The following is a 57,671-nucleotide window of genomic DNA, read 5'->3' as shown; positions in this document are numbered from 1 at the left end:
GGTCGGCGAGCGCGGCTGACGCGTCGCGCAGGCATGAACAGCGAGAGGCCGCCGGCACCCCGCGATTGAGGGGACCGGCCGCCTTCCCTATAATCGCGAGTCGACCTGCATGGCAGTCCGGCGGACTCGCGGACGCCTTCCTTCCTGCTCGGCCGGCAACGGCCATCACCCATGGAACGTGCATGAACCCGGATCTCGACCAGCTCAAGCCCTACCCGTTTGAAACCCTGGCCAAGCTGCGCGAGGGCGTCGTCCCCAACCCCGCTCTGGACCCGATTGCGCTGACCATCGGCGAGCCGCGTCACGCGCCCCCCGAGTTCGTGCTCGACACCCTGCGCGAGCACATCATGGGCGTGGCCAAGTACCCCGCCACCGGCGGCCTGCCGGAATTGCGCTCCGCGATCGCCAGCTGGCTGGAGAAGCGCTTCTCGCTCAACGCCACCCCGGATATCGACCAGCAGGTCCTGCCGGTCACCGGCACCCGCGAGGCACTGTTTGCCTTCATCCAGGCCTCGCTGGACAGCACGCGTCCGGCGCGCGTGCTGGTGCCGAACCCCTTCTATCAGATCTACGAAGGCGCGACGCTGCTGGCCGGCGGCGAGGTCACCTACCTGCCCTGCCCCGCCGAGAACGGCTTCCGCCCCGACTACGCCGCGGTGCCGGCCGAGGTATGGCGTGACACCCAGATCGTCTTCGTCTGCTCGCCGGGCAACCCCACTGGCGCGGTGACGCCGCTGGCCGACTTCCAGCAGCTGATTCGCCTCGCTGACGAGCACGACTTCCTGATCGCCTCCGACGAGTGCTATTCGGAGCTCTATCTCGACGAGTCCACGCCGCCGCCGGGCCTGCTGCAGGCCTGTGCCGCCATGGGCCGCGATGACTACGCGCGCTGCGTGGTCTTCCACTCGCTGTCCAAGCGCTCCAACCTGCCGGGCCTGCGCTCCGGCTTCGTGGCCGGCGATGGCGAGGTGATCCGTCGCTTCCGTCACTACCGCACCTATCACGGCTGCGCGATGCCGCTGCACCACCAGCACGCCTCCATCGCCGCCTGGAATGATGAAGCCCACGTGCTGGCCAATCGCGACGCCTACCGCGAGAAGTTTGCCGCCGTGACCGAGATCCTCGCGCCGGTGATGGACTTCCCGACCCCGGAAGCCAGCTTCTATCTCTACCCGGCCGTGCCGGGCGGGGATGACGCCGCCTTCACCCGCGAGCTGCTGCGTGAAGAGGCCGTCGGCGTGCTGCCGGCAAGCTACATGGCGCGTGAGGTGGACGGCGTGAATCCGGGCGCCGGACGCATTCGTCTGGCGCTGGTGGCCGAACTGGAACAGACCGTCGAAGCCGCCCGGCGCCTGCGTCGCTTCGTCGAACGCCTGCGCTGAGCGCCAGGCTTGCACGGGCTGACAGCAGCCCAACACTGGATGACAGCCCCGCCCGGCGGGGTGGATTGGCTCAAGGAGACCGCCATGCACGTGCTCTACGGCATCAAGACCTGTGATACCTGCCGCAAGGCGCGCCGCGCCCTCGACGACCGGGGCGTGCCCTATCGCTGGCATGACCTGCGTGAGGATGGCCTCTCCGCCAGCCTGCTGGAATCCTGGCTGGAGCAGACCGCCTGGAGCAGCCTGCTCAACAAGCGCAGCACCAGCTGGCGCAACCTGAGCGATGAACAACGTGACAGCCTCGATGCCAACTCGGCACGTGCATTGATGCTGGAGCACCCGACCCTGATCAAGCGTCCCATTCTCGAGCGTCATCCCGCCGACAATGAGATGGATCTGGTGATCGGCTATGACAAGGCGGTCTACGAACCGCAGGACTGAGCTACCCCTTACACCACTGGACACCCCGGAGATTGACACGATGTTGAGCCTTGCCCTCGGAATCGGCACCCAGAACACCACCGGCGACTGGCTGGAAGTCTACTATCCTGCCCCGCTGTTCAAGCCGACCGCTGCCGTTGCTGACGCCGCTCGCAAGGCACTGGACGCACCGGCTGGCACCACCGCCACCAGCTTCCTGCCGGAACACTGCGCCGCCCTGGCCAGCGCCCTGCGCGACGCCGGTGACAGCGCCCAGGCCGAACTGGCCGAGAGCCTGGCCGCCAGCCAGCGCCCGCTGGTCGCCATATTCATCGAGGAAGACGCCGCCCCGCAGAGCGTGCCGGAGGTCTACCTCAAGCTGCACCTGCTGTCTCACCGCATGGTGCGTCCGCACGGCATCGATCTGACCGGCATGTTCGGTCTGCTCAAGAATGTCGCCTGGACCAGCGAAGGCGCCATCGACATCGAGGAGCTGCCGGCGCGTCGCCTCAAGGCCCGCCTGGAAGGTCGCACCCTATCCGTGGACTGCGTCGACAAGTTCCCGAAGATGACCGACTACGTGGTACCGACCGGCATCCGTGTCGCCGATACCTCACGTGTGCGTCTGGGCGCCTACCTGGGCGAAGGCACCACCGTGATGCACGAAGGCTTCTGCAACTTCAATGCCGGCACCGAAGGCCCGGGCATGATCGAAGGCCGCATCTCCGCGGGCGTCTTCGTCGGCAAGGGCTCTGATCTGGGCGGCGGTTGCTCCACCATGGGCACCCTGTCCGGTGGCGGCAACATCGTCATCAAGGTCGGCGAAGGCTGCCTGATCGGCGCCAATGCCGGTATCGGCATCCCGCTGGGCGATCGCTGCACCGTGGAAGCTGGCCTCTACATCACCGCCGGCACCAAGGTCATGGTCTTCGACAACGAAGGCCAGGAAGTCGAGACGGTCGCGGCCCGTGAGCTGGCGAGCCAGGACGACCTGCTGCTGCGTCGCAACTCCGTCACCGGCCGTGTCGAGTGCCGCACAAACAAGAGCGCCATCGCGCTCAACGATGCCCTGCACGCCCACAACTGAGGCGCGTGACGATGGCCTGTCAGGGGCTGCACCTCTGGCAGGCCGTCGTGGCATTTCCCGGCTCGGGCAGCAGTGTCCGAGCCGGCGTGAAGACACTTCGTCTCTCCCCCGAATTTCGCGCTGTCGCTCCTCGCGATGACGCCTGCAGCGATGGCCCATGATGACTGATTCAAACGCACCGCTTCCGCCACGCCCCGCCGATCTGTCTCCGACGCTGGAGCTGGCCTTCGATCTCATCTCACGCCCCTCGGTCACGCCGGACGACCTGGACTGCCAGACCCTGATGATCGAACGCCTCGAGGCGCTTGGCTTCACGATCACGCGGCTGCCCTTCGGCGATGTCGACAACTTCTGGGCGGTGCGCGGCCATCATGGTCCGGTGCTGGCCTTCGCCGGTCACACCGATGTCGTGCCGACGGGTCCGGAAGCCAACTGGCAGTATCCGCCGTTCTCGCCGTGCATCGACGATGCCGGCTTCCTGTGTGGCCGTGGCGCCGCCGACATGAAGGGTTCGCTGGCCGCGATGCTGACCGCCACCGAGCGCTTCGTGACCGCCACCCCGGATCACGAAGGCCGCATCGCCTTCTTGATCACCTCCGACGAGGAAGGCCCGGCGGTTCACGGCACCCGTGCGGTGGTCGAGTATCTGCGCGAGCATCACGAGCGCCTCGACTACTGCATCGTCGGCGAGCCGTCCTCCACCGACTACGCCGGTGACGTGATCAAGAATGGCCGTCGCGGCTCGCTGGGTGCGGTCATGCACGTCAAGGGCGTCCAGGGCCATGTGGCCTACCCGCACCTGGCGCGCAACCCGATCCACGAGGCCGCCCCGGCACTGGCCGCCATGGCCGCTGAACACTGGGACGACGGCAACGACTTCTTCCCGGCGACCAGCTTCCAGATTTCCAACATCCGTGGCGGTACCGGCGCGACCAACGTCATCCCCGGCGAGCTGGAAGTGGTGTTCAACTTCCGCTATTCCACCGAGCTGACCGCCGATGACCTCAAGCGTCGCACCTACGAGATCCTCGAGAAGCACGGGCTGGACGTCGAGATCGAGTGGAACCTGAGCGGCGAGCCCTTCCTGACACCGGAAGGCGCGCTGGTCGATGCCGCCGTGCACGGCGTGGAACGCGCGCTGGGACGCAAGCCGGTACTGTCCACCTCCGGCGGCACCTCCGATGGTCGCTTCATCGCCACGCTCGGCACCCAGGTGGTAGAGCTGGGGCCGGTCAACGCGACCATCCACAAGATCGATGAACGCATCATGGCCAGCGACCTGGACCAGCTCTCCAGTGCCTATGAACACATCCTGGAATACCTGTTTGTCCCCGCGACCCGAGAGACCACGGCATGAGCGACACCCCGCACACTGACGCCGATGAGCAATACCCGGACATCGAGATCTACCTCAAGCCCTTGAGCCTGGAAGCGCTCGGTGCCTGGCTGGGCGAGCAGTTCGGGCAGGTCGTCGTCTTCCAGCCGGCCGGCAAGCTGCAGCACCGGACCCGCCTCACGCGTGACGGCGCCGAGATCGCGGTACTGGTCGTGGAGAAAGTCGCTGACGGGTTCGCCAGCCTGTGGTTCGACAGCGCCAGCACTCCCTGGGCACGTGATGTCGACTGTGCTCGCGCCGCCGCCCGAGGGCTGCAGGTCGAGGCGCGCTGCTCGCTGGGCAGCTGGCAGCCAGGCGATGAGCCGGACCGCTTCTTCCGCGTCATGGCCGATGGCAGCGAAGAGGCCTTCACCTGGCCAGACCAGGGCTGAGTGACGCGACGCTCGTCACCCCAATGTGCAGGCCATGAACGACAACGCCCCGCAGGCTAGCCTGCGGGGCGTTGTCGTCTTTCACTGAGCGAGTCAGCGATCAGGTGATGACCGTCACGTCATCCGCCTGCAGGCCACGCTCATTGCTGATGACGTGGTAACGCACCTTCTGACCTTCGGCCAGCGTGCGATGGCCCTTGCCACGGATGGCACGGAAGTGCACGAAGACATCTTCACCGCTCTCGCGGGTCACGAAGCCATAGCCCTTGTTGACGTTGAACCACTTGACCTCGCCGATCTCACGATCGTCGTCCTCGACTTCGGCCAGCGCCGCGGAACGCGGTGTCAGCACCGGAATGGCCAGGGTGGCGACCAGCAGCAGAATGAAGACGGCGACGGCAGCAGCGGCGTAGGCCAGTTCAAAGCCCTCGACGCTGAGTGCCGTGGACAGCGTGTCGGCCAGCTCGCCGCCGGTCAGGGTGATGAAGACGGCAATCAGCAACGGTGCCGGCAATGCCAGCAACAGACTGATGATGAAACAACGGAAGAACGATTTGGAACTCATCAAGATAAACTCTCTAAGCAATGGATTAAGGTGGAACGCGACAAGGCAGAAGGGGGTACTTCAGATGATCCATATCAGAATGTTCTGCCAGACGCCGCAGCAAGGGCAGAATCCGGGAGGATGACGACACGCGATGCGACCGTCAGTCGTCGGACCTCTGCCTGAACGCAACGCCTCACGGCGATGCCCGTGGCTGTGACTGACACTCGGTGTCAGCCTGGCCACGTCGTGGCTCGTGATGCGAGTCTCCCCACATCAGTCGATGGAACCGGCAGCCATGTCAGTGCCAGAGGCGAAACTGGCAGGTGCCGTCAACAGGTGCACTGCGCGAAAAGAAAGCAGAACACACCGATATCAGTCTAACACGCCTCACCAGAATGCGTCTGATGCCACCACGTGCCTCCCCTCAACCCTTGTCGGTCCGCTTGTGGCTGGTGATATCCTCACGCCACTGACTCGCCCACCGGGACTGACACCTCTCTTCAGGAGTACATAGCGCATGTCGACCCCGACCGATCTTCCCGGCGATGCTCGGCTGGAAGCACGCCTGGAGGCGCTCGAAAGCCGCCTGGCCCACCAGGATGACTGGCTGGAGACGCTGGATCGCACCGTGATTGCCCAGCAACGCCAGATAGAGACGCTCGAGCGCCTCACCGCGCTGATGAGCGCGCAGCTGCGCCAATTGCGCGAATCTGGCAGTGAACGGACACAGACCGACTCACTGTCGCCTGCCGACGAGCTTCCTCCTCACTACTGAAGCGAGCACTGGCACCTGTGATCAAAACGCAGAACGGCCCCGCAGCGCATGCCACGGGGCCGTTCTTGTGCGTGCCTCCCTGACGGCCTGTCAGGAGACGCGAGCGCGGAGGGTCAGGCCATTCAGGCAGTCAGACCATCCAGATAGCGCTCGGCGTCCAGCGCCGCCATGCAGCCAGTACCGGCAGAGGTGATCGCCTGGCGATAGACGTGATCCATCACGTCACCACAGGCATAGACACCGGGGATGCTGGTCTGGGTGGCATTGCCTTCCAGGCCGGACTGGACCTTGAGATAGCCGCCCTGCATCTCCAGCTGGCCTTCGAACAGGCTGGTATTCGGACGATGGCCGATGGCGATGAACACCCCCATCGAGCTCAGCTCCTTGGTGGCGCCACTCTCGACATGACGCAGACGCACGCCGGTGACGCCGGAGTTGTCACCCAGCACCTCATCCAGCGTGTGATGCCATTCCACCGCCATGTTGCCGTTCTCGACCTTGTCGAACAGCTTGTCCTGCAGAATCTTCTCGGCGCGCAGGCTGTCGCGACGGTGCACCAGGGTGACCTTGGAGGCGATGTTGGACAGGTACAGCGCTTCCTCGACCGCGGTGTTGCCGCCACCGACCACCACGACTTCCTGATTGCGATAGAAGAAGCCGTCACAGGTCGCGCAGGCCGAGACGCCCTGGCCCATGAACTGCTGCTCGCTCGGCAGGCCCAGATACTGTGCACTGGCACCGGTGGCGATGATCAGGGCGTCACAGCTGTAGCTGCCGTTGTCACCCTTGAGCAGGAACGGACGCTCGCCGAGAGTCACTTCGTTGATGTGATCGAACAGGACTTCGGTCTCGAAGCGCTCGGCGTGGCGGCGCATGCGCTCCATCAACTCCGGCCCCTGCACGCCGGCATCATCGCCCGGCCAGTTGTCGACATCGGTGGTGGTGGTCAGCTGGCCACCCATCTGCATGCCGGTGATCAGCAGCGGCTTGAGGTTGGCACGCGCGGCATAGACGGCAGCGGTGTAACCCGCCGGGCCGGAGCCGAGGATGATCAGACGTTCGTGACGGACATTGCTCATGGATGACCTCAGGACAGATGAAGGCGGAAAATTCACCAGACGCCGGGTGACGACTGATGATCTATGTACTGAGCGATGCAGACAGCGCCTGCGATCGGCATGGCTCAGGACACGGAGTGGATGGTGAACAGGGACTGCGCAGATTAGCGCAGACGCGCCGAGCTTTCAGCACTGCGCTCAGACCGGCATCGCAGAAGCTTATGACGCTAGCCTCAGATACACGGAAGCCGCCGCCAAGGGCGACGGCTTCCGGTTCGCCTGCCAGTCGAGCCACTCATGGGAGGGTGTCGAAAGGCGGACGCTCGATCAGTCAGCGATGACGCGGCTGATCGCGACCAGGCAGCGACTTACAGGCTGCTGGAGTGACCTGCCAGGTACTTGGCGACACCTTCAGCGGTGTCCTTCATGCCTTCCTGACCTTCTTCCCAGCCTGCCGGGCAGACTTCGCCGTTGGTCTGGTGGAACTGCAGGGCCTTGACCATGCGGACCATCTCGTCGACGTTGCGGCCCAGCGGCAGGTTGTTGACGACCTGGTGCTGAACGACACCGTCTTCGTCGATCAGGAAGGACGCGCGCAGTGCGACGCCAGCTTCCGGGTGCTCGACACCGAAGGCCTGCACGATTTCGTGCTTGACGTCAGCCACGATCGGGAAGCCGACTTCACCGATGCCGCCAGCGTCCGGAGAGGTCTTGCGCCATGCGTGGTGAGTGAACTGGGAATCGATGGAAACACCGATGACTTCAACGCCGAGTTCCTTGAACTTCGCCAGACGGTTGTCGTGGGCGATGATTTCAGACGGGCAAACGAAGGTGAAGTCCAGCGGCCAGAAGAACAGCACACGCAGCTTGCCGTTGGAATCAGACAGCTTGTAGTTGTCGACGATGGTACCGTCGCCCAGCACAGCTGCGGCTTCGAAATCCGGGGCCTGACGTCCGACCAATACGCTCATGGTGATCTCCTGAGAAATGATGATGGAAGGCGCAAAGCCGCCTTCGTGATGAATCGCCACACAGACTAATCGCCTCAGGTGGCAGATGCCAAATGTTTGGCGCAATCACCATCATAGAGTTTGCCTATGAAAGCTCGATGACGATGCCTGCTGCGCCGGAATCATAAGTGACCTCTGAAACAGAATACAGTATCTCCTGTGCACTGCTCGGGATTCTCGCTCTTGCGGCGTGATTCGGGGCAGATGCGCTGAATCAGGGCACCTGAGATCGCGTCTGGAATCGCACCTGAGATCGCCCGCCGAGGTCAGAGCACGTCATCGTCCTGGCCGATATCCAGGCCATCCAGCTCACCACTGACGGGGTCTACCTGCTGGCGCACCTGAATCGGCTGACAGCAGCGCTCGCAGTCGATGATGTTGGTCAGACTGCCCTCGTCCAGATCCAGGAACACCGTGAAGGGCGTGTCACAGTAGGGGCAGTTGATTTCCGCCTCATGCAGCGCCTCACTGGTCACGCCTTCATGCTTGTCCTCGAGCAGCTCATGTCCCGGCCACTCATCGGACTGCCCCGAGGAATGCTCCGCCAGCCACTGCTCGACGGCAGCATCCAGTACCTCGTCATCTTCCGGCAACTCACCCGGCTCACGCCCTTGATCACTCATGCCAACCTCCGTCATGTCATGTGAGAGATGCGATTGATCGCGGCGAAGGCCTTGCCAGCGGCTGACAGTCCACGAGCCATGAGCGCCATGCTCACCTCCCTCACGATGTCTCTCATCCGTCTCTATGGCAGCGAACGCGACGCGGGGTTCCTCACTGCGCACTATCCTCAAGCAAGCAGGCGCTTGAATTCCGGTCAGATGATGACCATAGCCTTATATAGGCAGTATCCCGCGATTTGGCAGTCGCTCTCAGGCGACGCGTCGCAGCCGGCCGAGGCACCTGACGCACCTGTTGGATGACACATCAGCAGTCTGGCCGGTGAAGACAACGACAAGGAGGAGAATCATGGGTTCCCAGCGCTCTCAGTCACTGGATTCGCTCAATACCCTCTCCGAACTGCAGGTCGGAGACAGGCAATATCACTACTACTCGCTCAAGAAGGCCGCCGAGTCGCTTGGCGACCTGACGCGACTGCCCTTCACGCTCAAGGTGTTGCTGGAGAACCAGCTGCGCTTCGAGGATGGTGACACTGCCACCAAGGACGACATCAAGGCGCTGGCCGACTGGCAGAAGACCGCCTCCAGCACTCATGAGATCGGCTATCGCCCGGCCCGGGTGCTGATGCAGGATTTCACCGGTGTGCCCGGCGTCGTCGACCTGGCCTCCATGCGTGACGCCGTCAAGACACTGGGCGCGAACCCCGAGAAGGTCAATCCGCTGACCCCGGTGGATCTGGTCATCGACCACTCGGTGATGGTGGATCACTACGGTGACCCGAGCGCCTTCAAGGACAACGTGCGCATCGAGATGGAGCGCAACCGCGAGCGCTACGAGTTTCTGCGCTGGGGCCAGCAGGCCTTCGACAACTTCTCCGTCGTCCCGCCGGGTACCGGCATCTGTCACCAGGTGAATCTCGAGTACCTGGGGCGCGCCGTCTTCACCCGCGAGGAAGATGGCAAGACGCTCGCCTACCCTGACACCCTGGTCGGCACCGACTCCCACACCACCATGATCAATGGCTTGGGCGTGCTGGGCTGGGGTGTCGGCGGGATCGAGGCGGAAGCCGCGATGCTCGGCCAGCCGGTCTCGATGCTGATTCCGGAAGTGGTCGGCTTCAAGCTGACCGGCAAGCTCAACGAAGGCATCACCGCGACGGACCTGGTGCTGACCGTCACCCAGATGCTGAGAAGCCGTGGCGTGGTCGGCAAGTTCGTCGAGTTCTACGGTGATGGCCTGGACGACCTGCCACTGGCGGACCGCGCGACCATCGCCAACATGGCGCCGGAATATGGTGCCACCTGCGGCTTCTTCCCGCTGGATGACGAGACGCTCAACTACATGCGTCTGTCCGGCCGCTCCGATGAACAGGTCGCGCTGGTCGAAGCCTATGCCAAGGAGCAGGGTCTGTGGCGTGAGCCGGGCCATGAGCCGATCTTCTCCGACACCCTGGAGCTGGACATGGGTGAGGTCGTCGCCTCTCTGGCCGGCCCCAAGCGTCCGCAGGATCGCGTCGCGCTCACCGACATCAAGCAGACCTTCGAGAAGATCCTCGATGACCAGCTGGGTCAGATTCCCGCGGTCGAGGACGGCAAGTGGCTGTCCGAGGGTGGCCAGACCGCCGTCGATGTCGAGCAGAGCTACGAGAAGGATACCGACTACAGCGAGCTGGACGGCGAGACCTTCCGTCTCGATCACGGGGACGTGGTCATCGCCGCCATCACGTCCTGCACCAACACCTCCAACCCCAGCGTGATGCTGGCGGCAGGTCTGGTGGCCCGCAAGGCGCGCGAGAAAGGCCTGCGCACCAAGCCATGGGTCAAGACTTCTCTGGCACCGGGTTCCAAGGTCGTCACCGACTATCTCGCCTCGGCGGGGGTTCAGGATGACCTCAACGAGCTGGGCTTCAATCTGGTCGGTTATGGCTGCACGACCTGCATCGGCAACTCCGGCCCGCTGCCGGACCCTGTCGAAGCCGCCATCAACGAGCGTGACCTGACGGTCGCCTCGGTGCTGTCTGGCAACCGCAACTTCGAGGGTCGCGTGCACCCCAACGTGCGCACCAACTGGCTGGCGTCACCGCCCCTGGTGGTGGCCTACGCCCTCGCCGGCACCGTGCGCACCGACCTCTCCAAGGAGCCGCTGGGCAAGGACAACGACGGCAACGATGTCTTCCTCAAGGACATCTGGCCCACCCAGGCGGAAATCGCCACGGCCGTCGAACAGGTACGCACCGAGATGTACCGCAAGGAGTACGCTGAAGTCTTCGACGGCGACGAGACCTGGCAGGCCATCGAGGTACCGGAAGCCGAGGTGTATGAGTGGAAGGATTCCACCTACATCCAGCATCCGCCGTTCTTCGAAGGCATGGAGCGCGAGCCAAAGGCCGTGCAGGACGTCGAGAACGCTCGCGTGCTGGCCATGCTCGGCGATTCGGTGACCACTGACCACATCTCACCGGCCGGTGCCATCAAGCCGGAAAGCCCGGCGGGTCGCTACCTCAAGGAGAACGGCGTCGAGGTCAAGGACTTCAACTCCTATGGCTCACGTCGCGGCAACCATGAGGTGATGATGCGCGGCACCTTCGCCAACGTGCGCATCCGCAACGAGATGCTCGATGGCGTCGAGGGCGGCGAGACACGCCACGTGCCCTCCGGCGAGCAGATGGCCATCTACGATGCCGCCATGAAGTATGCCGAGGAAGGCACGCCACTGGTGGTGGTCGCGGGCAAGGAGTACGGCACCGGCTCCTCACGTGACTGGGCCGCCAAGGGCACCCTGCTGCTGGGCGTCCGTGCGGTGATTGCCGAGTCCTATGAGCGCATCCACCGCTCCAACCTGATCGGCATGGGTGTGGTGCCGCTGCAGTTCCCCGAAGGCGAAAGCCGCCAGTCTCTCGGCCTGACCGGTGATGAGGAAATCAGCATCAGCGGTCTGAATGACCTGACGGCCGGCGGCAAGGTCCAGGTCACCTTCAAGAGCGACAAGGGTGAGCAGAAGATCGAGGCGCTGTGCCGCATCGATACTGACAACGAGCTGGAGTACTACCGCCACGGCGGCATCCTCCACTACGTGCTGCGCGGCATGCTGTAACCCGCCAGCCGCTGATCGCAGCGCTGACCGCAATACAAAAGCCCCCGCAGGCATGGCCTGCGGGGGCTTCTTCATTTGCACACTCTGTTTCAGGCAACCTGTTTCAGGCAATCTGCTTCATGCGCTCACTGACGGCGCAGGCGCGATCAGAACGCCTTGCGACGGTAGGCGCGGTAACGCGGCTGCCAGAAGTTCTTCTCGATGTTGGCCTGGATGATCTCATCGCTGGAGGTCAGCGCCACGCCGTCGGCCTGAGCCTGACGTGCTACATCAAAGGCGATCTGACGGCTGATGTCCTGGATGTCGCCCAGTGACGGCAGCAGCGCGCCCTCGCCCTTCAGGACGATCGGGGCGTTGTTGGCCAGCGCATTGGCCGCGGCCATCAGCATGTTGTCGGTGATGCGTGAGGCGCTGGATGCCAGCACACCCAGACCGATGCCCGGGAAGATATAGGCATTGTTGCACTGGGCAATCGCGTGGGTGTGGCCGTTGTGCTCGACCGGCGCGAACGGGCTGCCGGTGGCGACCAGTGCCTTGCCGTCGGTCCACTCGATGACTTCCGCCGGTGTCGCTTCGACGCGTGAGGTCGGGTTGGACAGCGGCATCACCAGCGGGCTCTCGCAACCGGCCTGCACGGCACGGATCACGTCTTCGCTGAACAGGCCACGCTGGCCGGATACACCGATCAGCACGCTCGGCTTGGCGGCCTTGACCACATCCAGCAGGCCGCGGTCACCGAAGTCGGCCACGCTCTCGACGTCGTGAGCCAGACGGCTCTGGAAGTCGTAGAGGCCTTCCATGTCGTTGGTCAGCAGGCCGAAGCGATCGACCATGAAGACACGCTTGCGGGCCTCGGCCTCGTCCATGCCTTCCTTGACCATCGCCACCACGATCATCTCGGCGATGCCACAACCGGCGCTGCCGGCACCCAGGAAGGTCACGCGCTGATCGGAGAGCTTCTCGCCCTTGGCCTTGCAGGCCGCCATCAGGGTCGCGACCACGACGGAGGCGGTGCCCTGGATGTCGTCGTTGAAGCAGCAGACTTCATCGCGGTAACGCTCGAGCAGCGGCATGGCGTTGGCCTGCGCGAAGTCCTCGAACTGGATCATGGCCTTCGGCCAGCGACGCTTCACGGCAGTGATGAACTCGGCCACGAAGGCGTTGTAGTCATCACCGGTGACGCGCTCGTGACGCCAGCCCATGTAGCGCGGGTCGTCGAGCAGCTTCTGGTTGTTGGTGCCCAGATCCAGCGAGATCGGCAGGGTGTAGGCCGGGCTGATGCCGCCACAGGCGGTGTACAGCGACAGCTTGCCGATGGGGATGCCCATGCCGCCGATGCCCTGATCGCCCAGCCCCAGGATACGCTCGCCATCGGTGACGACGATGACCTTGACGTTGTCCTTGGTCGCGGAGCGCAGGATGTCATCCATGTGCTCGCGGTCCGGGTAGGAGATGAACAGGCCGCGGTGGTTGCGGTAGATGTTGGAGAACTCCTCGCACGCCTGACCGACGGTCGGGGTGTAGATGATCGGCATCATCTCCTCGAGGTGCTCCTCGATCACGCGGAAGAACAGGGTCTCGTTGTCGTCCTGCACCGAGCGCAACAGGATGTGCTTGTCGAGGTCGGTGGCGCACTGCTGATACTGGCTGTAGACGCGCGCGACCTGCTCTTCGATGCTCTCGACATTCTGCGGCAGCAGGCCCATCAGATTGAAGCTGACACGCTCTTCGAGGCTGAAGGCGCTGCCCTTGTTGAGCAGCGGCATCTCGAGCAGGCTCGGGCCGGCGTAAGGAACGTACAGGGCGCGCTTGGAAGTATCCGTCATGGCGAGACTCTTGAATCAGTGGGGACGACCTCACGCTCGGCAAGCTTCTCGGCATGCCGGCAGACACGCGCAGCATGCCCGCTGAAGCACCGCAGAAGACCTGCTGGCAACCGGGCGTCCGAGGGACCTTTCGACGTGCAGTTTCCACGTGCGAACAAGGCATGATGATAGCACGCGCAGTGCTATCTCCGGCAGCCTGTGCAGGGTCGACGTGCGTTGCGCAGACAAGGGTGCTGCATGACGAGAAACGCCCCGCTCATCCCCCTGACAGGGAAGGAGCGAGGCGTTCGCGGTCACGTGCGGGGAATGGCTCAGGCCAGATCGGCACGCGATGCCGGCTTGCGCGGCGCAAGCGCGAAGAGCGGGCGCAGCTTCACGCCCAGCATGTTGCCGGCGAAGGCCATCACCAGCCACAGCCAGCCATGCAGACTGCCGGAGGAGATGCCACCGAAGTAGGCACCGATGTTGCAGCCGAAGGCCAGGCGCGCGCCGTAGCCCAACAGCAGACCACCCAGCACGGCAGCCACCACCGAGCGCAGCGGAATGTTCCACTTCGGCGCGAACTTGCCGGCCAGCAGTGCCGCCGCCAGCGCCCCCACCACGATACCGATGTTCATCACCGTGGTGATGTCTTGATAGAGCGGTGCGGCCAGCGCCTTGGCATTGCCCGCCGCCTGCCAGTAGCCCCAGTCACTGACATCGAAGCCCAGCGCGGTATAGGCCTTGGTGCCCCACAGCGCGAAGGCCGAGGTGATGCCCCAGGGACGACCGGCCAGCGCCAGCGTCACGAAGTTGAGCAGCGCCAGCGCCACGGCACCCGCCAGCAGCGGCCAGGGACCCCGCAGAAAGCGTGACAGACCACGCGGCTGACTGTCGGTCACGGTGGCCTTCTCGAGCTCACCGTGACGGCGCTTCTCCAGCGTGCGTGTCACCACCACGATGATGGCGAACAGCACCAGGCTGACGATGATGCCACCCAGCGCGCCGAAGCTGTCCACCAGCGAGACGGCGGGCAGCGACGGCAGGCTCTGCCACCAGCTGAAGTGCGCGGTGCCGATCACCGAGCCGACGCAGAAGAAGATCAGGGTGATCACCATGCGCGCATTGCCGCCACCGACGGTGAACAGCGTGCCCGAGGCGCAGCCGCCGCCCAGCTGCATGCCGAGCCCGAACAGGAAGGCACCGACCACCACCGAGATACCCAGCGGCGAGACGAAGCCGGAGACCTCCTGCCCCCACAGGCTGCCCGAGGCCAGCACCGGGAAGAACAGCACCACGGCGATCGCCAGCATCAGCATCTGGGCACGCAGGCCGCGTCCTCGGCGCTCGGTGATGAAGACTCGCCAGGCGGAGGTGAAGCCGAAGGCCGCGTGGTAGAGCACCACGCCCAGCGCGCCCCCCACCAGCAGCAGCAAGCCCTGGCGCCAGCCGGACACCATCCCCAGCAGGATGGCAGCCACCACCAGCAAGCCTCCGGCCAGAATGGCCTTCGGGTTGATGGCGGTCGTCGGCAGGCCGGACTGGCTGGCCTTGCCGGGTATCGCATCGTGACTCATGTCTTGCTCCTTGAACGAAGTCGTCATGTCGCGTTCATCAATGCGGCAAGCCTAACGCGTTGCCTTATAGCTGTGAACGAATTTTCAGCACGCCATCCATTCCGCCATGGAATATAAGTCACCCCCGTCAGCTCACCTCCCAGACGACGACGCCCGCCATCGAAAGCGATGGCGGGCGTCTGGTGCCGGTCTGTGCGGGGTGTCCTCGAGATTACACGAAGTTGCCCAGACCGACGGCACGACGCAGGCGCTCCATCATCGGCGCGGCCTCATCGCGCGCACGCTCGGCACCACGCTTGAGGATGGCTTCGACATGTGCCGGATCTTCCATCAGCTCGACGTAACGCTCACGCGGCGCCTTGAGATGGTCGTTCAGGTATTCGAACAGCTGATTCTTGGCATCGCCCCAGCCAATGCCGGCGGCGTACTGCTCACGCATGGCGGCGACTTCCGCCTCGGTGGCGAAGGCCGAATAGATCTGGAACAGGGAACAGGTATCCGGGTCCTTCGGCTCCCCCGGCTCCAGCGAATTGGTCTTGATCTTGCGCACGCTCTTGAGCAGCTGCTTCTCGGTGCCGAACAGCGGAATGGTGTTGTTGTAGCTCTTGGACATCTTGCGGCCATCGAGGCCTAGCAGCAGCTGGGATTTCTCGTCGGTCACCGCCTCGGGCATGGTGAAGTAGTTGCCCTTGAAGAGGTGGTTGAAGCGCCCGGCCATGTCACGCGCCATCTCGATATGCTGGATCTGGTCACGCCCCACCGGCACCTTGTGGGCATTGAACATCAGGATGTCCGCCGCCATCAGCACCGGATAGCTGAACAGCCCCATGCTGATGCCACGATCCACGTCCTCGATGCCCGCTTCCTCGTTCTCGGCCACGGCGCCCTTGTAGGCATGCGCACGGTTCATCAGGCCCTTGGCGCAGACACAGTTGAGCAACCACATCAGCTCCGGAATCTCCGGCACATCCGACTGGCGATAGAAGATGGCGTTGTCGGTGTCCAGCCCCAGCGCCAGCCAGGTGGCGGCGATCTCACGGCGGGATTCCTGCACGCGCTTCGGGTCCTGACACTTGATCAGAGCATGGAAATCGGCGAGGAAATAGAAGGACTGGACCGTCGGGTCCTGGCTGGCCTCGATGGCGGGCTTGATGGCGCCGACATAGTTGCCGAGGTGAGGGGTGCCGGTGGTCGTGATGCCGGTAAGAACGCGGGTCTTGGTCATGGATGCACTTCTTGGGCGTCTGAGTCGGGGAGCGTGCCACTTGGCGGGACCTGCTCACAATGAATCACGACAGGGCACGACGGCGCGCATCACGATGCGATGAACCCGCCATGTCCTGCCGCTGCATTGCACTCATCTTACCCTGAGGGGCATGGCCTTCGTAAGGGCCGGACAGACGACCAGCGCCCCATGCACGCCATGTACCCGCCGGCAGGCGTCAGCCCTTTGCCAGGGCATCTTCCAGCGAGATCACCGGCATGCCGAAGGCAGCGCCGACTTCCGCAATCGTCAGCTGGCCGGCATGCACGTTGAGGCCTGCCGCGAAGTGACGATCTTCCCGCAATACCTTGCGATAGCCGCCATTGGCGAGCTTCACCACATAAGGCAGCGTCGCGCTGGTGAGTGCCTGGGTCGAGGTACGCGCCACGGCCCCCGGCATGTTGGCCACGCAATAATGCACGACACCATCGACGAGATAGGTCGGTTCCGCATGGGTCGTGGCGCGACTGGTCTCGAAACATCCGCCCTGATCGATCGCGACATCCACCAGTACCGCACCGGGCATCATGTTGCGCAGATGCCCGCGACGGATCAGCTTGGGGGCCGCGGCACCGGGCACGAGCACGGCCCCAATGATCAATGCCGAATGGCGTACCGCCTCATCCAGTGCCTCGGATGTCGAATAGACCGTACGAATCTGCCCCTGATAGCGGTGATCCAGCGTCTCGAGGCGGTTCAATGACGTATCGAGAATCACCACCTCGGCGCCCAGCCCCAGCGCCATGCGCGCCGCGTTCTCCCCGACCACACCGCCGCCGATCACCGTGACCCGCGCCGGTGGCACGCCAGGCACACCGGGCAACAGCACCCCCATCCCGCCTTGCGCCTTCTCCAGCGCATGCGCGCCGGCCTGGATCGCCATGCGCCCGGCAACGCGACTCATGGGTGCCAGCAGCGGCAGACCACCGGCGGTGTCGGTGATGGTCTCGTAGGCAATCGCGGTCACCCCGCTATCCAGCAGGCTTTCGGTCAGCTCACGGGCGGCGGCCAGATGCAGGTAGGTGAACAATGTCTGGCCGCTGGTGAGACGTGCCACCTCGGCCGGCTGAGGCTCCTTGACCTTGAGTATCAGCTCGGCCTCGCGAAAGACCTGCTCGACATCCGATTCAAGACGAGCCCCGACCCCCTGGTACTCGGCGTCACTGAACCCACTGCCCTCACCCGCACCACGCTCGACGATGACGTCATGGCCATGGGCAATCAGCTCTCGCACCCCGGCGGGCGTCAGAGCGACACGATATTCGTGGTTCTTGATTTCCTTCGGCACGGCGATCTGCATGACGAGCTCCTTGCACTGCTGGCGGAATATGGCGATGTCACCTCGACACCTCCTACAAGCACAGCAGACTCGTCAGTGTCGCGCCAATCAGATGCCAGCAAGATTCACCAAAACACGACAGCAATGCAGTGGAATGCAGGGAATCATCGTTGGCTGGCAGCATCCTCGCTCACCAGCGCCGCCGAATAGCATTCACGGTAAGCCTCAGGCATGCGTCTGGCTCGCCCACTCGAGAGTTCGATGCAGACGAAGCGCGTGCGTGCCTCCAACAGCGTCAGGCCATCCGAGCAACGACGCAGCTGAAAGCGGCGCGTCAGACTCAGGCGACCATCGCAATCCACCAGCCAGGTGGCCAGCATCAGCGAATCGCCAAGCCGTGCGCTGGCCAGATAGTCGATCTCGTGGCGGTGCACCGCCATGCCACGATCCTGGGCACGATAGTGTTCAAGGCCCAGCCCCAACGCTTCGGAATGTGCCCAGCTGATTCTCTCCAGCCAGCGCACGTATTCGGCATTGTTGACATGGCCATAGCCATCCAGCGCCTCGACACTTACCGCGATCGGCAGCAGGAAGGGAGACGGCAGCGCCCACCCTTCACAGGTTTCCCGCAAGGGGGCCGTGTTGCCAATGACGGTCTCCGATGCCTGTACGTCCGTCATGCCACGAACTCCGTGTCATCATCCTGCTCGCGGGGCCCTGCATCATCACGCATGGGCGCACTGGCACCGCAGGACCAGCATTCACTGAAGCTGCCTTCGAGACGCTCCCCGCAGGCGCACTGCCAATCCGGCTGCGCAGGCGCGGCCTCGATATGTGCCAGCAGCTGGCGAGCGCGGGCGAGATTGTGCTCGGCAACCCACAATTGCGGCTCGCAATCGTTGACGGGCAACTCCCCGGCTGCCGAACCCAGCAGACGGTTGCGCAGCTCGCACGGGATACCCTCGCTTTCCAGAAGGTTGCGCCAGTGATCCAGCAGCACGAGATTGTGATGGGATGTCAGTCGTCGATACATGCCGTCAGACTATCAGAGTCCGGGCGCTACGGAAGCCATCAACGACAACGCCGCCCCGAAGGGCGGCGTTGTCGTTCGTGTCAAAGGACACGTTCATCGCTCGCGATCCCGATCGCGCTCCTGGTCGCGACCCGAGACTCGATCTCAGTCGCGATAGACCCGCACACCGAGCGCCTTGAGGTAGGAGGTCTCGGGGATGGACGGGTGCACCGGGTGGTCGCTGGCCTGATGGCCCTGGAAGATGACCTGACCGTGGCGGTCCTGGTGACGCACGGCGCCACGCACCACATCCATCAGGCGCTCCGGCGCGAGATGCATGGAGCAGGAGCCGGACATCAGCAGACCGTCGCGGCCCAGCAGACGCATGGCTTCACGGTTGAGGCGTGCATAGGCGCGCTCACCGTTGGTGATGTCCTTGCGCTTGCGGATGAAGGCGGGCGGATCCGCGATGATGACGTCGAACTGCTCGCCTTCCGCGCGCAGGGCCGTCAGTGCCTCGAAGACATCCGACTCCGCGATGGAGACGCGATCTTCGACACCGTTGAGCACGGCGTTGCCCGAGACACGCTCAAGTGCCGCACCGGAGGCGTCGACACACAGCACTTCGCTGGCGCCATGCGCCGCCGCCTGCACCCCCCAGCCACCGACGTAGCTGAACAGGTCCAGCACGCGCTTGCCTGCCACCTGACGATTCAGCCAGGCACGGTTGTCGCGGTGGTCATAGAACCAGCCGGTCTTCTGGCCATCCAGTACCGGCGCGCTGAACTGGACCCCATTCTCTTCCAGCAGCACGCTTTCCGGCAGCTCGCCATAGACGACTTCGACGTTGCGCTCGAGCTGTTCCTGACGGCGACCGCTGGAATCGTTCTTGAACACGATGGCGGTCGGCTTGACGACCTTCAAGAGCGCATCGACGATCACTTCCGCCAGTCGCTCCATGCCGAAGGTGTTGAGCTGGCAGACCAGCACGTCGCCGAAGCGATCGACGATCAGACCCGGCAGCAGGTCGCCCTCGCCGTGGACCAGACGGTAGAACGGCTTGTCATAGAGGCTCTCGCGCAGCGACAGTGCCTGGTTGAAGCGATGCACCAGCAGCGAGCGGTCCAGACGCTGTTCCGGGTTGCGCGAGACGATACGCGCGCAGATCAGCGAGTTCGGGTTGACGTAGGCAACGCCCATCGCGCGGCCGTTGCTGGCCTCGATGATCGCCTGGGCACCCGGCTCGAAATTCTTGAGCGGCGTCGCGACGGTATCGACTTCATTGGAGTACAGCCACAGATGGCCAGCCTTGAGGCGGCGATCAGCATTCTTCTTCAGGCGCAGACGTTCAGTCACGGGAATCATCCATAAGACAGGGAAAGGGACAGGACGACGACAGGGCGCGCCCGAATGGGGCCATTCTAGTCGTCATGGCGGCCCCGGTCACGGAGCCTCCGGTCAAGTGATCATCAAGGGCCAGCGAGACATGTCTGACCCGTGCCGGCACGAACGGCACTAGCTCTGGCAATGAGGGCAGAAGCAGCTGGCACGCTGCCCGAGCACCAGGCTCATGATCTCATGGCCACACTCACGGCAGGGCTCGCCCCCTCGCCCATAGACGTTGAGGCGCTGGGCGAAGTAGCCGGGCTTGCCATCACCACCGACGAAATCACGCAAGGTGGTACCGCCTTGCTCGATGGCAGCCGCCAGCACGCTGCGCGAGGCCTCGGCGAGGCGCTCATATTCCTCCAGAGAGGTCTCCCCCGCCGGACGACGCGGGTCGATGCCAGCCATGAAGAGCGCCTCACTGGCGTAGATGTTGCCCACGCCGACCACATTGGCGTTGTCCATCAGGAAAGGCTTGATCGCCACGCGTCGCTTGCGCGAGCGCGCGAAGAGAAGCTCACCGGTGAAGGCGTCCGACAAGGGCTCCGGCCCGAGCCTCGCCAGACGTGTGTCAGCGTGCGGGTCACCGCGCACGAAGTCGACGAAACCGAAGCGACGCGGGTCGTGATAGCGCAACACCTGGCCATTGCCCAGCACTACATCGACATGGTCATGCGTACGGGGCGGCGTGCCGATGGGTACCAGCCTCAGACTGCCGGACATGCCCAGATGCCAGAGCAGGTGGCCATCGGCGATCGGCAACAGCAGGTACTTGGCACGGCGCGAGAGCTCACCGAAACGCTGCCCCACCAGCCACTCCGCCAGCTCACTCGGTACTGGCGTGCGCAGCCGTGGCTGACGCACGATCACCTCGGTGACCTCCTGGCCCTCGACCAATGGCGCGATACCACGGCGAGTCGTCTCGACTTCCGGTAATTCGGGCATGCTTCCTCCTCGACTGACCGCCAGACGCACAACAGGGTGACGACAGAAGCCGCCACCCTGTTGCAGGATGCCGGAACTCCGACATCCAGATACTCGAAAACCCGGTCAGGACCGGGTTTTCGAGGGTTCCGACAGCACGCTGGCGGGAGACAAGATCACTTGATCTTGGCTTCCTTGTACATCACGTGCTTGCGAACGACCGGATCGTACTTCTTGAATTCAAGCTTGTCCGGAGTGTTACGCTTGTTCTTGTCTGTGGTGTAGAAGTGGCCAGTACCGGCACTTGACACCAACTTGATCTTGTCACGCATTTTCAGTTTCCTTCCACAGTCGCATTCACCGAACGATTGAGAGCGTTGCCCTCGGCTCGGTTGCCATTGCTACAGGGGCTGTCTTCTAGTGTTTAGAAGCGCTCGCCACGTGCAGTGAGGTCCTTGAGGACTTCGTCGATACCCTTCTTGTCAATGATGCGCATGCCCTTGGTAGAGACGCGCAGCTTGACGAAGCGCTGCTGGGATTCAACCCAGAAACGGTGGGTGTGCAGGTTCGGCAGGAACCGGCGACGAGTCTTGCGCTGGGAGTGAGAAACGTTGTTACCAGTCACCGGGCGCTTGCCGGTAACCTGACATACTTTGGACATTGGAGCCTCCAACCGCTGCGTTGGCTAAGTTGTTCAAAACCTGTCGGGCAAACCGGAAGTGGCAGGCGCCGCCTCATGCCCTGATTTCAAAGTGTGTTACGTCCATTCCGGAAGACAAGCTTCAGGGTACTGGAACGTGCAGGCGCAGCATTTTACCCGAAGAGGAACGCGAAAGCACGCCCAAGACGGATTTTTTTCGCCAACACGCTTCGCCCGAGCTGTCACATCGGTACAGACGCTTGCTTAGCCAGACGCTTCACTCAGCCAATGTCGGCCAGAGTGGTCGCGAATTCTGTGGTGGGTGGTACGGGAGGCGCAACATTACCACAATCGACGCCCTGTTTTGCAATCCCTGTCACCCGGCAGGCCCGACAATTGACCAGACCGGACATCCGCAGGGCGCCTCCTTCCCATCCGCTCCTTCTTCTTCCTTCTCTTACCCCCTGCTCTCGTCTCAGCGCCTTGTCGAAAGAGGTCGCGCAAGACCGAGGCGGTGCCTGGCTCACAACCAGCCACGCTCGGCGAAGGAAATCACCTCGCCGTCCCCCACCACGAAGTGATCCAGCACCCGGATATCGAAAAGCCCCAACGCCTCTTCCAGGCGCTGGGTGATACGACGATCGGCATCACTGGGCTCCGCCACTCCGGAGGGATGGTTGTGGGCGAGTATCAAGGCGCCCGCGTTGAGCGCCAGCGCCCGCTTGACCACTTCACGCGGATAGACGGCAGCAGCATCCAGCGTGCCGGTGAAGAGTGTCTCGAAGCGAATGACGCGATGCTGACTATCCAGGAAGAGTGCGGCGAAGACCTCATGTGGCAGATCACGCAGATGAGAGGAGAGGTAGCGCCGTACCAGCAGCGGTGAGGTCAATGCCGCGCCGCGCATCAACAGGCTTTCCAGGTGTCGACGGGACAGCTCCAGCGACGCCTGCAACTGTACATACTTGGCATCTCCCAGGCCTCGCGCAGCACAGAAATCCTGCTGACTGGCTTCCAGCAGTGGGCGCAGCCCGCCGAAGGTGGTCAACAGATCGCGCGCCAGGTCCACCGCCGAACGCCCCTTGATTCCCACTCGCAGGAAGATTGCCAGCAACTCGGCATCTGACAGCGCAGCAGCCCCCGATGACAGAAGCTTCTCACGGGGCCGCTCCCCGATTGGCCACTCCCTGATGCCCATGCACACTCTCCTCTCGTGACAGTGATGCTGACATCCGGCGCGCCACGAGAGTGGCCATGCCTGCCTCAGGGCAGGCCCACCGACACGCCAAGGAGCATGACGCGACATCAGCATTTGGACTGAGAAGCGTGGTCTTCGCCCGTCACTGCCGCCAGCGTCACTCTCAACGCTTGCATGCCTGGCGCGCTTTCTGGCTGGCTGAGCCTTCCTGGCTCGCGGCTCGTCGTACCGCGACAGGTCAGTGTCCGCACCCGCGACAGACGGCGTGCCCGGCCAGCGACGCTACGCAAGGTTGCATCACGGTGATATGGTAGAGGCGAACGCGAGAGCTTTGACATTGACGGATCAGGGATGCAGGACACCATGCACTCACTCGCCGGACGGCGCATTCTGCTGGGCATCAGCGGCGGTATCGCAGCGTACAAGGCGGCGCTCATCACTCGTCTGCTGAAAAAGGCCGGGGGCGAGGTACGCGTCGCCATGACCGAAGGTGCCCAGGCCTTCATCACGCCGTTGACCCTGCAGGCGCTGTCGGGCAATCCCGTGCATACCTCGCTGCTCGATCCTGAGGCAGAGGCCGGCATGGGACATATCGAGCTGGCGCGCTGGGCGGAGGTCATTCTCATCGCCCCCGCCACTGCCGACCTCATGGCCCGCCTGGCCCATGGCCGTGCCGATGATCTGATCACTACCCTGTGCCTGGCCAACAGCGCACGCTGGGTCGTGGCCCCGGCGATGAATCAGGCGATGTGGGCGCACCCCGCCACCCAGCGCAACGCCCGGCAGCTCAGTGCCGATGGCTGGACGCTGCTCGGCCCGGCCAGGGGCGAACAGGCGTGCGGCGACGTGGGAGCCGGGCGCATGCTCGAGCCAGAGGAGATCGTCGCCGGTCTGAGCGCGCTGCTCGACGAGGGCGAGCCGGCACCATTGCCGGCAGCGGGCCTGACCATCACCATCACCGCCGGTCCAACCCGGGAAGCGCTGGATCCGGTGCGCTATCTGAGCAATCACAGCTCCGGAAAGATGGGGTATGCCCTGGCCAGCGAAGCCGCGGCACTGGGCGCAAGAGTTCGCCTGATCAGTGGGCCTGTCGCCCTGCCCACACCGCCTGGCGTCGAGCGCATCGATGTCGAGTCAGCCTTGCAGATGCAAGGCGCTGCCGAAGCGGCGCTGCAGGATAGCCAGGTCTTCATCGGCTGCGCCGCCGTCGCCGACTTCCGACCTGCCGCTGTCGCCGAGCACAAGCTCAAGAAGCAGGCCGGCGAAGAACAGATGCAGGTCCATCTGATCCGCAATCCCGATATCATTGCCGGCATTGCCGAGCAGAGTCAGGCGCGGCGCGCCAGCGGACAGCCCGCTCCGCTGGTGGTCGGCTTCGCCGCCGAGACTCGCGATGTCCTTCGCTATGCCCGCGACAAGCTGACACGCAAGCGTCTCGACATGATCGTGGCCAATGACGTCAGCACCCCGGGACTGGGGTTCGGCAGTGACAGCAATGCCGCCACCCTGGTATGGCGACACCCCGGCCAGGCAAATGACAGACTGCATGAACAGGCCATCGCGGCCTGTCCCAAGATTGCGCTGGCGCGTGCGATTCTCGAGCGCGCACTGGCACTGCATCAAGACGGCGCCCTCCATGGCGCCGCCAATTTGAACATGGCGACCTCCGCCATCGATGACCAGGAAACACCTTAGATGACCCGCCCCCGGCTCGAACTCAAGATCCTCGACGAGCGCGTTCGCGATTACCCGCTACCCCACCATGCGACTCCCGGCAGTGCCGGCATGGACCTGCGCGCACTGCTGGATGCCCCGCTGACACTGGCCCCGGGCGCCTGTGAGCTGGTGCGCACCGGCCTGGCTATCCATATCGCCGACCCGGCGCTGGCCGGCATGATCCTGCCGCGCTCCGGTCTGGGGCATAAACACGGCATCGTGCTGGGCAATCTGGTCGGTCTGATCGATTCCGACTACCAGGGCGAACTGATGATCTCGGTCTGGAACCGCGGCGACAGCGAGTTCGTGCTGGAACCCGGTGAGCGACTGGCACAGTACGTGCTAGTCCCGGTTGTACAGGCCGAACTGGTCGAGGTCACGGAATTCGAGGCCAGCCAGCGCGGTGAAGGCGGCTTTGGCCATTCTGGTCGTCATTGACGGGTCGTCACTGACAGGCCGTCACTGACAGCTCATTGCAGACGACTCGCCACCGAAACCCGACAGCGCTCCGTGACAGATGGAACCGCTTGCTAGCCGCACCCGTCGGCATGCCGCGATAGTGTTCGCACGGCATGCCGGCCATGACTTCTCACGATTGATTCAACCGACAGGGATGCACCATGAGTCAGGTACCCGCTTCAATTTTTCGCGCCTACGACATCCGTGGCATCGTGGATGAGACCCTCACCGAAGACGGCGTGCGCGCCATCGGCCAATCCATCGGTAGCGAAGCCGCGGCACGCGGTGAGTCCACCGTCGTGGTCGCCCGCGATGGTCGCCTCTCCGGCCCGCGCCTGTCCAAGGCGCTGATTGCCGGCCTGCGCGATGCCGGCCGTGATGTCATCGACATCGGCATGGTGCCGACCCCGGTGCTCTACTACGCCACCAATATCCTGGAAGGCACCCGCTCCGGCGTAATGCTGACCGGCAGCCACAACCCGGCCAACTACAACGGTCTGAAGATCGTGCTGGCGGGTGAGACCCTGTCCGGCGACACCATCACCGACCTTTATCGCCGCCTGCAGGAAGGCGATCTGGCGCAAGGCGAAGGTAGCCTGCGTGAAGAAGACGTGCGCGAACGCTACCTGGATCAGATTACCGGCGACGTGGTCGTCAAGCGTCCGCTCAAGGCAGTGGTCGATTGCGGCAATGGCGTGGCCGGTGAGCTGGGCCCGGAGCTGATCCGTCGCCTCGGCGTCGAGACCATCCCGCTGTTCGAGGAGATCGATGGCAACTTCCCGAACCATCACCCGGACCCGGGCAAGCCGGAAAACCTGCAGGACCTGATCAGAACCATGCAGGAAACCGGCGCGGACATCGGTCTGGCCTTCGATGGCGACGGCGATCGCCTCGGCGTCGTCACGCCCAAGGGCGAGATCCTGTATCCCGACCGTCTGATGATGGCACTGTCGGAAGACCTCATCGAACGTGTACCGGGCGCGCGCATCATCTTCGACGTCAAGTGCACCGGCAACCTGGCCACCGTGATCGAGAAGGCGGGGGGCACACCGGAAATGTGGCGCACCGGCCACTCCCTGATCAAGGCGCGCATGAAGGAAACAGGCGCGGCCCTGGCCGGCGAGATGAGCGGCCATATCTTCTTCAAGGAGCGCTGGTTCGGCTTCGACGACGGCCTCTACGGCGCGGCGCGCCTGCTGGAAATCCTCGCCAAGCAGGATGTCGATGCCGACACCTTCTTCGCACGCTATCCGCAGGATCTGGGCACCCCCGAGATCAACGTGGAAGTGACCGATGAGACCAAGTTCGCTATCGTCGAGCGACTGGCCAGCGAAGGTGACTTCGGTGACGACGGCGTGAAGACCACGCTGGATGGCATTCGCGTCGACTACGCCGACGGCTGGGGCCTGTGCCGCGCCTCCAACACCACACCGGTGCTGGTACTGCGCTTCGAAGGCAAGTCAGAGGCGGCGCTGGAGCGCATCAAGGACAGCTTCCGTGCCGCACTGAAGCAGGCCGAGCCAAGCATCACCGCCCCGTTCTGATCGAGGCGTTCTGATCGGCCCGGGCAGGCGATCAACGACCGGCGCGGCAGCAGGATGACCGCCGTGCCGGTCCGCTGACTCCCCGGCCCGGGTGACTCTTTCCCATGGCAGCGCCGGTTGCCATCACCTCTTTCCATGACGTGGTGCGCGCAGGCGTAACGCAAGTGATAGTCTCGAGTGACAGCGTCCGAACTCTCCTTTCGGACCCAATTTCTGTGGAGTGATACGTTGATGAGCCACGCCAACCGCGACCCGCACCAGGTGGTCGAGGTCCTGTCCGAAGCCCTGCCCTATATCCAGCAGTTCTCGGGCAAGACCGTGGTGGTCAAATACGGCGGCAACGCCATGACCGAAGATACCCTGATCGACTCCTTTGCCCGCGACATGGTGCTGATGAAGGAAGTCGGCATCAATCCGGTGGTCGTGCACGGCGGCGGCCCTCAGATCGGCGCCCTGCTCAAGAAGCTGAACATCGAATCACGCTTCGTTGACGGCATGCGCGTGACCGACTCAGAGACCATGGATGTGGTCGAGATGGTACTGGGCGGCCTGGTCAACAAGGGCATCGTCAATCTGATCAACCAGTGCGGCGGCAAGGCCATCGGCGTCACCGGCAAGGACAGCGGCCAGATTCGCGCGCGTCAGCTCAAGGTCACCCGCCACATGCCGGGCATGAATGCCTCGGAAATCATCGATATCGGTCACGTCGGTGAAGTCGAGCATGTCTCGACGGATCTGATCGAGCTGCTGACCCGCAATGACTTCATTCCGGTGATCGCGCCGATCGGCGTCGACGATGAGGGACGCAGCTACAATATCAATGCCGACCTGGTCGCCGGCAAGGTCGCAGAAGCGCTGGGGGCGGAGAAGCTGATGCTGCTGACCAACGTCGCCGGCCTTCTGAACGCCGAGGGCGAAGTCATGACGGGGCTGACCACCGAAGCGGTGGATGGACTCATCGAGGATGGCACCATCTATGGCGGCATGCTGCCCAAGATCAGCTGCGCGCTGGATGCCGTCAAGCAGGGCGTGCGCAGTGCACACATCATCGATGGTCGCGTACCGCATGCCACCCTGCTGGAAATCTTCACCAATGCCGGTGTCGGCACCTTGATCAGCAATGCTGATCCGGACACCTCCAAGGCATGAAGAGCATAAAGCCGGGGCCAGACTTCCGGTGATTCGCGCGAGGCCAGCGACACGCCTCAGGACACGGACCCGCCCGCAGCACATCGCTGCAGGCCGCGAGAAATGACAAGATTCCATGACGCAGGCGAATCCAAAACAATCACGTCGCGAACAGATCCTCCAGGCACTTGCCTTGATGCTGGAAGAGGACAGCGGCAAACGTATCACCACCGCGGCATTGGCACGTCAGGTCGGCGTCTCCGAGGCTGCACTCTATCGTCACTTCCCCAGCAAGGCGCGCATGTTCGAAGGGCTGATCGAGTTCATCGAGAGCACCCTGTTCGAGCGCATCGCGCTGATTCTGCAGGACAACGATACGGCTCATGCCAGGGTGCACCATATCCTGAGCCTGCTGCTTGGCTTTGCCGAGAAGAATCCCGGACTGTGCCGTCTGCTCAACGGCGATGCCCTGACCGGGGAGACGGCTCGTCTGCGCGTGCGCATGGCGCAGCTGTTCGAACGTCTCGAGACCCAGCTCAAGCAGGTGCTGCGCGAGGCCGAGCCTCGTGAAGGCCTGCGGCCTGCCATTACCGTGACAGCCGCAGCCAATCTTCTGCTGGCCAGTGCCGAAGGCCGCATCGGACAGTATGTTCGCAGCGACTATCGCAAGCGACCCACCGAGCACTGGGAAGAACAGTGGAGACTGTTGAGTCGCGACCTGCTGCTGAGCAGCCAGGAGCGGATTGCCGTCTGACGGCCCTCCGCTTGAGCAAAAGAAAAGCCCCCGCCTCGAAGAGACGGGGGCTTTTTCATGCCACCTTCACGTGCAGACTCAGTTGCCAGGCCCATAGCGCTCGACGATGGCCGTCGCCGTCATCGGGCGTGCCAGCAGGTAGCCCTGATAACTGTCGCAGCGCAATCGCTTGAGCCCCTCGAACTGCGCCTGTGTCTCGACACCTTCCGCCACGATCTCATGCCCCATCGAATGCCCCAGACTGATGATGGCACCTACCAGCTGGATGGCCTGCTCATTGGCTCCCTGCTCGCTGGCCACCTGACCGCCGCGCCCTTGCTCGGACGCATCTTCCGCCAGGGCGTCCATCTTCATCACGAAGCTGCGGTCGACCTTGAGCACATCCAGCGGCAGGGAAGACAGATAGGACAGTGACGAGTATCCCTGCCCGAAGTCATCCAGCGCCACACGCACACCAAGCTCCCGCAGCGCTCTAAGCACGCTGAGCCCACCCTCCATGTCCTGGATCAACAGGGTCTCCGTGACCTCGACCTCCAGGCGCGTCGGCGCGAGATTCTGACTCTCGAGCACGCTGATCACTTCATGCTCATAGCCCGAGGTCAGCTGGCGCGCCGAGAGGTTGACGGCCATGCGCGGCATGTAAAGGCCGCTTTCCTGCCAGCGCACCATCTGGGCGCAGGCCTCTTCCAGCACGAAACGCCCCAGCCGGAAGATGAGTCCCGTCTCTTCCGCGAGCGGAATGAACTGGGCCGGAGAGATCATGCCCAGCTCAGGATGCTGCCAGCGCAGCAACGCCTCGACCCCCAGCAGCTCTCCCGCCGCGTTCAGCTGCGGCTGGTAGTGAAGGAAGAGCTGCTGGCGCTCGATGGCCTGACGCAGGTCCTGCTCCAGCGTCATGCGCGAGGCGACATGCTTGTCCAGCGAGGACTCCCAGCGCAGGGCATGATCGCCACGCGACTTGGCATGATAGAGCGCCACGTCCGCATTGAGCATCAACGCCTGGGCATCACCATCTGCCTCGGCCAAGGAGTAACCGGCCGTCAGGCTGATGATCAAGGGACGCCCGAGAATCGTGAAGGGGCGCTCCAGCTTCTGCTGGACATCGGCCACGATCTGCTCGGCTTGCTCGCCGACCTGAGGGAAATAGAGGCCGAACTCATCCGCCCCGAGACGCGCGACCAGGCCACCGGGCGGCAGGATGCGCCGCAGGCGCTCACCGATCGAGACCAGCAGCTGATCCCCCGCCTCATGCCCCAGGCCATCATTCACCGTCGAGAAGCGATCGATGTCGGCATAGATCATCACGCCTCCGATCGCGACCCGCTCATCCGCCGCCGCCATGAAGGCCTTGCGGTTGTAGAGCCCCGTCAAGGCATCGTGGCGCGCCAGGTAGTCGAGCTGACGCTCCGACTCCTTGTGGGCGCTGATATCCAGCAGCAGGCCTTCCCAGTAACGTACACCCTCCTCTCCCTCGATCATCACGCTGCGGTCCAGCACCCAGCGCTCGTGATCCGCGACGATTCTGAACACCTGTTCATGACGCATCTGAGCGCACATCGCCCAGTGACGCGCCGACGCGACGGACGGGCGATCCTCGGGATGGATCAGCTCATTGAGGGTGATGCCGGCCCCGACCAGAGACTCGGCTGAACGGCCGAACAATTCCGCGGCACCACTGCTGATGAAGGTCAGCGTGCCGGTGTTGACCTCGATGCGATACACCACACCGGGCAGGTTATCCATCAAGGTCACCAGAGTACGCGAGCGCGCCGCCATCGATTCAAGCTCGCCCTCCAGCTCATCGTGGCGCTCACTGCGTTGCCGCTCGGCACGCGCGATCATCACGCCAAGCACCACCAGGAAGATGCCCCCCAGCAGCAGACCGAACCAGATACGCTGCCACCAGACCCACCACAGGCTCGAGACGGGCTGACTGACGACGCTGAACAGCTTGAGTGGTGCGATAAAACTGCCCGCCGCCATGCGCGGACGGCCATCAAAGCCGTCCACGTGATAGCGCCGCACGCCACGCTCGGAGATGTACTTGCCCATGTTGGCCAGCGTCGGCAACGGCAACTTTCCCGTCACCCCCAGCGCGTGCTCCTGGGGGCTGGAAAACAGCAGCAGACCGTTGGTCGAGAACAGGCGCAGGCGCTGCCCGTCATCCGCCCCCGGATTGGCCAGCAGACTTCTGGACTCCGAGAAATCCAGGCACCCGATCAGCAGCCACGCCTTGTCCTCGAGCTGCATATGGCGATAGAAAGGCAAGCCGGGCTGTCCGGACCCGAGAGGCAATGCCGAACCGAACAACAGATTGCTTCTGCCGGGCAGGGATTGCGCCTCGGCCTGCGAGAGCTGCCACTTGCAGCTGCGCCCGACACCGATCTGATTGAGGCTGCTGCCACGATAATCGGCGAACGGCACCATCATCAGGGAGACCAGCGCCGGATGACGCCCCAGCGCACTCTCGAGCGAGCCTCTCCACTGCCTTGGTGTCTCCTCGTGCAACACACGCTCGAGCACCATCATCTCGCGGGCGACATCCGCCACGAGCTGTTCAGTCGAGATGTGCAGTTGCGTATCGAGCGCTTCGAGGCGTTGCATCTCCTGTTCGCGGACATCAAACCATTGTCCCGCCAGAAACAGCCCGCCCAACACCACCAGCAAAGCGACATTGATGCCAAGGATGCGCCACAGTGAATGTGTGCCTGGTTGACGCGAGGTAATCGGGTCCACATAGCCACCAATGAGGAAGGGAAATGACCGCTTAGCGTAGTGCAACAGAATGAAACATTCTGTTGCACGATACAACTGTCTACTGCCATAGCCGGTCGTTTCACTGTCCCTCAACGACAGAAGCCCCGCCGGAACACCGGCGGGGCTTCATCTACTGCGGGAAGTCAGCGAGGGAGTGTCAGGCAGCGAACCCTTCGCTCATGTCACCCATCGATTCACGCAGCTTCTTCATGGCGTTCTTTTCCAGCTGACGGATACGTTCTGCCGAGACACTGTAGATGTCTGCCAGCTCGTGCAACGTCGCCTTGTTGTCGCTCAACCAGCGCTGCTGGAGGATATCGCGCGAACGCTCATCCAATGCTGCCAGTGCCTTGAGCAGACGCCCGTGGGAGTCATCTTCCAGATCCTGCTGCTCGACCTGAGCCGCCGGATCGAGACTGTGGTCCTCGAGATAATTGACCGGCGCCTGGTAAGCGGAGCTCTCGTCATCACTGGGACCCGCATCGAAGCCGGCATCGTGTGCCGAGAGACGACTTTCCATCTCGCGTACCACCGATGGCTTGACGTCCAGGTCGCCTGCGATGGCGTCCACTTCTTCATTGTTCAGCCATGCCAGACGCTTCTTGGCACCGCGAAGGTTGAAGAACAGCTTGCGCTGGGCCTTGGTGGTCGCGACTTTCACGATGCGCCAGTTGCGCAGCACGAACTCGTGAATCTCGGCCTTGATCCAATGCACGGCAAAGGACACGAGGCGAACGCCCTGATGGGGATCAAAGCGCTTGACCGCTTTCATCAGGCCGACATTGCCTTCCTGGATCAGGTCCGCCTGCTGCAAGCCATAGCCACTGTAGCTGCGCGCGATATGTACCACGAAACGCAGGTGCGACATGACGAGTCGACGGGCCGACTCCAGATGATTCTCTTCATGCAACCGCAGGGCAAGCTCATGCTCTTCTTCAGCAGTAAGCACAGCGATACGGTTCACCGACTGGATATAGCCGTTTAGATCTTGACCCGGTGACAGGTGGCCAAGTGGCTGAAGACTGGTGCTCATAATGCAGATGTCTCCATGGTTGCCTAACACGCATGCAAGTAGTGAGACTGTGAAGGTTGCGACAGGTTCCCGTCAATAGCTGTACATGACGTGTACAATTGTCATGACGAGTAGCGCTTCGTAACGCCAGCGGGTGTGCGGTACGTTTAACCACCCACCAGCCCCTTCACTGACGCCCGGCGCAATTGTTGCCGGAGCGTAACTGATGACCTTTCTGGAGAGGAACACTGGCGGAAAACCGCGAAAAAAGATCGGCATCAGCGCGGAGAAATACTCGCCAGATGACGTCCGACCGCGATCCAGGCCCCCAACCAACCCAGTATTGTACTCGAAAACAGCAGCGTGGTACCCCCTGTGATGCCCAGTGCGGGCAACACATAGTTGCCGCCATAACTTTGTACAAGAGCCGTCACGGGTGCCGCCAACCAGTTACCGCCAAGCGCCAGAATGCCACACGCCAGCAACCCGCCGCCCAGGCCATACCAGGCACCGCTATACAGGAAGGGACGCCGCACGAAGGCGTGGGTCGCACCGATCAGGGTCACGACCTCGATCTCCTGCCGGCGGCTCTCCACCGACAGCCGGATGGTATTGCCTACCACCAGCAGCCCCCCCAGTCCGAAGAGTAGCGCAAGTCCCAGCGTCACTTTCTGACCCAGCTCACCCAATTGACGCAGACGCTCCAGCCACGCCAGATCCAGCCGTGCACTCTCGACGCCCGGCTCGCCCTCGAGGCGTGCGGCGAGATCGCGGACGGATTCCGGCGAGGTATCCAGCGGCGTGATGACGATGCTGGCCGGCAAGGGGTTGTCGTCCAGCAGGCTCAGTGAGCGCTTGAGATCGAGTGCCTGGGCGAATTCCTGCATGCCCTCGGCGGCAGTGATCAGACGTACGCCTCCGACGCCCGGGGCGCCGCGCAGCGAGTCCGACAGCGTCAGTGCCTGGCTCTCGTCGACCGACGTCTCGAGATAGAGGGTGAGCTGAGCGCTGTCATTGAGCTCATTGTCCAGCAGGCGCGCGCTGTCCAGCGCCAGCCACAGCGCGGCAGGCAGTGTCAGCGCGATGGCGATCGCCAGCATGGTCAGCAGGCTGGCGACCGGAGTGACCAGCAGACGGCGTGCGCTGTCACGCGCCATGGCGCCATGATGACGCAGCCAGCTGCGATAGCGACTCTCGACGGAAATCCGGCTGGAGCGCGCGCCCTTGCGCGCCTGACGCTCGACAGACTCCGTGGATTCGACAGCGTCCGAGGCGGCCTTGGCGGCACGACCTCTTCCCGCCTGGCGCTTGTCGGACGAGGACTCGTGGTGAGTGCGGGGAGGGCTCATCGGGCCTCCTTGTCGGCAATCAGGCGACCGTCGGAAAGCTCCAGCGTGCGATGGTGCAGACGCGCGATCAGCGCCAGATCATGACTGGCGATCATCACCGTGGTACCGATGCGATTGAAGTCCTCGAACAGACGCATGATATCGGTCGAGAGTTTCGGGTCCAGGTTGCCGGTCGGCTCATCCGCCAGCAGCAAGGCTGGCTTGTTGACCACCGCACGCGCGATGCCCACGCGCTGCTGCTCCCCCCCGGAGAGTTCGATGGGCAGCGCCTTCTCGCGATGCAGCAGGCCCACCTTGTCGAGAGCGGCACGCACGCGACGCGCCTGCTCGCGCGGCGTGACCCCCTGGATCATCAGGGGCAGCGCCACGTTGTGGAAGATGTTGCGATCGCTCAGCAGCTGATGGTCCTGAAAGACCACACCGATCTGGCGGCGGTAGTAAGGCACCTGCGAGGCATGCAGGCGTCCGATATCGTGCCCGGCCACCAGGATACGGCCACGCGAGGGACGCTCGAGGAGCATGATCAGCTTGAGCAATGAGCTCTTCCCTGCCCCGGAATGCCCGGTCAGGAACGCCATCTCGCCACGCTCGATGCGAAAATCGAGCCCGGCGAGTGCATCGAAGCGCCCTCCATAGCGCTTGCCCACATGCTCGAAGGCAATCATGCCTCGCGTGTCTCCGCGCCATCCGCCGGACGTGCATCCTCTTCCTCTCCGGCACGCGCGAACAGGGCGTTGACGAAATCGTCCGCCGCGAAGGGCCGCAGATCATCCACTCCCTCCCCGACACCGATGTAGCGAATCGGCAGATTGAGCTGCTTGGCCAGCGCGAAGATGATGCCACCCTTGGCGGTACCATCCAGCTTGGTCAGCGTCAGGCCGGTGATGTTGACCGCTTCATGGAAGGTGGAGGCCTGTGACAGCGCGTTCTGGCCGGTCCCGGCATCCAGCACCAGCATCACTTCGTGGGGCGCGGCGACGTCCAGCTTGGCCATCACGCGCTGCACCTTCTTGAGCTCTTCCATCAGATGGCTCTTGTTGTGCAGACGGCCCGCGGTATCGGCGATCAGGATATCGACGTTACGCGCCTTGGCGGCTTCCAGGGCGTCATAGATGACCGAGGCGCTGTCAGCACCGGTGTGCTGCGCGATGACCGGCACCTTGTTGCGCTCGCCCCAGACCTTGAGCTGTTCCACCGCTGCGGCACGGAAGGTATCGCCCGCCGCCAGCATCACGCTGCGGCCCTGGCTCTGGTAGCGCTTGGCCAGCTTGCCGATGGTGGTGGTCTTGCCGACCCCGTTGACCCCGATCATCAGGATCACGAAGGGGCCATCGCCCTTGGCCGGCAGCTCGAGATCCTTCGCGACCGGCGCCAGCATCACGCGCAGCTCTTCCTGCAGCGCTTCGTAGAGCGCCTGCGGCTCCTTCAATTCCTTGCGCGAGATGCGCGCGGTCAGGTTGTCGATGATCTCGGTGGTGGCCTCGATGCCCACATCTGCCATCAGCAGCTGGGTCTCGAGGTCTTCCATCAGCTCATCGTCGATCTGCTTCTTGCCGAGGAACAGACTGGCGACACCCTCGGTCAGGTTGGCGCGCGTCTTGCCTAGACCTGCCTTGATGCGCGCGAAGAAGCCACGACGCGGCTTCTCACGTCCATCGCGCGCCGTATCGCGGGCATCCTCATCGTCTACCGTGGCATCAGCCTCCGCCACGGCGACTTCGGCAGCACGGGCCTCTTCTTCCAGGCGAGCCTGCTCCAGCGCGGCCTGTTCTTCGGCCTCGATGGCGGCCAGCTGCGCGGCAGCCAGGCGCTCTTCTTCTTCGCGGGCGGCGAGGCGCTCAGCTTCAACTCGGGCGGCTTCCTCGGCGGCGAGGCGCTCGGCTTCGGCCTTATCAGCTGCCGCCTTTTCAGCCTCGACACGGGCGGCTTCCTCGGCGGCGAGACGCTCGGCTTCGGCTTTCTCAGCTGCCGCCTTTTCAGCCTCGACACGGGCGGCTTCCTCGGCGGCCAGGCGCTCGACTTCGGCCTTTTCGGCTGCCGCCTTTTCAGCTGCAACCTTTTCAGCCTCGACACGGGCAGCTTCCTCGGCGGCCAGGCGCTCGGCTTCCGCCTTTTCGGCCTCTAGCTGGGCTGCCTGCTCGGCAGTGTCCTGCTTGCCGGAGTCCTGCTCGTGGGGCGTGGCATCTTGTGTCTGTTCAAGAGCCTGTTGCTCGAGGGCCTGCTGCTCGGAGGCTTGCTGCTCCTGAGCCTTGTGTTTCTTGCGCTTGAAAAAACCGAACATGGCGAGACAGTCCTGAACTCGTGAAAGTGGCGTCATCCTACCATCCCTTCAGGCCTTAAGGTACGCACCACGCGGCATCCGGCGTCGCACATGCTAGACTCGCGGCATGAAAAAACGCGCACCTCACAAAGGCCCCGCACGGGGCAAATCCTCAGCCCCCTCGCGCTCTGGCAAGGCAGGGCCAGCGGGGCGTCTGCGAATCATCGGCGGACGTTTCAAGCGCCGCCTGCTGACCGTGATCGAGGCGCCCGGCCTGCGGCCGACGCCAGACCGCGTTCGCGAGACACTCTACAACTGGCTCGGCTTTCATGTCGGTGGCGCCAGAGTACTGGATCTGTTCGCCGGCAGCGGCGCACTGGGACTCGAGGCGCTGTCACGGGAGGCAGCCCAGGTCACCTTCGTGGAACGCGAGAGCCGTGTCGCTCGGGCGCTGGCCGACAACATCACGACCCTGAGCAATGAAGGCCCGCTGCCGGCGACGGTCATCACCGCCGACGTGATCCACTGGCTACAGAGCGGCACCCCGCCCGAGGAGGGCGTGGATCTGGTCCTGCTCGACCCGCCCTTCCGGCTCGGACTCGCCGCCGAGAGCTGCGAGCTGCTCGAGTCGCGGGGCTGGTTGAAGGATGGCGCCATGATCTATCTGGAAGTCGAGGCGGAGCTGACGCCTCAGGTCCCCGCCAACTGGCAGCTGCATCGCGAGAGCCGCGCCGGCGACAGTCACGGACGCCTCTATCGACGCCAGCAACCGGCCTGAGCACCTTTCGCGCTTGTGTCGATAAAGGCAGCATCGTAGTCTGCCTGCAGGCGGGTATCGCTGCGCCGTTCCGGCAGGGACTGCCGGGGTGGCCGATCTTCATCGCACCAGCATTCACCGCATACTTTTACCGCCCTCAACGAACACCCTCGAGCCCTTGGGGCCCGACAAGGAGATAGCATGAGCACTGAACTCTTTACCCAGCTTGAGCAGAAAGTCGGCCAGGCGATCGACTCCATCGAGATGCTGAAGATGGAAGTCGATGAGCTGAAGGAAGAAAACCAGCGTCTGAGCGACGCCAAGCAAGGCCAGGGCGAGGAACTGGAGCAGCTGCGTCAGGCCAATGCGCGCCTGCAGGAAGAGCGCGACCAGTGGGCGAGCCGTCTGGAAGGCCTGATCGCCCGCTTCAGCGAGAACGAGAGCGAGACCCAGAGCGCCTGATCACTCTGGCCTTGCAGCACGACAACGCCGCCGACAGTCTCCTGTCGGCGGCGTTGTCGTCTCTGTCAGCAGTCGCTTGCGATGTGCCCCAGAAGGCCAGCCTCTGAAGAGATGTCCGGTCGGCACCTCACTCCAGTGGCAGCGACATCAGCAGCGCATCTTCGCGAGTTCCCGAGGGCGCAGGAGGCAAGGCCGGGTAGTAGCCGCGCCGCACGCCATCCACATGGAACCCGGCATGCGCATAGAGCGCACGCGCCGCGTCATTGCCTGCGCGCACCTCCAGCAACAGGCGCTCCAGCCCCGTGGCATGATGCCATTGTCTGGCGCGCTCGATCGCCGCCTGCAACAGGGCCCGCCCGATGCCCTGACCGCGCAGGTCAGCATGCACGGTGATCGCCTCGATCTCGGCCTCGAAAGGGCCGCGCGCCAGTACCACGAATCCCGCCAGCCGCTCAGGCGTGGCTGGCGCATGCCAGCCAAGAATGCAGCGTGAGGCATCGCTGAGCACATCCGCCAGCTGGCATCTGAAGAGCCCATGCGCCTGGGTGCTCTCAATGGCCTGCAATGCCGCCAGCGTCGCATCGTCCAGCACCAGCTTGCGCACCGCGCCCGTCTCGCCGTCAGCCCCGCTCATGACGACGTGCCTTCCGTCATCCCGCGAGACCACGCCTTTCCCCAGCGAATCAGCAGCGGCCACAGCTGGCGCTTGGCATCACTGGAGCGCGCCAGCGTGGCAAGCTCGGGCCCCTGCCAGACGGGAATGTCCAGCAGGCTTGAGGTTTCGGCGTCTCCCGAGGAGGAGGTGATGCCCAGCACCTCACGCAGGGTCGCGCAGTCTTCGCGATTGCCGAAGATCAGGACCCGCTCGGGCTGCCAATCACGGCGTGCGGGGCCATTCAGGAAGGCCCGCAATCCCTCCCGTGCCTCATCCAGCGGTGCACTGGCCTTGAGGTTCGCGAGCAATGGCCAGCGGAAGTGACTGAACGTCAGGTCTGTCGTCGGCGTGATGCCTGCCGCCCGCCACAATGCCTTCAGCAACGCCTCGCCTTCCAGATGCGGCGCCTCATCACCGGGCAACATGACCAACCAGCGTCCGTCGAGTGCTGCCAGCTGTACGCTGAATCGCAGCGGCGGCTGGTCGGCCGGAGGCGTGACCTGCGCCTCGACCACTGTCTCTGTCGTCGCCTGAGCAGGTGGCGTCCCCCAGGAGGCCGTGCTGCTTGACTCGCCCCCCGTCGCCTCGCGGGCCTGCACGGCCGTGGCCACGGAGGCCTCGGCCGGCGCCATGCCCAGAAGGGCGCGCGCACTGGCGGCAGGCGATGGTCCCGGTGCTCGCGCAGGAGCCGGCTCCGCCTGCGGCGAGCTCACCGTCGGTTGCGGCGCCTCTTCAATCAGCGCATGCAGACGTGCCTGAGGTGCCACCGGCTCAGCCACCACCGGTTCTGGCCATTCACAGGCCTCGGTGGGCAGCGCATTGGGCAGCTGATAGCGACCGACCCAGGCGGTCAGGCCCATGGCGTCCAGGTATTGCAGGCGTTGCGGTTCAGAGGTCATGGTCAGTGCTTGCCACCGCCCAGGCAGTTGGGGGATTCGGGAATCTCACCGCCGCGCGCCGTCCATTGCTGCGGGGTATACAGATGCAACGCCAGCGCGTGGACGGGGCCGGCGAGCTCTTCATCCAGCAGGGCGTACAACAGCTGGTGACGCTTGACCGGCATCAGGCCGTCAAAGCGCTCGCTGACCAGCGTGACCTTGAAGTGCGTCTCGGAATTGGCCGGCACGCTATGCATGTGGCTCTCGTTGACGACCTCGACCATCAGCGGGTCGAGCGTCGCTAGCTTGCTTTCTATCCGGGCCTGGACGCTCATGCGCGATCTCCTTGAATGGGGCAGCCGCCGAGCGGATGGACGGCAGGTGAAATGAAACGACATGTCGGGAAAAGGGCGCTCCACGTGACAGGTACCGCGTGGCAGATACCGGGTGGCAGATACCACAGGGAAAGCCGCCACAGAACGCAAATGGCCCCGAGCACATTGCCCGAGGCCATTGTAACGCCTGTCGCGCTGACTGACAGCGCCGTCACGTCAACAGACGGCGCGCGACGGACTCAATCGAGATCCGCCAGCAGCTCGTCGTCCACTTCGCAGACTTCCAGCGGCGCCTCGTCATCCAGGTCAACGGCCAGGTAGCTGTGCTCGACGGTCAGGAAGCGCTCGAACAGCGCCTTGTCCATCGGCTCCGGCCAATGGCGGGTGTCTTCCTCCCAGGCGCGCAGCTCGCTTTCCAGCACGTCCAGCCAGCGCTCGGACACGAAGCCATCCAGCGCTTCGCGAGTGTCCATCTCGGGAATCAGGTAGACGGTACTCTCCTGATTGACATCCTCCAGCGCCAGATCCTCACCTCCCTCACCTTCGGATTCCAGCGAGTTGATCCAGTCGACAAACGCCTGGGTCGGCTTGACGCTCAGGGCGGAACGGTTAAGCAGCTTCATTCTGCACTCTCCAGGACATTCAGGGGACAATTCCCAAGGCAGGACACCGCCATCGTGGGTGGCTCGACACAGCCGGCACACGCTCTCGCACGGTAGACCTCGACGATACTGTCATCAGCTTCAGCACCATGAAACGGCTGACTGACAGGACGCCGACCATTATGGCCGCTCGCAGGCAACAAAGCCAAGCACCGCCTCGCCTCATCCGTGACGATTGCGCCTCGGCCACCGCTCGTCGTCAGCCAATGTCGCCCTGCAGAGACCACGACGCCCCCGATCGAGGATCGGAGGCGTCGCAAGTGCCATCAGCGCGGTTCGTCACGATGACTCACCACGGGAGGCGAGCAGCGCGATCAGCCCTGCTGCGGACGCATCGCCGGGAACAGCAGCACATCGCGGATGGAGGCGCTGTCGGTCAGCAGCATCACCAGACGGTCGATGCCGATGCCTTCACCCGCCGTCGGCGGCATGCCGTATTCCAGCGCGCGCACGTAGTCGGCGTCGTAGAACATGGCTTCGTCATCCCCGGCATCCTTCTCGGCCACCTGAGCCTGGAAGCGCTCGGCCTGATCTTCGGCGTCGTTGAGCTCCGAGAAGCCATTGGCGATCTCGCGGCCACCGACGAAGAACTCGAAGCGATCGGTCACGTGCGGGTTGGCATCGTTGCGACGCGCCAGCGGGCTGACTTCGGCCGGGTACTCGGTGATGAAGGTCGGCTGGTCGAGACGGTGCTCGGCGACGGCTTCGAAGATCTCGGTCTCGAGCTTGCCCAGCCCCCAGATCGGCTTGACCTGGATACCGAGACGCTCCGCCGTGGCGCGTGCGGCGTCGTAATCGGCCAGGTCGGCTGCGGTGATGCCATCGCCATACTTGATGATCGACTCGCGCATGGTCATCTGGATGAACGGCTGGCTCAGGTCGTACTCGCTGCCCTGACAGGTGATCTGCGTAGTGCCGAGCACTTCCTGGGCTGCGGTGCGGATCATGTCTTCGGTCAGCGCGATCAGGTCACGGTAGTCCGCATAGGCCCAGTAGAACTCGAGCATGGTGAACTCGGGATTGTGACGCGTCGACAGCCCTTCGTTGCGGAAGTTGCGGTTGATCTCGAACACGCGCTCGAAGCCACCCACCACCAGACGCTTCAGGTACAGCTCCGGGGCGATGCGCAGGTACATTTCCATGTCCAGCGCATTGTGGTGCGTGATGAACGGACGCGCGGTCGCGCCACCCGGAATCTGCTGCAGCATCGGCGTCTCGACTTCCATGAAGCCGCGGTCACTGAGGAAGCGACGGATGGAGGCGACGATGCCGGCACGCAGCGCGAAGGTGCGGCGTGACTGCTCGTTCATGATCAGGTCGACGTAACGCTGGCGATAGCGCATTTCCTGGTCGGACAGACCGTGGAACTTGTCCGGCAGCGGACGCAGGTTCTTGGTCATCAGCTGGGCGCTTTCGATCATGACGTACAGATCGCCCTTGCCGGACTTGTGCACCGGACCACTGGCACCGACGATGTCGCCGATGTCCCAGCCCTTGATGTCCTCGAGCAGCGCTTCCGGCAGGCCCTTCTTGTCGACATAGAGCTGAATCTGGCCGGAGACTTCCTGCAACACGATGAAGGGGCCACGCTTGCGCATGATGCGCCCGGCGACGGCGGCCTTGCGGTCCAGCGTCTCCAGCTCGGCCTTGTCCTTCTCGCCCAGCTCCGCCTGCAGGTCAGCGGCGAGGCTGTCACGACGGAAGTCATTCGGGAAGGCGCTCTTGCCTTCGGCGGCGGCCTGCTCACGGCGGGCACTCAGCTTGGCGCGACGTTCGGCGATCAGGCGATTCTCTTCCTGAGCCTGTTCGGCGGCCTGCTGCTCATCAATGGCGGGGGTCTGCTCTGTCGACATGGAGGGGCCTGTCTCGTATCAAAGGGTCATGGCCAAAGCCACGACAGATCAAGATCAGCCTGGGGATAGCGCATCAGGACTGATCGCGATTCGGGAATTCGTGGCCTCCGCCGGCGATACCGGCGGAGGCGAATGGGCGCTGGTTCGCGAGTCTCCTCGCGATCAGAGCCCCATCTTGAGGCTGGCGACGATGAAGTCATCGAGATCGCCGTCGAGCACCTTGTCACAGTTGCTCGACTGGACACCGGTCCGCAGGTCCTTGATGCGCTGGTCATCGAGGACGTAGGAGCGGATCTGGCTGCCCCAACCGATGTCGGACTTGGAGTCCTCGAGTTCCTGCTTGGCGGCGTTGCGCTTCTGCATCTCGGCTTCGTAGATACGCGCCTTCAGCATCTTCATGGCGCGGTCACGGTTGGAGTGCTGGCTGCGCTCGGTCTGGCAGGCCGCCACGATCCCTGTCGGGATGTGGGTGATACGTACCGCGGAGTCGGTGGTGTTGACGTGCTGACCACCGGCACCGGAGGAGCGATAGGTATCGGTGCGCAGATCGGCCGGATTGATGTCGATCTCGATGTTGTCATCGATTTCCGGCGACACGAACACGGACGCGAACGAGGTGTGACGACGGCCGCCGGAGTCGAAGGGACTCTTGCGCACCAGACGGTGCACACCCAGCTCGGTGCGCAGCCAACCGAAGGCATAGTCGCCCTCGATGTGAATGGTGGCGGACTTGATGCCCGCGACTTCACCGGCACTCGCCTCGACGATCTCGGTCTTGAAGCCGTGATGCTCGGCCCAGCGCAGGTACATGCGCAGCAGCATGTTGCCCCAGTCCTGAGCTTCGGTACCACCGGAGCCGGCCTGGATGTCGAGGTAGGCGTTGTTGGCATCCATGTCACCGGAGAACATCCGGCGGAACTCGAGCTTCTCGAGACTGGCCTTGAGCTGATCCAGCTCGCGGACGACTTCGTCCACGGTGCCTTCATCCTCTTCCTCGACCGCCATCTCCAGCAGGTCAGCGCAGTCGGACAGGCCGTTGCTCATGTCGTCGAGGGTCTTGACGACCAGCTCCAGCGACGCACGCTCCTTGCCGAGTTTCTGCGCGTATTCCGGGTCATTCCAGACATCCGGATTCTCGAGTTCGCGAGTGACTTCCTCTAGCCGATCCTGCTTTTCGGCATAGTCAAAGATACCCCCTCAGGACTTCTGCCCTTTCGGACAGGTCCTTGATGAGGTTGGTGATCGGATTGATCTCTTGCATGGTCGTCCTGTCTTGAGGCGATGATGCGTGAATGGGGCGCGACAGCCCTGTCGAAGGGGACAGCCTGCGAGACGTTGTCCACTGGACACCTGCGCAGATCGACAGCGCGCGAAGCCCGATATTGTAGCCATTTCCCGGCGTGGCGACCATGCCCGCCCCATCATCCGTGGCCAGGTGGCCGAAGGACGCTCTCGGGTATCCGTCACGCTGCCCGCCAGCCGGCAGCTGCCTGCCTTCCATGCGACTGCGACCAAAGTCATTCAAACGGCTGTCAGCCCCGGAACGCCCGACTTTCCGTGCCTTGCATGGCGATCATCGAATGCATGCATGAGCTATCCATTTTTTAACATGGACAGCAGGCAGGAAAAGACTCGATGGTAGAAGGCATCACTCGTATTCCCCCTAACAACAATAGCGAGCCTCCCTACCATGGCACTACTGCACTCCTCGTCTCATGCGCCGGCCCTCCCCAAGCGCTTCGCGCTCAAGCGACTGGCAAGCTCCCTGCTGCTGGCCGGGAGCATCGCCGCTTCCCCGGGCCTCATGGCCGATACCCTCAAGCTGGCGATCATGGGGGAACCGGCCTCGCTGGACCCACAGCAGATCTCCGGCACCTGGGAAAATGACGTGGTGGGCGATCTCTTCGAGGGGCTGGTCACCGAGGCCGCTGATGGCGAGCGCATCCCCGGCGCGGCCGAGTCATGGCAGATTTCCGATGACGGCAAGACCTATACCTTCACGCTGCGCCAGGACGGCAAGTGGTCCGACGGTGAGCCGGTGACCGCCGAGGACTTCGTGTACGCGCTCAAGCGCATCATGACACCCGAGAATGCCTCGGATTACGCCTACATCCTGTATCCGATCAAGAATGCCAAGGCCATCAACAGCGGCGAGGCCGAGCCGGATACCCTCGGCGTGCGAGCCGTGGATGCCCACACTCTCGAGATCACCCTCGAGCGCCCGACGCCCTACTTCCTGGACCAGCTGTCGCATTACACCGCCTACCCGCTGCCGAAACATGTGGTGGAGAAGTACGGCAAGGACTGGACCGACCCCGGCAAGATGGTCTCCAACGGCGCCTTCGAGCTGAGCGAGTGGCAGCCGCAGACCCGCATCGTCGCGCTCAAGAATCCTGAATTCCACGATGCCAAGGAGGTCGCGCTGGATGAGGTGATCTACTACCCCATCGAGGAGCGCAACAGCGCCCTGAAGCGCTTCCGCGCCGGCGAGATCGACATCGCACGCGAATTCCCCACCCAGCAATACGGCTGGCTGAAGGACAACCTGCCGGACGCCACCCACGTCGCGCCCTACCTGGGTATCTACTACTACGTGCTCAACTCGCGCGATGGCCATGCCACGGCAGACCCGCGGGTGCGTGAGGCACTCAACCTCTCCATCCGCCGCAAGGTCATCACCGACAAGATTCTCGGTACCGGCGAAGTGCCGGCCTACAGCTTCGTACCCACCGGCGTGAACCACTACGACATCCAGGAGATGCCCTTCAAGGACATGTCGATGGATGAACGCATGCAGAAGGCAAGGTCTCTGATGGAGGACGCCGGTTACGGCCCGGACAACCCGCTGGAGCTGACCCTGCGCTACAACACCAGCGAAGACCACAAGAAGGTGGCCATTGCCGCCGCCGCGATGTGGAAGCCGCTGGGCGTGAAGGTCAATCTGCTGAATGCTGAGGTGGCGGTGCACTACGAGGACATGCGCCAGGGCAAGTTCGATGTCGGTCGCGCCGGCTGGATCGGCGATTACAACGACGCCCAGAACTTCCTCAACCTGCTGGAAACCGGCGTGCCCAACAATTACGGCGCCTATTCCAACAAGGCGCTGGATGACGACATGCAAAAGGCCGCCGATACCCTCGACATGGATGACCGAGAGGCCCTGATGCAGGACGCCGAGCGCAAGGCGCTGGATGACTACGCCGTGTTGCCGATCTACTACTACGTGTCACGCAACCTGGTGAATCCCAAGCTCAGCGGCTGGCAGGGCAACATCGAGGATATCCACCGCTCGCGCTGGGTCTCGTTCTCCGAGTGAGGCGAGCCTGCTGAGCCTCTGACCAGGCTCGCCGCTCTCTCGAATGTCATGGGTTCACGCGGCTGTCCACCAGGGCGGCCACGTGGCATCTGCCAAGGATGGCACCAGAAGATGCCGTCGCGCCCCACCGGCGTGACAAGGAGTCGACGCATGTCCCCCACTTCCCCGATGCAATGCGCGGCAAGCCTCGGCGCAGGCCTGCTGCTGTCCGTTCTCTCCGTGTCCATGAGCGCTTCCAGCAGCGCCATGGCCGCACAAGCCACAAGCTCCACCAGCTCCACAAGCTCCATAAGCCCCGCAAGCCAGGACGAACAGATCCTGCGCATCGCCAATGGCGCCGAACCCGGCTCGCTGGACCCGCAACAGACCAGCGGCACCTGGGAGACACGCATCGTGCGTGATCTGTTCGAGCCGCTGATCGCCTACTCCGCCGACGGCGAGCTGATTCCCGGGCTGGCAGAGCGCTGGGAGTCGTCCGCCGATGGACGGATCTGGACCTTCCATCTGCGCGCGGGGCTTGAGTGGTCAGACGGCACGCCGCTGACCGCCGAGGATGCAGTCTTTGCGCTGCGCCGCCTGCTGACACCGGCTACCGCGGCCCACAACGCCACCCTCTACTACCCGATCGTCAATGCCCGCGCGGTGAATACCGGCGCGCTGCTCCCGGATCAGCTCGGCGTGGCCGCGCCCGATGCGCAGACGCTCACCATCACGCTCAGTCATCCGTCGGCAACACTGGCGCAGACGCTGGCGATGAGCGAAGCCGCCCCGCTGCCACGCCATGTGATCGTGGCCAATGGCGCTGACTGGACGCGGCCGGCCAACATGGTCACCTCGGGCGCCTTCGTGCTCAAGGAATGGGCGCCGCAGTCGCATATCACGCTGACACCCAACGCGCGCTATCACGGCGCACAGAACGTCACTCTCGACGAGGTGGTCTACCTGCCCATCGAGGAGAGCCATGCCGCGCTCAATCGCTTCCGTGCGGGTGAAGTCGAGATCGCCTATGGCGTACCCGCCAGCCACTACACGTGGATTCAGGACAATCTGGCCGAGGCCCTGCACACCTACCCGATCCTCGGCGAGTACTTCTATGTCTTCAATCTGCGCGAGGGCTCGCCCGTGGCGGACCGGCGCATTCGTCGCGCGCTGAATCTGGCCACGCGTCGTGAGGTGATCACCGAGCGCATTCTCGGCATGGGCCAGATCCCCTCCTGGCATTTCGTGCCCGAGGCGTTGAGTGAACATCAGGGCGCGCGCTTCGACTTCGCTGACTGGTCGATGGACCGGCGCATGGCAAAGGCCCGCGAGCTGATGGCAGACGCGGGCTACGGGCCAGACCACCCGCTTGAGCTGACCCTGCGCTACAACACCCTGGAAGACCACAAGAAGATCGCCGTGGCGCTCGGAGCGATGTGGAAGCCGCTGGGCGTGCAAGTGACGCTGACCAATACCGAGGCCGCGGTGCATTACCGGGATCTGGCGCTGGGTGATTTCGAGGTCGGCCGTTACGGCATGATCGCGACCATCGCCGATGCCTACGACTTCCTGAACGCCTTCAGCAGCGATAACACCTCCAACGCACCCGGGCTCAGCTCACCGGCCTACGATGCGCTGATCGAGGCGGCGGCGCGCGAGGGCGATGACGATGCTCGCCGGCAACAACTGCACGATGCCGAGCAGTATCTGCTCGACCATGATGTGGTGCTGCCGCTCTACGACTACGTCACCTCCAGCCTCGTGACCCCCGCCATCAGCGGCTGGGCCCCCAACGCGCTGGACGTTCACCCGAGTCGCTATCTGCATATCGACACCTCGCACTGACCGATGACAGCCACCCATAACAACGACACACCCGGGCAGCGGCCCGAACGGAGCACTGGATGCTGAGCTACACCCTCAAACGGTTGCTGCAGGCGATTCCCACCCTGCTGATCGTGATCACCCTGTCGTTCTTCCTGATGCGGGTCGCCCCGGGCGGCCCCTTCGATGGCGAGCGCCGCCTGCCGCCGGAAATCGAGCAGAACCTGCGCGCGGCCTATCACCTGGATGAACCACTGCCGATGCAGTACATCCGCTATCTGGGTGATCTGGTACAGGGCGATCTCGGCCCGTCCTTCAAGTACAAGGACTTCGACGTCAGCGAGCTGATCAGCCAGGGCTTCCCGGCCAGTCTGGAGCTGGGCATGTGGGCGATTCTGGCCGCGTTGCTGATCGGGGTGCCGCTGGGGGTGATCGCGGCAATCCGGCGCAACTCGACGGCGGATTACGTGGTGATGAGTACCGCGCTGGCGGGAATCGCGGTGCCCAACTTCGTGATCGCCCCGCTGCTGGCGCTGGTGTTCGGCGTGCTGCTCGGCTGGCTGCCGGCCGGCGGCTGGAACGGCGGCGCCTGGCAGAACCTGCTGCTGCCGGTGGTGGCACTCTCCATCCAGCAGATCGCCTACATCGCCCGCATGATGCGCGCCAGCATGATCGAGGTACTGGGCAGTCACTACATCCGCACCGCCCGCGCCAAGGGGCTGAGCGAGTGGAAGGTGATTCTGCGCCATGCCTTGCGACCAGCGATGCTGCCGGTGGTCTCCTACCTCGGCCCGGCCATTGCCGGGATCATCACCGGCTCGGTGGTAATCGAGCAGATCTTCGGCATTCCCGGCATCGGGCGCTATTTCGTGCAGGGTGCGCTCAATCGTGACTACACCCTGGTGATGGGCACGGTGGTCTTCTATGGCGCCTTGATCCTGCTGCTCAACCTGATCGTCGATCTGCTCTACAGCATGCTCGACCCGCAGATCCGCTACGACGACTGACCCGAGGCCCTGACATGTCACAGACAACTCCCGCCCCCCACGGCACCGGCGCTGCCAGTGCCTTCGACGGCCAGCCCCCTGCGGCACCGGCAGGCGACAGCCTGACCCGCGATGCCTGGCGTCGTCTCAAGCAGAACCGCGCCGCCATGTGCAGCCTGGTGGTGATGACCCTCGTCGTGCTGGCCTGCCTGATCGGCCCATGGCTGACGCCCTTCGAACTCGACGAGGTCGACTGGAACGCCATCGGCACCGGCCCGGACCTGGCCTCCGGCCACGTCTTCGGCACCGACGTCAACGGCCGCGACCTGCTGACCCGTACCCTGCATGGCGGCCAGATCTCGCTGTCGGTGGCGCTGGTCGCCACCTTCGTCAGTCTGGTGATCGGCGTGCTCTACGGCGCCGTCTCCGGCTATTTCGGCGGGCGCACCGACAACCTGATGATGCGCTTCGTCGACATCATGTATTCGCTGCCGTTCATGTTCCTGGTGATCCTGCTGATGGTGGTGTTCGGTCGCAACATCTTCCTGATCTACGCCGCCATCGGTGCAGTGGAGTGGCTGGACATGTCGCGCATCGTGCGTGGCCAGGTGCTGGCACTCAAGAAGCGTGAATTCGTCGAGGCGGCGCATGCACTCGGCGTGCGTGATCTGCAGGTCGTGACGCGTCACCTGATTCCGAACGCGCTGGGCCCGGTGATCGTCTACGTCACGCTGACGGTGCCCAAGGTCATCCTGCTGGAGAGCTTCCTGTCATTCCTCGGGCTTGGCGTGCAGGAACCGCTGACCTCCTGGGGCGTGTTGATCTCCGAAGGCAAGGACATGATGGAGACCGCACCCTGGATGCTGCTGGTGCCCTCGGCCTTCCTCGCCGCGACCCTGTTCTGCCTCAACTTCCTCGGCGATGGCCTGCGTGACGCCCTCGACCCCAAGACTCGCTGAACCGGAGCGCTGATCATGACCTCTTCACCTTCACCCTCCGGCACCGCCTCCAGCCTGCCGCCAGCGCGCAACGCCGCCGACCAGGCCCGCGCCGACACCCTGACTCGCCTGGGACTGGCGGCCGAGGCGCCGGGCACGCCGCCGCTGATGGAAGTCGATGACCTCAAGGTCGACTTCCAGCTCCCGGACGGCGCGGTACCCGCCGTCAAGGGCGTCAGTTTCACCCTCAACAAGGGCGAGACGCTGGCGCTGGTCGGCGAGTCCGGTTCCGGCAAGTCGGTCACGTCCACCGCCATCCTGCGCCTGCTGCCGGAACTCGCCGAGATCAAGGGCGCCATCCGCCTGCGCGGCGAAGACCTGCTGAGTGCCTCGACGCGGCGCATGCGCGAGCTGCGCGGCAACCGCATCGCCACCGTCTTCCAGGAGCCGATGACCTCGCTCAACCCGCTGCATCGCATCGGGCGCCAGATCATCGAGGTACTGGCACTGCATCGTGACCTCAAGGGCCGCGCGGCTCGTCACAAGGCGCTGGAACTGCTGGAGCAGGTCGGCATCCCGGAGCCGGCGCGACGTATCGACAGCTATCCCCATGAGCTGTCCGGTGGCCAGCGTCAGCGCGTGATGATCGCCATCGCGCTGGCCTGCGAGCCGGACCTGCTGATCGCCGATGAGCCGACCACCGCGCTGGACGTCACGGTGCAGGCGCAGATCCTGCGGCTGCTCAAGTCGCTGCAGCAACGCTACGGCATGGCGATCCTGTTCATCACCCACGACCTGAGCATCGTGCGCCACTTCGCGGACCGCGTCTGCGTGATGCGCCACGGCGAGCTGCTGGAGACCGGCACCACCCACGAGGTCTTCGACAACCCGCAGCACGCCTACACCCGCATGCTGATCGATGCCGAACCGGCCGGCGAGAAGGCCGCGGTGGCGGCGGATGCGCCGGTGCTGCTCTCGGCACGCGATGTGCGCGTCAGCTTCACCATCAAGCGCCCGCTGTTCGGCCCCAAGGTCGCCTTCGAGGCGGTGCGCGGCATCGATCTCGAGGTCCGTCGTGGCCAGACCATCGGCATCGTCGGCGAGTCCGGCTCCGGCAAGTCCACGCTGGGTCGTGCCCTGCTGCGTCTGCTCAAGAGCCAGGGCAACATCGACTTCGATGGCGTGGACATCGCCGCGCTGGACAAGTCCGGCATGCGACCGCTGCGCTCGCGCATGCAGGTCGTCTTCCAGGACCCCTTCGGCTCCCTGTCGCCGCGCCTGACCGTGGGCGAGATCATCAGCGAAGGCCTGCGCGTGCATCATCCGGAGCTCAATCGCGCCCAACGCGACGCACAGGTCTGTGAGGCACTCTGTGAGGTCAGCCTCGACCCCGGCATGCGCAATCGCTATCCGCATGAATTCTCCGGCGGCCAGCGCCAGCGTATCGCCATCGCTCGCGCCCTGGTGCTCAAGCCGGAATTCCTGTTGCTGGATGAGCCGACCTCGGCGCTGGATCGCTCGGTACAGGTCACGGTGATCGACCTGCTGCGCGACCTGCAGGCGCGTCATGGCCTGACGTACCTGTTCATCAGCCATGACCTGGCGGTCGTGCGTGCACTGTCAGACCACCTCATCGTGATGAAGGAAGGCGAGGTGGTGGAAAGCGGCAGTACCCACGCCATCTTCGAGGCGCCCCGTGAGCATTACACCCGTGAATTGATGCAGGCTGCCTTCGCCCCGGATCTGGGCCAGGCGCACCACTGACACCCTGAACACGACGACATGCCTGATGGGCGCTTCGGCGCCCATCAAGACCCCGCTTTGCCTGAGAAAAGGCTCAGGCAAGGGCAGCCGAGTCGGTCACGCGAATCGACATTGGCTGCCAACCGGGTGCGTGCACCCGACCGAGGCCGGAGCAGGATGCTCCGGCATTCCCCACACCGATGGAAAGACATGCACAGGATGACGATGCAACCTACAACAACAGCCAGCATCCCCCTTCTCACTCACCCTCGTCTGCGTCACGCGATTGGCGCAGCCCTGCTCGGCACGGGACTGCTGAGCATGAGCCCCATGGCTCAGGCCATCGAGGTCTACAAGACGGATACCGACCGCGTCGAGTTCAGTGGCCGCCTGGCGGCGTTTGCCGTGATCCAGGATGGCGCACACGATGAGATCTACAACGGTGGCTCGCGGATTCGCCTGATCCACGAGCATCAGTTCCAGCAAGGCTGGAGCTCGATCATCCGCGCCGAATGGGGCTTCGACCCCTGGTTCAAGGATGGCACCGATGCTCACTACAAGCGCATGCTCTACGCTGGGGCGGCACACGAGAAATGGGGCAGCTTCACGGTCGGCAAGCAGTATGGCCCCTGGTACGACATGGTGGCCGTCAACACCGACTGGTTCTGGATCAATGGTGGCGAGGCGTCCGGTACCTTCGAAGGCCGCAGCGGAGATGGTGGTCTGCATGGCACGGGACGCCCGGACAACTCGCTGTACTGGAAGAAGGGTTTCGGAGAGTTCACCGTCGGCCTGCTCTACCAGCTCAGTCATGATGGCCAGCACAGCAACGAGACCTCGCTCTTCGAAGACGGCGTCTTCACCACCGAGACCGAGTACTCAGGCTATGAGCGCGACTACAGCTATGAAGCCGCGCTCAACTGGCATCCGAACGAGGACGTCACGGTGGGCGGGGTCTTCCACCATACGGAGCTGAGCGACTACGAGAGCGGCAACAGCGAGAACGGCGATGTCGATGCCTGGTTGCTCGGCGGTCACTGGTCGCCGGGCAACTGGTACATCGCGCTCGTCGGCGGGGAATATCGCAACCACATCGCCGGCAGCACCCTGGACTCCTCGGAAGCCTTCGTCGACAAGGCGCGCGGCGCGGAATTCGTGGTCAATTACAAGTTCAAGGAGGTCATCTGGGGCGATGACAGCGTCGAGCTCTATGGCGGCCTGAACCACCTGGAAGACACCGACAGCGAAGCCCGCTACGCCTATCAGATCCTGGGCGCGGCTTGGCGAGTCAAGGACCTGACGCTGGCCACCGAGTACCGCTTCGACAACAGCCGCCAGTCAGACGGCAGCGAGTACAGTGCTGACCGGGACCAGCTGATGTTCCTGGCACGCTACGACTTCTGATCGTCATGTCAGACGCTGGTGACGGACCGCCGATGCTCGCGCTGAGGCGATGGTCCCGCCCCTGCCGGATGGCCTCCGGCAGGGGCAACAAAAAACGCCCGGTCATGTGACCGGGCGTTTCTGTATTGGTTGTCCTGAGATCCGCTCAGCGTCTTAGCTGCTTACGTACTCAGAAGCGATAGGTCGCGCCGAGACCGAAGCCATGCGCTTCATTCTCGTAATCAGCTTCATAGGTCCCACGGTTGGGCTCGCTCAGGCTGACGGTGGCCGTCTCTTCCCACAGGTAGGTGTAGGCCATGTCGATGGTCAGCTCCGGCATCGGCGTCCAGCCGGCCCCCAGCGAGAAGATGGTGCGATCCCCGGACGGGATACGCGCGCTGCGATGCTCATCCACGGTCGGGCTGTCATCGAAGGCCATGCCGGTACGCAGCACCCACTGCGGATTGAGCTGATAGCTCAGACCGACCGCATACTGCCAGCTGTCCTCGTAGCCCTGCTCCTCGACGATGTCGTTCATGTTGTCGACTTCCACCGCGATCTCGTCGAAGCGGCTCCAGTGCACCCAGGTCACGCCCGCCATCAGCGTCCAGCGATCATCCAGCTTGTGCGTCACGGAGAAGTCGATGCTTTCCGGCAGGGTCACGTCCAGCGACGCATCCTGCTCGGTATTCGCGAAGCCCGTGCCAGTGAAGACATTGTTGTACTTGGCCTCGCCTTCCAGGCTGTAGTCGACCTTGGAGCGATAGGACAGACCGAGACGGGTACTTTCCACTGGCTGGAAGATGACCCCGACGTTGTAGCCCCAGGCGGCATCGTCGCCCTTGATCTTGACCTTGCCATCCCCTGCGCCGACATCGACAGTATTCGACGTCAGCTCACCCTTGATGCTGTTGTAGGTCACACCGGCGCCGATGGCCCACTTGTCATTGATGCGGTAGGAGATGGTCGGCTGGGCGGTGACCACCTCGACTTCACTGTAATTGGCGAAATAACGGCCACGGAAATCAGAGCCATAATCGGTGATCACACCAAAGGGCGCATAGACCCCGAAGCCCAGCGCGACCTGATCGTTCATCGGTTGCACATAATAGAAGGAAGGCACTGCCGCCCCCGGCACCATGTCGCCGTCATCTCCGCCAGAGACTGGCCGACCGAGTGCATCATTCGCGCTGGCGACATCAATATCGGTATTGACGTCCAGATAGGTCACCCCACCGGTGATCTGGGCGCGATCCAGGAAGGACATGCCAGCCGGGTTGCCGAAGACGGTGGAAGCATCGTTGGCATTCGAGGCGCGCCCGGCGAAGGACGTCCCCTGAGTGCTGACGCTCTGCTCGTTGAGCTGGAAGGCCCCCGCGTGAACGCCACCGGCATAAGCCGTGGCAGCCGCTGCCAGCGCGACCCCGAGGGTGAGTTTGTTCATCTTGTTTTTCATTATGGATGGCGTCCCATTGCAGGTGGCTTGGAGAGCTGCATGTTGTTGTTATCGTTCGTTGATGCATAGCCCTGACACCTACGTTTTGGGCGAGTCGCCCGTTCAAGTCAAGGGCGAACGTTTGTTTGAATAGGGAGATTTCTAGTATTTGGGGAACTTTCATTCATGTCTGCACTGTCATCGTGTTGCTAACCCCATGTCCTGGCGATCATTTAGCGTCTGTTCGCCAGCGTTTAAAACATGGCGGGGCTCTCGCCTTCCTCTCTAGCCTATTGGTCGAACATCAGGTTTTTCGTATGTAGTGGGTCGCTTGACCTATGTCCTGCACATAGGTCTTACACTGAGGATCATTCACGGAACATTGGCTGCCGACAGACCTTCAGGGCAGCCGAATGCTCTCTCCGCCACTCTTGATCACGAGGAGATGATGCAATGAAAGTCGCTGAACTGGCCCGCGAAGGAAACGTCACCGCCGAAACCGTTCGCCATTACACGCGCCAGGGGCTGATCACGGCCCGACGTGATCCCGTCAACAACTACCAGCGCTTCGATGAGCAGGCGCTGGTACGCCTCAAGTTCATCAGTCAGGCACGCCAGCTGGGCTTCAGCCTTGCCGATATCAAGCAGATTCTGCAGCAGGCTGACCAGCATGACTCCCCCTGCCCCATGGTGAGAGACCTGCTCAAGGAACATCTGCCCCGAGTGCGTGAGCGCATCCGCGAGCTGGAAGCCCTGGCAGAGCGCATGGAGCATGCCATGGAGAGCTGGCAGGACATGCCGGACGGCGTGCCGGATGGCAACAGCGTGTGCTGCCTGATCGAGGGGCAATCATTCCCGCCCCCCTCAGAAGAGAACGGAACGTACACCCCTGACACCGGGAGGACCTCATGAGCCACGACCCCATTGCCACGATCAGCGTGATGAACACTGACGGCATCAGCTGCCAGGGGTGTGTCACCAGGATTCGCAAGGCCTTGCTGGCACAGGATGATCAGGCCGAACTGGTCGGCGCTCCCCAGGCCCAGCTGCTGCTGGTACACACGAGGCTGGATGAGGAAGGAGTGGCGAAGGTGGCGCAGGACAGCGGCTATCCGCTCACCTCGGCAGCACCGGCCACCCCTGCGAACCTCGAGATCAACGTCTACGGCATGCACTGCCAGAAATGCGTCGCCAAGCTGCGCAATGCCATTCAGCACTGGGATTCGGCCGCGACCGTCAGCGGTACGCCGGCAGACAACGTCCTGCAGGTCTCCAGCTGGCTGCCGGAAGCCTTGCTTGAACGTCTTGTCATCGAGGCGGGCTATGCATTGGAACCTCCTGCCGAGGGCGACACATCAGGGGATCTCACTGAGTCCGACGACACCACGGAGGATCACGCAACGGCGGCTCCATCGGCAGCAGAACCCTCTCCGGCCAGCCCGACGGATAGCGGAAGTCTTGAGCTCTCGCTGTCCGGCATTACCTGCGCCAGCTGTGTCGCCACTATCCAGAAGACACTGGATGGCCTGGATGGCGTGGAACATGCCGAGGTCAACTTCGCTTCGCGCACGGCACAGGTCAAAAGCCAGCTTGCGACCACCGAGATCATCGCGGCCATCGAAGGGGTGGGATATGGGGCCAGTGTGGTGAAAGACCCGGGCGCCAATGACGCGCAACAGCAGGAAGAGGCTGACCAGGAATATCGCTCTCGCATCCGTGACAGCGTGCTGTCACTTGGCATCGGTATCCCGCTGATGATCAGCATGTTCTTCCATCATCCCGGCTTCGAAGGTCTCGAACGTGGAGTGTGGCTGGCCATCGGGGTCGCCGTGCTGGGTGTGCTCGCCACCGCAGGACGCAGCTTCTTCACCAGCGCCTGGAAGGCCTTCACCCATCATCAGGCCAACATGGACACGCTGGTGGCACTCGGTACCGGAGCAGCATGGCTCTATTCCATGGGCGTGCTGATCTTCCCCGAGACGGTGCCCCAGGCGGCTCGCGGCCTCTACTTCGAAGCCTCGACCATGATCATCGGCCTGATCAGTCTTGGTCAGGCACTGGAGGTCAGAGCCCGCGGGCGTACACAGAAAGCACTGCGCGCGCTGCTGGATCTGCAGACCCGTACCGCTCGGGTCATTCGCGAGGGCGAAGAGCGCGAGATCGATGTCAACGACGTACGCAGCGGTGACCACGTGCGCATTCGCCCCGGTGAGCGCATCCCGGTGGATGGCAAGGTGATCGAGGGACAGAGCCACATCGATGAATCGATGTTGAGCGGTGAGCCGCTGGCTGTCTCACGTGGTGTCGGCGATGACGTGGCTGCCGGCACACTCAACACGCGTGGCAGTCTGGTCTTCGAGGTCGAGCGCATCGGCAGCGAGACACGCCTGGGCCGCATCATCAGTCAGGTGCGTCAGGCGCAGAACTCGCGTCCCCCGATCGGACGGCTGGCCGATACCATCTCCGGCGTATTCGTGCCCAGCGTGATGATCATCGCCATCGTCGCGGCGCTTCTCTGGTTCAACGTCGGGCCCGCCCCGACTGGCGTGCATATGCTGGTGGTCGCGACGGCGGTTCTCGTCATCGCCTGCCCCTGTGCACTGGGTCTGGCGACGCCGATCTCGACCATGATCGGGGTCGGCAAGGCGGCAGAGCATGGTGTGCTGGTGCGCAGCGGTGAGGCACTGCAGACCGCCAGTCGCTTGACCGCACTGGTGGTCGACAAGACCGGCACCCTGACGCGCGGCAAGCCGGAAGTCACTGAAACGCATCTGGTCTCGGGGGAAAGCGAGCAGGAGGTGCTGGATGCCGCCCATGCCCTGGAGCGGGGCTCCGAGCACCCCCTGGCCACCGCGCTGCTGGCACATATCGAAGCACAGCGTCCCGAGGCCTCGCGCAGCAAGGCCTTCAATGACTACCAGACCATCAGCGGGCGCGGCATTCAGGCTCAGGACGATGCAGGCCGCACCTGGCGCATGGGCAACGCTGCCATGCTGGAGGATGCAGGTATCAGCCTTGCACCGCTGAGTGAGCAGATCACGTCGCTGGAAGACAATGCCCGCACCGTGATCCTGATGGCACGTGACAATGCATTGATCGCCGTCTTCGGGCTGGCCGACCCGCTGCGTGACGATAGCCGCGACGCCATCGCTCGCCTGCATGCCGTTGGCCTCAAGGTGATCATGCTGACCGGTGACAATCAGCACACGGCCGCTGCCGTGGCCCGTGAGACCGGGATCGATGACTATCGTGCCGGCGTCTCACCGGATGACAAGCACGATGAGATCGCCCGCCTCCAACAGGAAGGCCATGTGGTGGGAATGGTCGGCGACGGCATCAATGATGCGCCGGCGCTGGCGCTGGCCGATGTCGGCTTCGCGATGGGTGAAGGTACTGATGTCGCCATCGAGACGGCCGGCATCACGCTGATGCAGCCCTCCCTGGCAGGGGTCGCGGACGCGATCGCGATCAGCCAGGCCACGCTGCGCAACATCAAGCAGAACCTGGTGGGTGCCTTCGGCTACAACCTGATCGGCATTCCGATTGCGGCAGGCATTCTCTATCCCTTCACCGGCATGCTGTTGTCGCCGGTGATCGCCGGGCTGGCCATGTCACTGTCTTCCGTGACGGTCGTGACGAACGCCAACCGCCTGCGGAGGTTCACTCCCCCGGGGGCAGCTCGGTCACGTACGGACAGCACAGGAAATTCTTCCACCATGCCACAAGGAGAGTCAGCATGATCTGCATACTCGTCAATCTGATAGGGCTTGGCCTGATCGCTGCCATCGTCTGGTGGTTCTGGCTGGCCAGGTCATGAACCACGGCTCTGCCACTGATCCGTAGCACCTTCATTTGATCAGTGAAGGCAACTCAAGACGCCCTGCCACACACTGTGTGGTAGGGCGTCTTCGCGTCAGCCTCTAGCGAGTCCGATGTCCACCAAGACCCTGCCGCTTTTCCGGGACAGCGCCATGTAACAGCGACAGTTGCCTCGTAAGTCGGGGCGCTCTCACGCCGCCAGGGGGTGTGGACAACTTGTTTTCCTGGTTGGCGCCCACCTGTCCACACCCGCTCTCCCGGCGGTTCTGCATATCAGTGCGTCACTACCTCGACGAAGCGCCTCCCGCTTTACCGTACTCTGCCCACCTCGATGCCCCAACGCAGACCGCCCCTGCAGCAAGGCTGCAGGGGCGGTTCAGTATAAGTGCCTGACGAGCCTTGCATGACGGTCGTGGGGCGGCCATCCGTGGGGCGGCCGTCCGCGACGCTTACAGGGAGAAACACCGTCCAGGCAGAGCTATCTCCTATCTCGCCCTTCTCACTCGCCCTTCTCACGCAGCGCGTGTACCTCTCCGAGCACGACTTTTTCCGCGCACAAAGAGAACCGCCCCTGCAGCTGGGCTGCAGGGGCGGTTCAGTATAAGTGCCTGACGAGGATCGGGGCGGCCATCCGCTACTCTTACAGGGAGAAACGCTACCCTAGGGACGCGTGACCTTTTCTCATCGCGTGTTCCCAGCACGCCCGGCTCAGCACTCTTTACTCAGCGCAGCTTTTGTCTCGCACATGACTCTTGCCGAGCATCACTTTTTCCGCGCACAAAGAGAACCGCCCCTGCAGCTGAGCTGCAGGGGCGGTTCGGG

Annotated in this window: 50 protein-coding genes (1 of these 50 running past the window's edge); 23 read left to right on the top strand and 27 right to left on the bottom strand. The window is 63.6% G+C overall.

Going from position 1 to position 57,671, the window contains the following annotated elements; all coding sequences use genetic code 11:
• The 6 genes from ACZYGA_RS11985 to ACZYGA_RS11960 all read left to right on the top strand — a co-directional run.
• Positions 1-19: the 3' end of a [protein-PII] uridylyltransferase gene (locus ACZYGA_RS11985; protein ID WP_077377823.1), read on the top strand. It extends 2,693 nt beyond the left edge of the window; only the last 19 of its 2,712 coding nucleotides appear in the window; its start codon lies beyond the left edge, outside the window; its stop codon occupies positions 17-19.
• A gap of 163 nt (positions 20-182) precedes the next feature.
• Entirely contained in the window at positions 183-1,382 is a 1,200-nt protein-coding gene (gene dapC / locus ACZYGA_RS11980; protein WP_404626292.1) for a succinyldiaminopimelate transaminase, read from the top strand.
• Between the two features lie 84 nt (positions 1,383-1,466).
• The gene (locus ACZYGA_RS11975; RefSeq protein WP_043333033.1) at positions 1,467-1,823 is read left to right on the top strand and encodes an ArsC family reductase; all 357 of its coding nucleotides are present in this window, start codon (positions 1,467-1,469) and stop codon (positions 1,821-1,823) included.
• Between the two features lie 40 nt (positions 1,824-1,863).
• Positions 1,864-2,889 carry a 2,3,4,5-tetrahydropyridine-2,6-dicarboxylate N-succinyltransferase gene (dapD, locus tag ACZYGA_RS11970; RefSeq protein WP_404626289.1) on the top strand — a complete coding sequence of 342 codons (1,026 nt, stop codon included), beginning with the start codon at positions 1,864-1,866 and terminating at the stop codon, positions 2,887-2,889.
• A 160-nt stretch (positions 2,890-3,049) separates the two neighbouring features.
• Positions 3,050-4,246 (top strand): succinyl-diaminopimelate desuccinylase, encoded by a 1,197-nt coding sequence (dapE, locus tag ACZYGA_RS11965; protein WP_404626287.1) that lies wholly within the window; start codon positions 3,050-3,052, stop codon positions 4,244-4,246.
• Complete coding sequence (locus ACZYGA_RS11960) at positions 4,243-4,656, top strand: hypothetical protein (RefSeq protein ID WP_084207814.1); 414 nt, start codon at positions 4,243-4,245, stop codon at positions 4,654-4,656. Before dapE ends, ACZYGA_RS11960 begins: the two co-directional genes overlap by 4 nt.
• 100 nt (positions 4,657-4,756) lie before the next feature.
• Here the strand turns inward: ACZYGA_RS11960 and ACZYGA_RS11955 are convergent, their stop codons facing one another.
• Complete coding sequence (locus ACZYGA_RS11955; RefSeq protein ID WP_077377808.1) at positions 4,757-5,221, bottom strand: cold-shock protein; 465 nt, start codon at positions 5,219-5,221, stop codon at positions 4,757-4,759.
• A 499-nt stretch (positions 5,222-5,720) separates the two neighbouring features.
• On the opposite strand from ACZYGA_RS11955, the gene ACZYGA_RS11950 reads away from it, so the two are divergent.
• Positions 5,721-5,978 carry a SlyX family protein gene (locus ACZYGA_RS11950; RefSeq protein WP_077377805.1) on the top strand — a complete coding sequence of 86 codons (258 nt, stop codon included), beginning with the start codon at positions 5,721-5,723 and terminating at the stop codon, positions 5,976-5,978.
• Between the two features lie 122 nt (positions 5,979-6,100).
• Here ACZYGA_RS11950 and trxB read toward each other — a convergent pair whose 3' ends face one another.
• From trxB to ACZYGA_RS11935, 3 genes are all read right to left on the bottom strand, one after another.
• A complete protein-coding gene (gene trxB, locus ACZYGA_RS11945) occupies positions 6,101-7,057 on the bottom strand; it encodes a thioredoxin-disulfide reductase (protein WP_077377802.1) in 957 nt (318 codons plus the stop codon).
• Positions 7,058-7,404: 347 nt separating this feature from the next.
• Positions 7,405-8,007, bottom strand: a complete 603-nt coding sequence (locus ACZYGA_RS11940) for a peroxiredoxin (protein ID WP_065392448.1) — start codon at positions 8,005-8,007, stop codon at positions 7,405-7,407.
• A gap of 305 nt (positions 8,008-8,312) precedes the next feature.
• Positions 8,313-8,669, bottom strand: a complete 357-nt coding sequence (locus tag ACZYGA_RS11935) for a zinc ribbon domain-containing protein (RefSeq protein ID WP_084207812.1) — start codon at positions 8,667-8,669, stop codon at positions 8,313-8,315.
• Positions 8,670-9,015: 346 nt separating this feature from the next.
• Here ACZYGA_RS11935 and acnA point away from each other — a divergent pair, with 346 nt between their 5' ends.
• Positions 9,016-11,760, top strand: coding sequence for an aconitate hydratase AcnA (acnA, locus tag ACZYGA_RS11930; protein WP_404626283.1), 2,745 nt, complete (start codon positions 9,016-9,018; stop codon positions 11,758-11,760).
• Between the two features lie 146 nt (positions 11,761-11,906).
• Here acnA and ACZYGA_RS11925 read toward each other — a convergent pair whose 3' ends face one another.
• From ACZYGA_RS11925 to radC, 11 genes are all read right to left on the bottom strand, one after another.
• A complete protein-coding gene (locus tag ACZYGA_RS11925; RefSeq protein ID WP_284729186.1) occupies positions 11,907-13,586 on the bottom strand; it encodes an NAD-dependent malic enzyme in 1,680 nt (559 codons plus the stop codon).
• 311 nt (positions 13,587-13,897) lie between these two features.
• Positions 13,898-15,142 carry a YeeE/YedE family protein gene (locus tag ACZYGA_RS11920; RefSeq protein WP_404626280.1) on the bottom strand — a complete coding sequence of 415 codons (1,245 nt, stop codon included), beginning with the start codon at positions 15,140-15,142 and terminating at the stop codon, positions 13,898-13,900.
• Positions 15,143-15,353: 211 nt separating this feature from the next.
• Positions 15,354-16,367, bottom strand: coding sequence for a tryptophan--tRNA ligase (locus tag ACZYGA_RS11915; protein WP_084207810.1), 1,014 nt, complete (start codon positions 16,365-16,367; stop codon positions 15,354-15,356).
• A gap of 217 nt (positions 16,368-16,584) precedes the next feature.
• Positions 16,585-17,706 carry an alanine dehydrogenase gene (gene ald, locus ACZYGA_RS11910; RefSeq protein ID WP_404626278.1) on the bottom strand — a complete coding sequence of 374 codons (1,122 nt, stop codon included), beginning with the start codon at positions 17,704-17,706 and terminating at the stop codon, positions 16,585-16,587.
• A gap of 143 nt (positions 17,707-17,849) precedes the next feature.
• On the bottom strand, positions 17,850-18,365 hold the full coding sequence (locus ACZYGA_RS11905; RefSeq protein ID WP_404626276.1) for an acyl-CoA thioesterase: 516 nt from the start codon (positions 18,363-18,365) through the stop codon (positions 17,850-17,852).
• Positions 18,362-18,718: a putative signal transducing protein gene (locus ACZYGA_RS11900; protein ID WP_077377775.1), complete on the bottom strand. Its 357-nt coding sequence runs from the start codon at positions 18,716-18,718 to the stop codon at positions 18,362-18,364. Before ACZYGA_RS11900 ends, ACZYGA_RS11905 begins: the two co-directional genes overlap by 4 nt.
• A gap of 144 nt (positions 18,719-18,862) precedes the next feature.
• Positions 18,863-20,053 carry a class I SAM-dependent rRNA methyltransferase gene (locus tag ACZYGA_RS11895; protein WP_077377772.1) on the bottom strand — a complete coding sequence of 397 codons (1,191 nt, stop codon included), beginning with the start codon at positions 20,051-20,053 and terminating at the stop codon, positions 18,863-18,865.
• 159 nt (positions 20,054-20,212) lie between these two features.
• On the bottom strand, positions 20,213-21,028 hold the full coding sequence (gene mutM, locus ACZYGA_RS11890) for a bifunctional DNA-formamidopyrimidine glycosylase/DNA-(apurinic or apyrimidinic site) lyase (RefSeq protein WP_054556537.1): 816 nt from the start codon (positions 21,026-21,028) through the stop codon (positions 20,213-20,215).
• Positions 21,029-21,183: 155 nt separating this feature from the next.
• Positions 21,184-21,339: a 50S ribosomal protein L33 gene (gene rpmG, locus ACZYGA_RS11885; protein WP_016417370.1), complete on the bottom strand. Its 156-nt coding sequence runs from the start codon at positions 21,337-21,339 to the stop codon at positions 21,184-21,186.
• Between the two features lie 92 nt (positions 21,340-21,431).
• Complete coding sequence (gene rpmB, locus ACZYGA_RS11880; protein WP_043336270.1) at positions 21,432-21,668, bottom strand: 50S ribosomal protein L28; 237 nt, start codon at positions 21,666-21,668, stop codon at positions 21,432-21,434.
• A gap of 502 nt (positions 21,669-22,170) precedes the next feature.
• Complete coding sequence (radC, locus tag ACZYGA_RS11875) at positions 22,171-22,845, bottom strand: RadC family protein (protein WP_077377769.1); 675 nt, start codon at positions 22,843-22,845, stop codon at positions 22,171-22,173.
• Positions 22,846-23,208: 363 nt separating this feature from the next.
• On the opposite strand from radC, the gene coaBC reads away from it, so the two are divergent.
• From coaBC to slmA, 5 genes are all read left to right on the top strand, one after another.
• Positions 23,209-24,540, top strand: coding sequence for a bifunctional phosphopantothenoylcysteine decarboxylase/phosphopantothenate--cysteine ligase CoaBC (gene coaBC / locus ACZYGA_RS11870; protein WP_404626272.1), 1,332 nt, complete (start codon positions 23,209-23,211; stop codon positions 24,538-24,540).
• Entirely contained in the window at positions 24,541-24,999 is a 459-nt protein-coding gene (dut, locus tag ACZYGA_RS11865) for a dUTP diphosphatase (RefSeq protein WP_077377766.1), read from the top strand.
• Between the two features lie 182 nt (positions 25,000-25,181).
• Positions 25,182-26,564: a phosphomannomutase/phosphoglucomutase gene (locus ACZYGA_RS11860; RefSeq protein WP_084207806.1), complete on the top strand. Its 1,383-nt coding sequence runs from the start codon at positions 25,182-25,184 to the stop codon at positions 26,562-26,564.
• 231 nt (positions 26,565-26,795) lie between these two features.
• The gene (argB, locus tag ACZYGA_RS11855) at positions 26,796-27,713 is read left to right on the top strand and encodes an acetylglutamate kinase (RefSeq protein ID WP_084207805.1); all 918 of its coding nucleotides are present in this window, start codon (positions 26,796-26,798) and stop codon (positions 27,711-27,713) included.
• A 115-nt stretch (positions 27,714-27,828) separates the two neighbouring features.
• A complete protein-coding gene (gene slmA / locus ACZYGA_RS11850; RefSeq protein WP_077377757.1) occupies positions 27,829-28,446 on the top strand; it encodes a nucleoid occlusion factor SlmA in 618 nt (205 codons plus the stop codon).
• 78 nt (positions 28,447-28,524) lie between these two features.
• On the opposite strand, the gene ACZYGA_RS11845 is transcribed toward slmA, so the two are convergent.
• The 5 genes from ACZYGA_RS11845 to ftsY all read right to left on the bottom strand — a co-directional run bounded on the left by ACZYGA_RS11845 (position 28,525) and on the right by ftsY (position 35,845).
• Positions 28,525-31,182, bottom strand: a complete 2,658-nt coding sequence (locus ACZYGA_RS11845) for a putative bifunctional diguanylate cyclase/phosphodiesterase (RefSeq protein ID WP_139345486.1) — start codon at positions 31,180-31,182, stop codon at positions 28,525-28,527.
• A 178-nt stretch (positions 31,183-31,360) separates the two neighbouring features.
• On the bottom strand, positions 31,361-32,236 hold the full coding sequence (gene rpoH / locus ACZYGA_RS11840; RefSeq protein WP_084207803.1) for an RNA polymerase sigma factor RpoH: 876 nt from the start codon (positions 32,234-32,236) through the stop codon (positions 31,361-31,363).
• A 257-nt stretch (positions 32,237-32,493) separates the two neighbouring features.
• Complete coding sequence (ftsX, locus tag ACZYGA_RS11835) at positions 32,494-33,564, bottom strand: permease-like cell division protein FtsX (protein ID WP_479399261.1); 1,071 nt, start codon at positions 33,562-33,564, stop codon at positions 32,494-32,496.
• Entirely contained in the window at positions 33,561-34,229 is a 669-nt protein-coding gene (gene ftsE, locus ACZYGA_RS11830) for a cell division ATP-binding protein FtsE (protein WP_077377747.1), read from the bottom strand. Before ftsE ends, ftsX begins: the two co-directional genes overlap by 4 nt.
• The gene (ftsY, locus tag ACZYGA_RS11825; protein ID WP_404626266.1) at positions 34,226-35,845 is read right to left on the bottom strand and encodes a signal recognition particle-docking protein FtsY; all 1,620 of its coding nucleotides are present in this window, start codon (positions 35,843-35,845) and stop codon (positions 34,226-34,228) included. The genes ftsE and ftsY overlap by 4 nt, the downstream gene beginning before the upstream one ends.
• Positions 35,846-35,951: 106 nt before the next feature.
• On the opposite strand from ftsY, the gene rsmD reads away from it, so the two are divergent.
• Together rsmD and zapB are read left to right on the top strand one after the other, a co-directional pair.
• A complete protein-coding gene (gene rsmD, locus ACZYGA_RS11820; protein WP_136939625.1) occupies positions 35,952-36,602 on the top strand; it encodes a 16S rRNA (guanine(966)-N(2))-methyltransferase RsmD in 651 nt (216 codons plus the stop codon).
• Positions 36,603-36,782: 180 nt separating this feature from the next.
• A complete protein-coding gene (gene zapB / locus ACZYGA_RS11815) occupies positions 36,783-37,043 on the top strand; it encodes a cell division protein ZapB (protein ID WP_077377738.1) in 261 nt (86 codons plus the stop codon).
• A 127-nt stretch (positions 37,044-37,170) separates the two neighbouring features.
• Here the strand turns inward: zapB and ACZYGA_RS11810 are convergent, their stop codons facing one another.
• The 6 genes from ACZYGA_RS11810 to prfB form a co-directional block, all read right to left on the bottom strand.
• Complete coding sequence (locus ACZYGA_RS11810; protein WP_404626263.1) at positions 37,171-37,677, bottom strand: GNAT family N-acetyltransferase; 507 nt, start codon at positions 37,675-37,677, stop codon at positions 37,171-37,173.
• Positions 37,674-38,597, bottom strand: coding sequence for a hypothetical protein (locus ACZYGA_RS11805; RefSeq protein ID WP_404626261.1), 924 nt, complete (start codon positions 38,595-38,597; stop codon positions 37,674-37,676). Before ACZYGA_RS11805 ends, ACZYGA_RS11810 begins: the two co-directional genes overlap by 4 nt.
• A gap of 2 nt (positions 38,598-38,599) precedes the next feature.
• Positions 38,600-38,911 carry a BolA family protein gene (locus ACZYGA_RS11800; protein ID WP_077377728.1) on the bottom strand — a complete coding sequence of 104 codons (312 nt, stop codon included), beginning with the start codon at positions 38,909-38,911 and terminating at the stop codon, positions 38,600-38,602.
• A gap of 239 nt (positions 38,912-39,150) precedes the next feature.
• Positions 39,151-39,534, bottom strand: coding sequence for a hypothetical protein (locus ACZYGA_RS11795; RefSeq protein WP_084207797.1), 384 nt, complete (start codon positions 39,532-39,534; stop codon positions 39,151-39,153).
• Between the two features lie 353 nt (positions 39,535-39,887).
• Positions 39,888-41,426: a lysine--tRNA ligase gene (gene lysS / locus ACZYGA_RS11790; protein ID WP_077377722.1), complete on the bottom strand. Its 1,539-nt coding sequence runs from the start codon at positions 41,424-41,426 to the stop codon at positions 39,888-39,890.
• Positions 41,427-41,588: 162 nt separating this feature from the next.
• A protein-coding gene (gene prfB / locus ACZYGA_RS11785; RefSeq protein WP_103751451.1) for a peptide chain release factor 2 occupies positions 41,589-42,687 on the bottom strand; the annotation gives its coding sequence in 2 pieces (ribosomal slippage) (positions 41,589-42,611 and positions 42,613-42,687; 1,098 coding nt in all).
• 429 nt (positions 42,688-43,116) lie between these two features.
• On the opposite strand from prfB, the gene ACZYGA_RS11780 reads away from it, so the two are divergent.
• The 6 genes from ACZYGA_RS11780 to ACZYGA_RS11755 all read left to right on the top strand — a co-directional run bounded on the left by ACZYGA_RS11780 (position 43,117) and on the right by ACZYGA_RS11755 (position 51,616).
• Complete coding sequence (locus tag ACZYGA_RS11780) at positions 43,117-44,742, top strand: peptide ABC transporter substrate-binding protein (protein WP_404626257.1); 1,626 nt, start codon at positions 43,117-43,119, stop codon at positions 44,740-44,742.
• A 150-nt stretch (positions 44,743-44,892) separates the two neighbouring features.
• On the top strand, positions 44,893-46,566 hold the full coding sequence (locus tag ACZYGA_RS11775; RefSeq protein WP_404626255.1) for a peptide ABC transporter substrate-binding protein: 1,674 nt from the start codon (positions 44,893-44,895) through the stop codon (positions 46,564-46,566).
• A 59-nt stretch (positions 46,567-46,625) separates the two neighbouring features.
• On the top strand, positions 46,626-47,552 hold the full coding sequence (oppB, locus tag ACZYGA_RS11770) for an oligopeptide ABC transporter permease OppB (RefSeq protein WP_077377715.1): 927 nt from the start codon (positions 46,626-46,628) through the stop codon (positions 47,550-47,552).
• Between the two features lie 14 nt (positions 47,553-47,566).
• The gene (locus tag ACZYGA_RS11765; protein WP_191237728.1) at positions 47,567-48,490 is read left to right on the top strand and encodes an ABC transporter permease; all 924 of its coding nucleotides are present in this window, start codon (positions 47,567-47,569) and stop codon (positions 48,488-48,490) included.
• A 147-nt stretch (positions 48,491-48,637) separates the two neighbouring features.
• The gene (locus tag ACZYGA_RS11760; RefSeq protein ID WP_218015099.1) at positions 48,638-50,233 is read left to right on the top strand and encodes an ABC transporter ATP-binding protein; all 1,596 of its coding nucleotides are present in this window, start codon (positions 48,638-48,640) and stop codon (positions 50,231-50,233) included.
• Between the two features lie 300 nt (positions 50,234-50,533).
• Positions 50,534-51,616 carry a porin gene (locus ACZYGA_RS11755; RefSeq protein ID WP_169477284.1) on the top strand — a complete coding sequence of 361 codons (1,083 nt, stop codon included), beginning with the start codon at positions 50,534-50,536 and terminating at the stop codon, positions 51,614-51,616.
• A gap of 169 nt (positions 51,617-51,785) precedes the next feature.
• Here ACZYGA_RS11755 and ACZYGA_RS11750 read toward each other — a convergent pair whose 3' ends face one another.
• Positions 51,786-53,039, bottom strand: coding sequence for an OmpP1/FadL family transporter (locus ACZYGA_RS11750; RefSeq protein WP_240499638.1), 1,254 nt, complete (start codon positions 53,037-53,039; stop codon positions 51,786-51,788).
• Between the two features lie 444 nt (positions 53,040-53,483).
• Between ACZYGA_RS11750 and ACZYGA_RS11745 the strand changes: the two genes are divergently transcribed.
• Positions 53,484-53,942, top strand: coding sequence for a MerR family DNA-binding protein (locus ACZYGA_RS11745; protein ID WP_077377703.1), 459 nt, complete (start codon positions 53,484-53,486; stop codon positions 53,940-53,942).
• Entirely contained in the window at positions 53,939-56,770 is a 2,832-nt protein-coding gene (locus ACZYGA_RS11740; RefSeq protein WP_479399259.1) for a heavy metal translocating P-type ATPase, read from the top strand. The genes ACZYGA_RS11745 and ACZYGA_RS11740 overlap by 4 nt, the downstream gene beginning before the upstream one ends.
• The last annotated feature ends 901 nt before the right edge of the window (positions 56,771-57,671 follow it).

It is taken from the genome of Cobetia sp. BL01 (genome assembly GCF_056493605.1).
Note: the sequence above shows the minus strand (reverse complement) of the source record. Positions and strands in the feature narration are given on the sequence as shown.

Coding starts and splice junctions, on each gene's coding strand:
- ACZYGA_RS11955 (WP_077377808.1), bottom strand. CDS start 5,221: ATGAGTTCCAAATCGTTCTTCCGTTGTTTCATCATCAGTCTGTTGCTG.
- ftsX (WP_479399261.1), bottom strand. CDS start 33,564: ATGAGCCCTCCCCGCACTCACCACGAGTCCTCGTCCGACAAGCGCCAG.
- ACZYGA_RS11810 (WP_404626263.1), bottom strand. CDS start 37,677: ATGAGCGGGGCTGACGGCGAGACGGGCGCGGTGCGCAAGCTGGTGCTG.
- ald (WP_404626278.1), bottom strand. CDS start 17,706: ATGCAGATCGCCGTGCCGAAGGAAATCAAGAACCACGAATATCGTGTC.
- ACZYGA_RS11800 (WP_077377728.1), bottom strand. CDS start 38,911: ATGAGCGTCCAGGCCCGGATAGAAAGCAAGCTAGCGACGCTCGACCCG.
- coaBC (WP_404626272.1), top strand. CDS start 23,209: ATGCACTCACTCGCCGGACGGCGCATTCTGCTGGGCATCAGCGGCGGT.
- oppB (WP_077377715.1), top strand. CDS start 46,626: ATGCTGAGCTACACCCTCAAACGGTTGCTGCAGGCGATTCCCACCCTG.
- ACZYGA_RS11795 (WP_084207797.1), bottom strand. CDS start 39,534: ATGAAGCTGCTTAACCGTTCCGCCCTGAGCGTCAAGCCGACCCAGGCG.
- argB (WP_084207805.1), top strand. CDS start 26,796: ATGAGCCACGCCAACCGCGACCCGCACCAGGTGGTCGAGGTCCTGTCC.
- dapE (WP_404626287.1), top strand. CDS start 3,050: ATGACTGATTCAAACGCACCGCTTCCGCCACGCCCCGCCGATCTGTCT.
- trxB (WP_077377802.1), bottom strand. CDS start 7,057: ATGAGCAATGTCCGTCACGAACGTCTGATCATCCTCGGCTCCGGCCCG.
- ACZYGA_RS11960 (WP_084207814.1), top strand. CDS start 4,243: ATGAGCGACACCCCGCACACTGACGCCGATGAGCAATACCCGGACATC.
- ACZYGA_RS11750 (WP_240499638.1), bottom strand. CDS start 53,039: ATGAACAAACTCACCCTCGGGGTCGCGCTGGCAGCGGCTGCCACGGCT.
- ACZYGA_RS11920 (WP_404626280.1), bottom strand. CDS start 15,142: ATGAGTCACGATGCGATACCCGGCAAGGCCAGCCAGTCCGGCCTGCCG.
- ACZYGA_RS11755 (WP_169477284.1), top strand. CDS start 50,534: ATGAGCCCCATGGCTCAGGCCATCGAGGTCTACAAGACGGATACCGAC.
- rpoH (WP_084207803.1), bottom strand. CDS start 32,236: ATGAGCACCAGTCTTCAGCCACTTGGCCACCTGTCACCGGGTCAAGAT.
- acnA (WP_404626283.1), top strand. CDS start 9,016: ATGGGTTCCCAGCGCTCTCAGTCACTGGATTCGCTCAATACCCTCTCC.
- ACZYGA_RS11950 (WP_077377805.1), top strand. CDS start 5,721: ATGTCGACCCCGACCGATCTTCCCGGCGATGCTCGGCTGGAAGCACGC.
- lysS (WP_077377722.1), bottom strand. CDS start 41,426: ATGTCGACAGAGCAGACCCCCGCCATTGATGAGCAGCAGGCCGCCGAA.
- ACZYGA_RS11760 (WP_218015099.1), top strand. CDS start 48,638: ATGGAAGTCGATGACCTCAAGGTCGACTTCCAGCTCCCGGACGGCGCG.
- ACZYGA_RS11740 (WP_479399259.1), top strand. CDS start 53,939: ATGAGCCACGACCCCATTGCCACGATCAGCGTGATGAACACTGACGGC.
- ACZYGA_RS11915 (WP_084207810.1), bottom strand. CDS start 16,367: ATGACCAAGACCCGCGTTCTTACCGGCATCACGACCACCGGCACCCCT.
- ACZYGA_RS11780 (WP_404626257.1), top strand. CDS start 43,117: ATGGCACTACTGCACTCCTCGTCTCATGCGCCGGCCCTCCCCAAGCGC.
- ftsE (WP_077377747.1), bottom strand. CDS start 34,229: ATGATTGCCTTCGAGCATGTGGGCAAGCGCTATGGAGGGCGCTTCGAT.
- rpmG (WP_016417370.1), bottom strand. CDS start 21,339: ATGCGTGACAAGATCAAGTTGGTGTCAAGTGCCGGTACTGGCCACTTC.
- rsmD (WP_136939625.1), top strand. CDS start 35,952: ATGAAAAAACGCGCACCTCACAAAGGCCCCGCACGGGGCAAATCCTCA.
- zapB (WP_077377738.1), top strand. CDS start 36,783: ATGAGCACTGAACTCTTTACCCAGCTTGAGCAGAAAGTCGGCCAGGCG.
- ACZYGA_RS11765 (WP_191237728.1), top strand. CDS start 47,567: ATGTCACAGACAACTCCCGCCCCCCACGGCACCGGCGCTGCCAGTGCC.
- ACZYGA_RS11925 (WP_284729186.1), bottom strand. CDS start 13,586: ATGACGGATACTTCCAAGCGCGCCCTGTACGTTCCTTACGCCGGCCCG.
- dapC (WP_404626292.1), top strand. CDS start 183: ATGAACCCGGATCTCGACCAGCTCAAGCCCTACCCGTTTGAAACCCTG.
- ftsY (WP_404626266.1), bottom strand. CDS start 35,845: ATGTTCGGTTTTTTCAAGCGCAAGAAACACAAGGCTCAGGAGCAGCAA.
- dut (WP_077377766.1), top strand. CDS start 24,541: ATGACCCGCCCCCGGCTCGAACTCAAGATCCTCGACGAGCGCGTTCGC.
- slmA (WP_077377757.1), top strand. CDS start 27,829: ATGACGCAGGCGAATCCAAAACAATCACGTCGCGAACAGATCCTCCAG.
- rpmB (WP_043336270.1), bottom strand. CDS start 21,668: ATGTCCAAAGTATGTCAGGTTACCGGCAAGCGCCCGGTGACTGGTAAC.
- ACZYGA_RS11935 (WP_084207812.1), bottom strand. CDS start 8,669: ATGAGTGATCAAGGGCGTGAGCCGGGTGAGTTGCCGGAAGATGACGAG.
- ACZYGA_RS11805 (WP_404626261.1), bottom strand. CDS start 38,597: ATGACCTCTGAACCGCAACGCCTGCAATACCTGGACGCCATGGGCCTG.
- ACZYGA_RS11745 (WP_077377703.1), top strand. CDS start 53,484: ATGAAAGTCGCTGAACTGGCCCGCGAAGGAAACGTCACCGCCGAAACC.
- radC (WP_077377769.1), bottom strand. CDS start 22,845: ATGGGCATCAGGGAGTGGCCAATCGGGGAGCGGCCCCGTGAGAAGCTT.
- mutM (WP_054556537.1), bottom strand. CDS start 21,028: ATGCCCGAATTACCGGAAGTCGAGACGACTCGCCGTGGTATCGCGCCA.
- ACZYGA_RS11775 (WP_404626255.1), top strand. CDS start 44,893: ATGTCCCCCACTTCCCCGATGCAATGCGCGGCAAGCCTCGGCGCAGGC.
- ACZYGA_RS11900 (WP_077377775.1), bottom strand. CDS start 18,718: ATGTATCGACGACTGACATCCCATCACAATCTCGTGCTGCTGGATCAC.
- ACZYGA_RS11975 (WP_043333033.1), top strand. CDS start 1,467: ATGCACGTGCTCTACGGCATCAAGACCTGTGATACCTGCCGCAAGGCG.
- dapD (WP_404626289.1), top strand. CDS start 1,864: ATGTTGAGCCTTGCCCTCGGAATCGGCACCCAGAACACCACCGGCGAC.
- ACZYGA_RS11905 (WP_404626276.1), bottom strand. CDS start 18,365: ATGACGGACGTACAGGCATCGGAGACCGTCATTGGCAACACGGCCCCC.
- ACZYGA_RS11860 (WP_084207806.1), top strand. CDS start 25,182: ATGAGTCAGGTACCCGCTTCAATTTTTCGCGCCTACGACATCCGTGGC.
- ACZYGA_RS11940 (WP_065392448.1), bottom strand. CDS start 8,007: ATGAGCGTATTGGTCGGACGTCAGGCCCCGGATTTCGAAGCCGCAGCT.